Source organism: Micromonospora sp. ATLC20, assembly GCF_057196585.1.
This window is the reverse complement of record NZ_JBXUOV010000012.1, coordinates 1-57066: the sequence shown is the minus strand read 5'-3', so window position 1 is coordinate 57066 and position 57066 is coordinate 1. Positions and strand designations below refer to the sequence as shown.

General features: G+C 72.2%; 52 protein-coding genes and 1 pseudogene (1 of these 53 only partly in view). 19 read left to right on the top strand and 34 right to left on the bottom strand.

Features of this window, described 5'->3' with window-relative positions; translation table 11 throughout:
• Both AC2CHG_RS05095 and AC2CHG_RS05090 read right to left on the bottom strand, forming a co-directional pair.
• Positions 1–113, bottom strand: partial view of an elongation factor G gene (locus AC2CHG_RS05095; RefSeq protein WP_262014225.1) — the 5' end (the start) only. It extends 1843 nt beyond the left edge of the window; the window shows 113 of its 1956 coding nt (coding positions 1–113); its start codon is at positions 111–113; its stop codon lies off the left edge, out of view.
• A 107-nt stretch (positions 114–220) separates the two neighbouring features.
• Complete coding sequence (locus tag AC2CHG_RS05090; RefSeq protein WP_262014224.1) at positions 221–1264, bottom strand: glycoside hydrolase family 113 protein; 1044 nt, start codon at positions 1262–1264, stop codon at positions 221–223.
• 63 nt (positions 1265–1327) lie between these two features.
• Between AC2CHG_RS05090 and AC2CHG_RS05085 the strand changes: the two genes are divergently transcribed.
• Complete coding sequence (locus AC2CHG_RS05085) at positions 1328–1909, top strand: TetR/AcrR family transcriptional regulator (RefSeq protein ID WP_484524243.1); 582 nt, start codon at positions 1328–1330, stop codon at positions 1907–1909.
• 9 nt (positions 1910–1918) lie between these two features.
• On the opposite strand, the gene AC2CHG_RS05080 is transcribed toward AC2CHG_RS05085, so the two are convergent.
• Positions 1919–2434, bottom strand: a complete 516-nt coding sequence (locus AC2CHG_RS05080; RefSeq protein WP_357209671.1) for a DedA family protein — start codon at positions 2432–2434, stop codon at positions 1919–1921.
• A gap of 122 nt (positions 2435–2556) precedes the next feature.
• Between AC2CHG_RS05080 and AC2CHG_RS05075 the strand changes: the two genes are divergently transcribed.
• A complete protein-coding gene (locus AC2CHG_RS05075; protein ID WP_484524242.1) occupies positions 2557–4896 on the top strand; it encodes a lysylphosphatidylglycerol synthase domain-containing protein in 2340 nt (779 codons plus the stop codon).
• Between the two features lie 54 nt (positions 4897–4950).
• Here AC2CHG_RS05075 and AC2CHG_RS05070 read toward each other — a convergent pair whose 3' ends face one another.
• The 5 genes from AC2CHG_RS05070 to AC2CHG_RS05050 all read right to left on the bottom strand — a co-directional run bounded on the left by AC2CHG_RS05070 (position 4951) and on the right by AC2CHG_RS05050 (position 11818).
• Entirely contained in the window at positions 4951–7188 is a 2238-nt protein-coding gene (locus tag AC2CHG_RS05070) for a hypothetical protein (protein WP_484524241.1), read from the bottom strand.
• 235 nt (positions 7189–7423) lie between these two features.
• The gene (locus AC2CHG_RS05065) at positions 7424–8872 is read right to left on the bottom strand and encodes a family 43 glycosylhydrolase (protein ID WP_484524240.1); all 1449 of its coding nucleotides are present in this window, start codon (positions 8870–8872) and stop codon (positions 7424–7426) included.
• Between the two features lie 54 nt (positions 8873–8926).
• Complete coding sequence (locus tag AC2CHG_RS05060) at positions 8927–10390, bottom strand: family 43 glycosylhydrolase (RefSeq protein WP_194799906.1); 1464 nt, start codon at positions 10388–10390, stop codon at positions 8927–8929.
• A gap of 165 nt (positions 10391–10555) precedes the next feature.
• Positions 10556–11011: an OsmC family protein gene (locus AC2CHG_RS05055; protein WP_194799905.1), complete on the bottom strand. Its 456-nt coding sequence runs from the start codon at positions 11009–11011 to the stop codon at positions 10556–10558.
• 9 nt (positions 11012–11020) lie between these two features.
• On the bottom strand, positions 11021–11818 hold the full coding sequence (locus tag AC2CHG_RS05050) for a TIGR02452 family protein (protein WP_194799904.1): 798 nt from the start codon (positions 11816–11818) through the stop codon (positions 11021–11023).
• A 212-nt stretch (positions 11819–12030) separates the two neighbouring features.
• Between AC2CHG_RS05050 and AC2CHG_RS05045 the strand changes: the two genes are divergently transcribed.
• The gene (locus tag AC2CHG_RS05045) at positions 12031–13140 is read left to right on the top strand and encodes a carboxypeptidase-like regulatory domain-containing protein (RefSeq protein ID WP_194799903.1); all 1110 of its coding nucleotides are present in this window, start codon (positions 12031–12033) and stop codon (positions 13138–13140) included.
• On the opposite strand, the gene AC2CHG_RS05040 is transcribed toward AC2CHG_RS05045, so the two are convergent.
• Genes AC2CHG_RS05040 through AC2CHG_RS05010 form a run of 7 tightly spaced genes read right to left on the bottom strand, consistent with a single transcriptional unit; the run spans position 13100 to position 21840 of the window.
• On the bottom strand, positions 13100–14380 hold the full coding sequence (locus AC2CHG_RS05040; RefSeq protein WP_484524239.1) for a sensor histidine kinase: 1281 nt from the start codon (positions 14378–14380) through the stop codon (positions 13100–13102). The two genes, AC2CHG_RS05045 and AC2CHG_RS05040, sit on opposite strands and share 41 nt — an antisense overlap.
• On the bottom strand, positions 14380–15051 hold the full coding sequence (locus tag AC2CHG_RS05035) for a response regulator transcription factor (RefSeq protein WP_194799901.1): 672 nt from the start codon (positions 15049–15051) through the stop codon (positions 14380–14382). Before AC2CHG_RS05035 ends, AC2CHG_RS05040 begins: the two co-directional genes overlap by 1 nt.
• A 52-nt stretch (positions 15052–15103) precedes the next feature.
• Positions 15104–16372 carry a cation:proton antiporter gene (locus tag AC2CHG_RS05030; RefSeq protein WP_194799900.1) on the bottom strand — a complete coding sequence of 423 codons (1269 nt, stop codon included), beginning with the start codon at positions 16370–16372 and terminating at the stop codon, positions 15104–15106.
• A complete protein-coding gene (locus AC2CHG_RS05025) occupies positions 16369–17700 on the bottom strand; it encodes a cytochrome P450 (protein ID WP_194799899.1) in 1332 nt (443 codons plus the stop codon). Before AC2CHG_RS05025 ends, AC2CHG_RS05030 begins: the two co-directional genes overlap by 4 nt.
• Entirely contained in the window at positions 17697–18773 is a 1077-nt protein-coding gene (locus AC2CHG_RS05020) for an alpha-hydroxy acid oxidase (RefSeq protein ID WP_194799898.1), read from the bottom strand. Before AC2CHG_RS05020 ends, AC2CHG_RS05025 begins: the two co-directional genes overlap by 4 nt.
• Position 18774: 1 nt before the next feature.
• The gene (locus AC2CHG_RS05015) at positions 18775–20340 is read right to left on the bottom strand and encodes an FAD-dependent oxidoreductase (RefSeq protein ID WP_484524238.1); all 1566 of its coding nucleotides are present in this window, start codon (positions 20338–20340) and stop codon (positions 18775–18777) included.
• A gap of 12 nt (positions 20341–20352) precedes the next feature.
• A complete protein-coding gene (locus tag AC2CHG_RS05010) occupies positions 20353–21840 on the bottom strand; it encodes an aromatic amino acid ammonia-lyase (RefSeq protein WP_484524237.1) in 1488 nt (495 codons plus the stop codon).
• Between the two features lie 63 nt (positions 21841–21903).
• On the opposite strand from AC2CHG_RS05010, the gene AC2CHG_RS05005 reads away from it, so the two are divergent.
• From AC2CHG_RS05005 to AC2CHG_RS04990, 4 genes are all read left to right on the top strand, one after another.
• Complete coding sequence (locus tag AC2CHG_RS05005; protein WP_194799895.1) at positions 21904–23448, top strand: NAD(P)-binding domain-containing protein; 1545 nt, start codon at positions 21904–21906, stop codon at positions 23446–23448.
• Complete coding sequence (locus tag AC2CHG_RS05000) at positions 23438–24859, top strand: class I adenylate-forming enzyme family protein (protein WP_194799894.1); 1422 nt, start codon at positions 23438–23440, stop codon at positions 24857–24859. Before AC2CHG_RS05005 ends, AC2CHG_RS05000 begins: the two co-directional genes overlap by 11 nt.
• A 25-nt stretch (positions 24860–24884) precedes the next feature.
• Positions 24885–25301, top strand: a complete 417-nt coding sequence (locus AC2CHG_RS04995) for a hypothetical protein (RefSeq protein ID WP_194799893.1) — start codon at positions 24885–24887, stop codon at positions 25299–25301.
• Between the two features lie 250 nt (positions 25302–25551).
• Entirely contained in the window at positions 25552–27081 is a 1530-nt protein-coding gene (locus tag AC2CHG_RS04990) for a copper resistance CopC/CopD family protein (protein ID WP_484524236.1), read from the top strand.
• Between the two features lie 34 nt (positions 27082–27115).
• Here the strand turns inward: AC2CHG_RS04990 and AC2CHG_RS04985 are convergent, their stop codons facing one another.
• From AC2CHG_RS04985 to AC2CHG_RS04955, 7 genes are all read right to left on the bottom strand, one after another.
• Entirely contained in the window at positions 27116–28039 is a 924-nt protein-coding gene (locus tag AC2CHG_RS04985; RefSeq protein WP_484524235.1) for a M56 family metallopeptidase, read from the bottom strand.
• Positions 28036–28398, bottom strand: coding sequence for a BlaI/MecI/CopY family transcriptional regulator (locus AC2CHG_RS04980; protein ID WP_194799891.1), 363 nt, complete (start codon positions 28396–28398; stop codon positions 28036–28038). Before AC2CHG_RS04980 ends, AC2CHG_RS04985 begins: the two co-directional genes overlap by 4 nt.
• Positions 28399–28485: 87 nt before the next feature.
• Positions 28486–29145: a DUF305 domain-containing protein gene (locus AC2CHG_RS04975; protein WP_484524234.1), complete on the bottom strand. Its 660-nt coding sequence runs from the start codon at positions 29143–29145 to the stop codon at positions 28486–28488.
• A 76-nt stretch (positions 29146–29221) separates the two neighbouring features.
• Positions 29222–29635, bottom strand: a complete 414-nt coding sequence (locus AC2CHG_RS04970) for a DUF6153 family protein (protein ID WP_484524233.1) — start codon at positions 29633–29635, stop codon at positions 29222–29224.
• Positions 29636–29775: 140 nt separating this feature from the next.
• Positions 29776–30261, bottom strand: coding sequence for a DUF3237 domain-containing protein (locus AC2CHG_RS04965; protein ID WP_484524232.1), 486 nt, complete (start codon positions 30259–30261; stop codon positions 29776–29778).
• Positions 30258–30725, bottom strand: coding sequence for a MarR family winged helix-turn-helix transcriptional regulator (locus AC2CHG_RS04960; RefSeq protein WP_194799887.1), 468 nt, complete (start codon positions 30723–30725; stop codon positions 30258–30260). The genes AC2CHG_RS04965 and AC2CHG_RS04960 overlap by 4 nt, the downstream gene beginning before the upstream one ends.
• On the bottom strand, positions 30722–31951 hold the full coding sequence (locus AC2CHG_RS04955) for a flavin-dependent oxidoreductase (RefSeq protein WP_269698076.1): 1230 nt from the start codon (positions 31949–31951) through the stop codon (positions 30722–30724). The genes AC2CHG_RS04960 and AC2CHG_RS04955 overlap by 4 nt, the downstream gene beginning before the upstream one ends.
• Positions 31952–32168: 217 nt before the next feature.
• Here AC2CHG_RS04955 and AC2CHG_RS04950 point away from each other — a divergent pair, with 217 nt between their 5' ends.
• The 6 genes from AC2CHG_RS04950 (at position 32169) to AC2CHG_RS04925 (ending at position 40767) form a co-directional block, all read left to right on the top strand.
• Entirely contained in the window at positions 32169–33176 is a 1008-nt protein-coding gene (locus tag AC2CHG_RS04950; protein WP_484524231.1) for an ABC transporter substrate-binding protein, read from the top strand.
• Between the two features lie 7 nt (positions 33177–33183).
• Positions 33184–33954 carry an ABC transporter permease gene (locus AC2CHG_RS04945; RefSeq protein ID WP_281600842.1) on the top strand — a complete coding sequence of 257 codons (771 nt, stop codon included), beginning with the start codon at positions 33184–33186 and terminating at the stop codon, positions 33952–33954.
• Positions 33951–34766, top strand: coding sequence for an ABC transporter permease (locus AC2CHG_RS04940; RefSeq protein WP_484524230.1), 816 nt, complete (start codon positions 33951–33953; stop codon positions 34764–34766). Before AC2CHG_RS04945 ends, AC2CHG_RS04940 begins: the two co-directional genes overlap by 4 nt.
• On the top strand, positions 34759–35577 hold the full coding sequence (locus AC2CHG_RS04935; RefSeq protein WP_194799883.1) for an ABC transporter ATP-binding protein: 819 nt from the start codon (positions 34759–34761) through the stop codon (positions 35575–35577). Before AC2CHG_RS04940 ends, AC2CHG_RS04935 begins: the two co-directional genes overlap by 8 nt.
• A gap of 57 nt (positions 35578–35634) precedes the next feature.
• Complete coding sequence (gene adhE, locus AC2CHG_RS04930) at positions 35635–38199, top strand: bifunctional acetaldehyde-CoA/alcohol dehydrogenase (protein ID WP_484524229.1); 2565 nt, start codon at positions 35635–35637, stop codon at positions 38197–38199.
• A gap of 165 nt (positions 38200–38364) precedes the next feature.
• Positions 38365–40767 carry a phosphoketolase family protein gene (locus tag AC2CHG_RS04925; RefSeq protein WP_484524228.1) on the top strand — a complete coding sequence of 801 codons (2403 nt, stop codon included), beginning with the start codon at positions 38365–38367 and terminating at the stop codon, positions 40765–40767.
• Positions 40768–40831: 64 nt separating this feature from the next.
• Here the strand turns inward: AC2CHG_RS04925 and AC2CHG_RS04920 are convergent, their stop codons facing one another.
• The 11 genes and pseudogenes from AC2CHG_RS04920 to AC2CHG_RS04870 all read right to left on the bottom strand — a co-directional run bounded on the left by AC2CHG_RS04920 (position 40832) and on the right by AC2CHG_RS04870 (position 50879).
• Entirely contained in the window at positions 40832–42796 is a 1965-nt protein-coding gene (locus AC2CHG_RS04920; RefSeq protein WP_194799880.1) for a right-handed parallel beta-helix repeat-containing protein, read from the bottom strand.
• A gap of 57 nt (positions 42797–42853) precedes the next feature.
• A complete protein-coding gene (locus AC2CHG_RS04915; protein ID WP_194799879.1) occupies positions 42854–44512 on the bottom strand; it encodes a CocE/NonD family hydrolase in 1659 nt (552 codons plus the stop codon).
• Positions 44513–44515: 3 nt separating this feature from the next.
• Positions 44516–45385, bottom strand: a complete 870-nt coding sequence (locus AC2CHG_RS04910) for a carbohydrate ABC transporter permease (RefSeq protein ID WP_194799878.1) — start codon at positions 45383–45385, stop codon at positions 44516–44518.
• Positions 45382–46335 (bottom strand): carbohydrate ABC transporter permease, encoded by a 954-nt coding sequence (locus AC2CHG_RS04905; RefSeq protein ID WP_194800120.1) that lies wholly within the window; start codon positions 46333–46335, stop codon positions 45382–45384. The genes AC2CHG_RS04910 and AC2CHG_RS04905 overlap by 4 nt, the downstream gene beginning before the upstream one ends.
• Positions 46336–46406: 71 nt before the next feature.
• Entirely contained in the window at positions 46407–47666 is a 1260-nt protein-coding gene (locus tag AC2CHG_RS04900) for an ABC transporter substrate-binding protein (protein ID WP_484524227.1), read from the bottom strand.
• Positions 47667–48098: 432 nt separating this feature from the next.
• The gene (locus tag AC2CHG_RS04895) at positions 48099–48395 is read right to left on the bottom strand and encodes a hypothetical protein (protein ID WP_484524226.1); all 297 of its coding nucleotides are present in this window, start codon (positions 48393–48395) and stop codon (positions 48099–48101) included.
• 99 nt (positions 48396–48494) lie between these two features.
• A complete protein-coding gene (locus AC2CHG_RS04890; RefSeq protein ID WP_262014186.1) occupies positions 48495–48791 on the bottom strand; it encodes a hypothetical protein in 297 nt (98 codons plus the stop codon).
• A 32-nt stretch (positions 48792–48823) separates the two neighbouring features.
• A complete protein-coding gene (locus AC2CHG_RS04885; protein WP_484524225.1) occupies positions 48824–49096 on the bottom strand; it encodes a hypothetical protein in 273 nt (90 codons plus the stop codon).
• Positions 49096–49242, bottom strand: a complete 147-nt coding sequence (locus AC2CHG_RS04880; protein WP_484524224.1) for a hypothetical protein — start codon at positions 49240–49242, stop codon at positions 49096–49098. Before AC2CHG_RS04880 ends, AC2CHG_RS04885 begins: the two co-directional genes overlap by 1 nt.
• 912 nt (positions 49243–50154) lie before the next feature.
• Positions 50155–50478, bottom strand: a pseudogene (locus AC2CHG_RS04875) (FAD-dependent oxidoreductase); the annotation flags it as partial.
• A 74-nt stretch (positions 50479–50552) separates the two neighbouring features.
• The gene (locus tag AC2CHG_RS04870) at positions 50553–50879 is read right to left on the bottom strand and encodes an ArsR/SmtB family transcription factor (RefSeq protein WP_370585014.1); all 327 of its coding nucleotides are present in this window, start codon (positions 50877–50879) and stop codon (positions 50553–50555) included.
• A gap of 171 nt (positions 50880–51050) precedes the next feature.
• Between AC2CHG_RS04870 and AC2CHG_RS04865 the strand changes: the two genes are divergently transcribed.
• From AC2CHG_RS04865 to AC2CHG_RS04850, 4 genes are all read left to right on the top strand, one after another.
• Entirely contained in the window at positions 51051–51434 is a 384-nt protein-coding gene (locus tag AC2CHG_RS04865; protein WP_262014996.1) for an ArsR/SmtB family transcription factor, read from the top strand.
• Positions 51435–51518: 84 nt separating this feature from the next.
• A complete protein-coding gene (gene arsB / locus AC2CHG_RS04860) occupies positions 51519–52604 on the top strand; it encodes an ACR3 family arsenite efflux transporter (RefSeq protein ID WP_262014997.1) in 1086 nt (361 codons plus the stop codon).
• A gap of 58 nt (positions 52605–52662) precedes the next feature.
• Positions 52663–53070, top strand: a complete 408-nt coding sequence (locus AC2CHG_RS04855; protein ID WP_262014998.1) for an arsenate reductase ArsC — start codon at positions 52663–52665, stop codon at positions 53068–53070.
• Positions 53071–53165: 95 nt separating this feature from the next.
• Complete coding sequence (locus AC2CHG_RS04850) at positions 53166–53528, top strand: ArsR/SmtB family transcription factor (protein ID WP_135240741.1); 363 nt, start codon at positions 53166–53168, stop codon at positions 53526–53528.
• A 61-nt stretch (positions 53529–53589) separates the two neighbouring features.
• Here the strand turns inward: AC2CHG_RS04850 and AC2CHG_RS04845 are convergent, their stop codons facing one another.
• Complete coding sequence (locus AC2CHG_RS04845; RefSeq protein ID WP_484524223.1) at positions 53590–54897, bottom strand: FAD-binding oxidoreductase; 1308 nt, start codon at positions 54895–54897, stop codon at positions 53590–53592.
• A gap of 46 nt (positions 54898–54943) precedes the next feature.
• Here AC2CHG_RS04845 and pdxR point away from each other — a divergent pair, with 46 nt between their 5' ends.
• Together pdxR and AC2CHG_RS04835 are read left to right on the top strand one after the other, a co-directional pair.
• A complete protein-coding gene (gene pdxR, locus AC2CHG_RS04840) occupies positions 54944–56416 on the top strand; it encodes a MocR-like pyridoxine biosynthesis transcription factor PdxR (RefSeq protein WP_484524222.1) in 1473 nt (490 codons plus the stop codon).
• 28 nt (positions 56417–56444) lie between these two features.
• Positions 56445–57066, top strand: a 622-nt coding sequence (locus tag AC2CHG_RS04835; protein WP_484524221.1) for a pyridoxamine 5'-phosphate oxidase family protein, incomplete at its 3' end; no start/stop codon positions are given.

The following is a 57066-nucleotide window of genomic DNA, read 5'->3' as shown; positions in this document are numbered from 1 at the left end:
GCGTCGACACTGCCCGGCTCGGCCACGGCGCCCGCCTCGTAGAGGAGGCGTTCGGTCAGGCTGGTCTTTCCGGCGTCAACATGCGCGACGATTCCGAGGTTCAACAGGGCCAAGGCGGAGCTCCACGGTAGGACGGGCAAGGGTCCGAAGCGTGGAAGCTGCTCGCATCGTTTCTCCTGGTGGTCGTCGTCGTGGCGGCGCTCGCCGCCGGCGTGCAGTCCTACCTTGCCCGCCCGCCGCGATCGCCACCACCGAATTCGGTCCGGCTCAGCGCACGGGCGCGGCCGTATTCGGCCAGGGCGTGGAAGGCGGCCTTGGGCGTCCACGAGCCGTCCGGCAGCACGCGCACGATCCCCCGTGACGCCAGGTCGTAGTCGTGCGCGGGGTCGCCGGTGGTCGGCAGGTGCCGGTTCGCGAACGTGTACACGAACGCCGCCTCCGCCCCGCCGGCCTCGTAGTCGCGCAGCAGGTCGACGAGGTAGCGTGCCTGGCCTTCCTCGTCGCGCTCCAGTTCCGCGGTGAGCTTCGCCGCACGGCCGTGCTCGTCGTAGGCCACCGGTTCGGTCGCGCCCGCGACGTCGGCCGCGCCACGGTACGTGCAGCAGCCGAACTCGGTCGCCGCGTACGGCTTGCCCTGCCCCACGGCCGCCGCCAGGGACTGCGGGAACGCCGCGGAGTTGGTCGCGTCGCGGTAGCCGGCGTCGCTGGCGATGATGTCGAAGGCCGTCCAGTCGACGTCCTCGAGCGGGATCGAGGCGTACCCGACGGGGCCGCCGAAGCGCTCCCGCACCGCGGGTACCGCTTCGGCGAGGAAGTCGCGCACCGCGGCCCGCGCGGCCGGGACCGCCTCCCGCATCCGCATCGGGTCGGTGAACACCGCCATCCGCTCGGTCAGGTCACGGCCGGGCAGGAAACCGTCGGTGAACAGGGAGATCTCGGAACCGGTGAGGTAGACGACCGGGGTGCCGTCACGCCGCAGCCGCTCGGCCCGCTCGGCGCCGTCGAGCAGGAACGCCATGAGGCCGTCGCGGTCCAGGCCGTTGGTGAACGGGCAGTACCACACCTCGAGCCCCGCCTCGGCCGCCAGCCGTGCGGTCAGCTCCAGCCGGTCCTGCACGCCGCCGGTGACGCGGACCGCGTCGCAGCGCAGCTCGTCGCGGATGACACGCAGGTCGCTGCGCACGACGTCGGGGTCGAACGGCTCGTGGGTGGTGGACCCGGCGCTCACGAAGCCGGTGTCGTAGTTCATGCCGAAGACGCGCATCGAGGACTCCACTCTTAGGGTACGCGCCGTACCCTATAAGGTACGGCGCGTACCCTGCAAGGCATGAGCAGGAGGCGGCGGGGCGAGGAACTGGAACAGGCGATCCTGCGGGCCGCGGCGGAGGAACTGCGCGAGTCCGGATACGCGGGGATGACGATGGACCGGGTGGCCGCCCGCGCCGGGACCAACAAGAACGCGATCTACCGCCGATGGCCGCACCGCGCGTCGCTGGGCGTCGCGGCGTACCGCCACCTGACCGACGCGGCCATGCCGAACCCGGACACGGGCACGCTGCGCGGTGACGCGCTCGAGATGCTCCGGCTCGCGAACGAGACGTGGTCGTCGCCGCACGGGGCCGTCCTGCGCGGCCTGCTCGCCGCCGCGGCCGAGGACCCGGAGCTGCTCACCCTCATGCGCGAACGGTCCGGCGCCGACACCATGGATCGCGCGTGGATCGGGATGCTGGAACGGGCCGCGGCCCGGGGCGAGGCGCCGGCGGCAGCAGTCCGTCACCGGGTGGCGACGGTACCGATGATGCTGCTGCGCGCCGAGTACGCGATGCGCGGCGTCCCCTCCGTCCCCGACGAGGTGCTGGTCGAGATCGTGGACGAGGTGTTCCTGCCCCTGGTACGCGGTCACGACTGACGCCACCGTTCAGCGCTGCGCCGCGCGGCGCCGGATCCGCCAGACCCGCAGCGCCACGGCCGTCGCCCACACCAGCCCGCCGGCCAGGTTCGCCCGGAGGAACACCGGCCACCGCATCCCACCGGTGCCGGCGATCAGGGGGACCACGGCGCGCAGCACCGCCACCCAGCGTCCGATGAGCACCGCCCACGCCCCTCGGCGGGCGACCAGGCGGCGGGCCCGCGCGATGTCGAGGCGTCGGCGCAGCACCCGTGGAGCGCGGGCGAGCACACCCGGGCCGTACCGGCGGCCGAGGGCGTACCCGGCCTGGTCACCGAGGCAGGCCCCGGCCGCCCCGGCGGCCACCACCGCCCACAGCGGCAGCGCGCCACCGTGGGCCACCAGCCCGCCGATCAGGATCGCTGTCTCACCCGGTACGACGAGCCCGAGCAGCGTCGAGGACTCCAGCGCCGGCAGGACGAACACCAGCGTCAGGACGAGGACCGGCGGCAGCCCGACGAGCGTCTGCACCACCGTGTCCACCACCAGCTGATTGTCGCCCCCGACGGGTTGACCGGTGGCGAACCGGAGCATCCGCCGGGGCGGCGATCCGTAGGGTTCGGGTCGACAGCAGGCATCTGCGCCGACTGAGGGGCGGCCGAGGACCGGTGGCAGCGCGTACGCATCGCCCGTCGCCCGCCCTGCTGGTCAGCCTGGCCGCCTCGACCGGTCTGCTGACAGCGCTCAGCGCGGCCGTCCGGAGCCACCGGGTGCCGCCCTGGGAACGGGACCTGTTCGCCCTCCTCAACCACCTTCCCGCCGGGCTGACTCCGGTCCTGGTCCTGGTCATGCAGCTCGGCTCCTACCCGGCGGTGTTCGTCGCCGCCACCGCAGCCGTCCTGGCCCGCCGGATCGGCACGGCGTGGAGCCTGCTGCTGGCCGGGAACCTGGCGTACTGGCTCGCGGTCGCCGCCAAGGCCGCGGTCGCCCGGCAGCGGCCGGTGGCGTTGCTCACCGATGTGGTCCTGCGGGAGACGATCAGCGGCCGGTACGGATACCCGTCGGGACACGTCGCGGTCGCCACCGCCCTGGCGCTCGTCGCGGCGCGGGCCGGGGGCACCCGGTGGCGCCGGGCGGCCTGGGCGGCGATCGCCCTGGTCGCCGTGGCCCGGATCCACGTCGGGGCGCACCTGCCGGTCGACGTGGTCGGCGGGTTCCTCGTCGGCTGGCTCGCGGTCTGCGTGACCCGGCTCGTGGTCGGCGAGGTCGGGCCGCAGCGGTCGGTGCCCGCCCTGCGGGCGGCGCTGCGGCGGCGCGGGATCGACGTGGCAGGGCTGACGCCGATCCACGGTGACGCCCGGGGTTCGCAGCCGTGGCGGGCGGTCACCACCGGCGGGCGGCGGTTGTTCGTCAAGGTGACCGGCGGCGAGCAACGCGACGCGGACTGGGCCTACAAGCTCTACCGCAGGGCGCGGTACCGGCATGTGGCCGACGCGCCTCCGTATCTGAGCGCCCGCCAGCAGAGCGAACACGAAACCTGCATGACCCTGTTGGCCGAGCGCGCCGGCGTGCGGGTCCCGGCGGTCGTCACGACCGCCGCCGTGTCCGGCGGCGACGCCGTCCTGGTGCAGGAGTTCGTCGACGCCGCCCCGCTGCACGCCGTCGTCGGACCGGTCCCGCCCGCCGCCGTGCGCGACGCGTGGAACCAGGTGGCTCGCCTGCACCGGGCCGGCATCGCACACCGCGACCTGCGCGCCGCTAACGTGCTCGTCGGCCGGGACCACGTCCACCTGGTGGATTTGGGCTTCGCCACCGACGACGCCCCGGCCGACCAGCGGGCCCGCGACGTCGTCGAGCTGATGGTCGCCCTGTCCACGCGGGTGGACCCCGCCGCTGTGGTCGCCGCCGCGGTCGACCGTCTGGGCGCCGCGGCGGTCGCGGACAGCGTGCCGTTCCTGCAACCCGCGGTGCTGTCCCGCGCCGGCCGCAGCGCCCTGCGCGGCCGTCCCGGCATGCTCGACAGCCTCCGCCAGGAGGTCGTGCGGCGCTGCCCCGACCGCGACCGCCGGGCGGCGAAGGTGGTCCGGTTCAACCGCCGCACCGTCCTGGAGCTGCTGATCCTGGGGCTGATAGTGCACCTGCTGCTCCCGCAGCTCGGCGAGATACGCACCGCGGCGCGGCTCATCCTGCACGCCGATCCGCTCGCGGTCGCCGCGACGCTGCTCGGCTCCGCCCTGACCTACCTGCTCAGCGGCGTCGTGCTCCGGCTCGCCGCGGCCAAGCGGATCCCGCTGGGCGAGGCCACCCTGGTGCAGGTGGCCGCGTCGTTCGCCAACCGGCTGGCTCCCGGCAGCCTCGGCGGCGCCGCGCTCAGCCTGCGGTACCTGCACCAGAGGGAACTCACCACCGCCGACGCGGCCACCGCCGTCGGCGTCTCCCGCGCCGCCGGTGCGGTGTCGGTCGTGCTGCTCCTGCCGGTGCTGCTGCCGTTCGCCCGCCGGCCCGCCCGCATCCTCACCCATGACGCGACCAGAGCGATACCGCTGCTGCTGGGCGCCCTGGCCGTGCTGCTCGTCCTGGCGGCCGCCCTCGCCGCGCCACGGCTCCGGCGGCGCGGACGCGACGCGGCCGGCCAGGTCGTCACCGCCCTGCGCGCCCTGACCCGTCAGCACGGCCTGTGGTGGCTGGTCGTCGCGTCCACGGCGCTCACCCTCACCTACGGCCTCTGTCTCTACCTCGCGCTCCTGGCCACCGGCCCGCTCCCCCTCGCGCACCTGCCCCCGGTGATCCTGGTCTGCCTCGTCGGCGAGGGCGTCTCATCCGCCGCGCCCACCCCCGGCGGGCTCGGCGCCACCGAGGCCGCGCTCGTGTCCGGGCTGCTGCTCTACGGAGTGCCACTGGACGCCGCCGTCGCGGGCACCCTGATATACCGTCTCGCGACGTTCTGGCTCCCGGTACCGCCGGGGTATCTGGCCTTCCGCCTCCTGACCCGCCGCCGGCTGCTGTGAGCGCCGGGTGGCCGCCGGTCGTCGCGGTGGCCGGCACCGGTACGCGGGGCGGCCTCAGCCGGGGGCGTCGGCCCGGATGTCGTCGACGAGTTCCCGCACGGCCTCCCGGTACTCCGGCTCGGTGTGGTAGTGCCAGTGGCGTTCGACGGGCGGCGGCACGGTGTCCGGCGCCTCCACGACGACGCTGCGGGGGTCCCGCAGCCGGACGTCGACCGCCCCGGCGGCCGGGGGCAGGTGGGCCCGCAGACCCGGGTCGGCGAAGATCGGACCGCCGATCGGATCGGTGTCGCGCCACAGGTTGCGCCAGCGCCAGCCGATCCGGTCGCCGACGTCGCGCAGCGCCTGCTCACCGAGATACGCCGGGTAGAGGCGGGCGTAGATGCGGTGCAGCGGACTGCCGTGGGTCAGCAACGCGACGTGGGGCAGTGCCTCCGGCGGCAGTTGCAGGACGGTGGCGGCGGCCAGGACGGAGCCGTGGCTGTGTCCGGAGATCACCACCGGGCCCTGCGCGGCGAGCGCGGTGACCCGCCGGGCCAGCTCCGGTACGGCGCGGGCGGCGTAGCACGGCGGCGCGAACGGGTGCACCGTACGCGGCCAGAACGTGCCCAGGTCCCACAGCACGCCGACGAGCCGGCGGGTCTCCGGCGACCGGTACGCCCGGTAGCCCAGGATCAGCAGCCCGATGACGAGCAGACTGATGACCCAGATGCCGACGTCCGTCACGTACGCGGTCAGCACGGCGAGCGTGTCGTGCCGGCGGCCGAGGCGGGCGACGATCTGGGTGGGGCCGATCCCGATCAGGTCGAGCGCGACGGTGGCGAGCCCGACCGACGAGATCACGAAGAACGCCACGAATGTCGGCCCGAGTTCGTCGGTCACGAAGGACCGGGCGATCGTCGAGCGGACCGCGTCGAGTCGTGGCGTCGCCTCGGCGGGCGCGTCGGGATAGTCGCGCTCGACCACGTGTCGCGCGTACGCCCGCCGCCGGTGCCGGGCCACCGGCAGGGTGACGGCGATGGCCGCGCTGACGACCAGCAGAGCGGCGAGCCCGGCCAGCGCCGCCCACCAGTACCCGACGGGTGGTTCCAGCGGTCCCAGGGCGGGCGGGTTGTTCCGGATCGGGTCGGGGATGCGGCCCCGGTCGAGCTGGTCCGCCGTCCGGAACACGAGCGTGGCCGTGTAGGCGGAGGCGACGGTGACCGACATGGCGGCGACCAGCGGTGTGCCGAGCCCGCGGAGCAGGGCGCGGGAACCGGCCGGCTGGGCACGCCGGCGCGCGAGCGTCACCGCGGCGATCAGGACCAGCAGCAGCCCCTGCGCCGCGACCAGACCGGCGACGGCGCCCTCGTAGCCGGGCATCTGCCCGGCCGGCACGGGAACCTCCCGCCGGGACACGGCGTACCCCAGGCTCGACACGGTGGCGACCGCGACCAGGATCCAGACCGCGCGGCGCAACGGTCCGGCCCACCCGGCGGGGACGGTCACTGTCAGCAGCACGGCGCAGAGGGCCACGAGCCCGGCGGCGAGGCCGAGCAGCCCGACGGCGACGGCGCTCCACCGGCCGTGCGACACCGCGACGACGAGGCTGACGCCGACGGTGCCGGCGCCGAGACCGGCGTGGATCTGGCGCAGCCACGAGGTCATCCCCTCGTCGTGCCAGACGCCGGGGGCGGCGAGACTCCCGGTCGCCTCCAGGAACCGCCCGCGCGGCGGGGCCGATCCGAAGCCCTCGAAAGCGGCGGCCGACCGCTTCCCGACGGCCCAGAACACCCGCAGCGCCAGCAGCGGGACCAGTGCCAGCACGGCCAGGCGCGGGCCGATCGGCAACGCCACCAGCCACGACAGGTACGGTCTCCCCTCCCGGCACTCGGCGTACGGGACGCACTGCCAGCCGGTCAGGTTCATGGTGACCCCGACCAGCGCCAGCGTGAACGCCACGGTCAGCGATCCGGCGAGCAGGCGGCACAGCCCGCCGAGCAGGCCGTAGCGGTCCACCGGGGTGGAACGCATCCACACCGCCAGGTTGCTCAGCATGAACGGCAGCAGCACCAGCATCGACGCCGTACGCACCGCCACCCCGGCGGTCAGGGTCCCCCAGCGGTACGCCTCCACCACCACCCCGGCTGTCGCTCCGCCGGCCGAGCCGAGCCCTTCCCGGACCCGGTAGAACCCGGCGTGCCCGTCGCCGGCCACGCGTACCACGATGGGATGGTCGACGATCGTCTCCGCCGACGCGCCGGACACCCCGTGGATGCGCAGCTCGACGCCTCTGTCGCCGCCGGGTATCTCCACGATCGAAGCGTCACAAAGACGGCCCGTCCCGCGCTGCCGAACGCGGAACACCGCGGACCTCACGCCCTGCGGGCAGCCCGCCGAACAGCCGCATGTCGATCTGCGCGAGCGTCAGGTTGTTGACCTCTCCCAGACCTCCAGTGCCCTGCCGGAGTGCGTGTTGATCAGCCGGATGTGGCCGCCGTCCGAGTAGCGCACCTGGAACTGCTGGTTGGCGGCAGCGGTTGTCGGGCCCCTATTCCAGGTGGAAGGTGGCCGCGGCCCGGTCCGCGTCGGCGGCCACCGTTTCGAGCTGGAGCAGGCCGTCCCGGTGGCGGACGTACCGGCCGGGGTAGTTCTGCGATTCGAGGGAGAGCCCGTTGGCCGCGGCCAGGCCGGCGCGGCGCTGGAAGCTCGCGTCGTTGTCGAACAGGGCCGAGCCGTCGTCGCGTTCGACGTAGAGCGCGAAGGCCCGGTGCCGCAGGTAGTAGCCGGGGAAGTTCGTCGACTCCAGCGACACCGATCCGGCGCCGGCGAGGCCGGGAACGATGCGGAACTGCGAGTCGGCGAGGTTCGTGACGTTCGGTTCGACGCGGGCCCGGTAGTCGTAGTGCCGGACGTAGGCGGCCGGGAGGTCGTGCAAGCGCAACCGGACCGGGGTGGCCCCGTCGGGTACCGGGATGCCGAGGTTCGGGGTGCCGTCGGCGTTCCAGTACAGCTTCTGGATCCGGGTCCGCCGGTTCGGGTCGTTGAGCGGATCACCGCTGATGTCCCGGTAGTTGCGGTCGTGGTAGACCAGGATGTCGCTCTGCCCGTCCTCGGAGACGGTGAACGAGTTGTGGCCGGGGCCGTACTGGCCGGTGGCGGCGTTGCTGGTGAACACCGGGGTCGGGCTCTTGGCCCAGGAGGCGGGGTCGAGCAGGTTCGCGCCGGCCGACGCGGTGAGCATGCCGAGGCAGTAGTTCGCGTCGGTGGCGCTGGCCGAGTAGGTGAGGAAGACCCGGCCGTTGCGCTGGATCACCGTCGGCCCTTCGGCGACGCGGTAACCACGGGTCTCCCAGTCGTATGTGGGCACGACCAGCCGGGCCACCGGGCCGGTGATCTGCCACGGTTCGGCGCCCATCCGGGCGAGGTAGACGTTGGAGTTGGTGGCGATGCCCGGTTCCTGCTGGGCCCAGGTCAGGTACCGCACCCCGTTCACCACGAACGTCGAGGCGTCCAGGCTGAACGTGTCCCACGGCGTGGTGATCCGGCCGCGCTCGGTCCACGAGCCGGTCAGCGGGTTCGCGCTCGCGTTCTCCAGCACGTACATCCGGATCCGCCACACGTCGTCGGTCCGCCCGGCGGCGAAGTAGACGTACCACCTGCCGTTGATGAAGTGGATCTCCGGAGCCCAGATGTGGGCGCCCATCTCGCCGCTGGTGTGCCGGCGCCAGATCGTCGTCTCGGTGGCGGTGGCGAGCCCTTGCAGGGTGGTGGCCCGCCGGAGCACGATCCGGTCGTACTGCGGCACCGTCGCGGTCATGTAGTAGTAGCCGTCGGTGTGCCGGACGATGTGCGGGTCGGCCCGCTGGCTCACCAGCGGGTTGGTGTAGCTCACCGCGGGCGCCGCCTGCGCGGGGCCGGGCACGGCGAGGCCGGCCGAGGTGGTGAGCAGCGCGAGCGCCGCGGCCAGGACCGGGCGGAGAAGGTGCCGAGGCGACATACGCGCCCTCCCAGGTCGGCGGGTTCGTCGGTCCGTGCCGGGGCGCCGGCCGGGTCAGTACACATAGGGCCAGGCGGCGGCGTCGTAGCCGATGCGGTTGACACCGAGCAGCGACGCGCCGTCGTCGGCGTAGTAGTGGTAGAAGAGGACGTCGCCGTCGGTGTCGGCGAGGACCGCCTGGTGGCCGGGGCCGTGCACGCTGCCGTGCGAGGCGAGGATCTGCGTGCCGCCCCCGGCGAGCATGTCCCGGCCGGTGCGGTCCACGAACGGCCCGGTGGGGCTCGCCGAACGACCGACCATGATCCGGTACGTGCTGGCGGCGCCCTGGCAGCAACGGTCGAACGAGACGTACAGGTAGTACCAGGAGCCGCGCTTGACCAGGACGGGCGCCTCGATGCCGGGGCCGTAGTTCGCGAGCGCGTACACGGCGGTGCCGAGCCGGCGTCCGGTGGCCGGGTCGATCGGGATCATCTTGATGCCGGACCAGAACGAGCCAAAGGTGAGCCACCAGCGGCCCTGGTCGTCGACGATGAGGTTCGGGTCGATGGCGTTGAAGTCGTCGGTGGTCCGCGACTCGACGACCAGCCCTTCGTGGGTCCAGCTCCCGGCATTGCCGGTAGTGCTGGTCGCGAGGAAGATCGCCGAGCGGTTGGAACCGAACGTCGACGCCGAGTAGTACAGGTGGTAACGCCCGTTGCGGTACGACAGGTCGGGCGCCCACAGGTTGCGCGCTCCCCCGGTGTACGTGGTGGTCCACGGCGCGCCACCGGGGAAGACGGCGCCCGCGTTGCGGAAGGCGATCCGGTCGGCGGAGGTCTTCAGCGCGATGCCGTCACCGGTGTGCGCGACGAGGTAGGTGCCGTCGGGTCGCTTGACCACCGTCGTATCGTGGACGCCGATGTCCCCGGTCACCCGGCCGGGCTGCGGGTAGGCGGGCGCCGGGCTGGTCGGTGCCGGGGTCGTGGGCGCCGGTGTGGTGGGCGTGCCGCCGCCCAGCCGGATCAGCTGCCACTGCTGGTTGACGCCGTCCAGATCGGTGTAGCCGGCCAGCCGCCCACCGTCGGCGGTGGACCACTGCCACACGTCGACGACCTTGCCCCACTGCCGGTTCACGAACCGCACGAACCCGCCCGCGGAATCCTGCAACCGGAACTGCTGGGTGGCCGACGACCGGTCGGTGCTCTGCACGAGCTGGGTGCCGTCGCCGCCGCTCGGCAACTCCAGCACCTTCCCGCTGTGCCGGGACCGCACCTTGTAGAACCCGCCGCCGGCGTCCACGAACTGCCACTGCTGCACGGCGAGGTCGTTGCGCGTCCACTGGTTCACCGGGGCGTTCTCCGCCGTCGACCAGTCGTACAGGTCCATCGCCTTGCCGCTGTGCCGGTTCACTACGACGTACGACGCGGACGTGTCCACTGTCGCCGCCGACGCCGGGGGTATCCCGGCCACCACTCCCGCGGCGAGGACGGCCGCGACCACGACCGTGGCCGTACGCGTCGTCCGAGCGGTCCCTGTCACCGAAACCTCCTGCGCTCGGCCGCCTCCGGCCGGCTGCGGCGGCTCGCCTCGCCCGTGACGCTCATGGCAACGGCATTACCGCCGGGTTACGGCAATGTTCTCGTTAACATAGACGAGTGTCAAGGTGACGGGCATCGATCGCCCTCCGACGGGCGCCTCCGGCCGCTACCGCGGTTCGGTCGAGGCCGGGTCGGCGGTCGCGTCGACGATGGAGACGGGTGTGCCCAGCTCCACCGTCCGGGACACGGTGCAGAGCCGGTCGTGCGACTGCCGCAGCGAGCGGGGCAGCACCTCGCGGGCCCGGTCGCCGTCCGCGCCGTCCGGGAACGTCACCGCGAACGTGACGGTGAGATTCTCCATCCGGTTCCCGGCCTCCGGGTCGCGGATCTTGTCGCCGCTCACCGTGACGGCGAACCGGGTCGGCTCGGCGCGACGGCTCGTCACGTGGTCGACGTCCACAGCGGTGCAGCCGCCGAGGGCCGCCAGCAGCAGCTCCACGGGCGTGAAGGTCGCGTCCTCCCCCGTACCCATCGACAGCTCGCCGCCACGGGCGTTGCGCGCCACGTATCTGCCCACGCTTGTGCGCTCGATCTCCACCGACCGGAAGGTGTCGTCGCTCATGCGACGAACCTACCGAAAGCGTTCCGCGAACGTGCGGTACACCGGTGTGCCCGGCAGCCCGTCACGCACGGCGAACACCACGAGGTCGAACCGGCCGACCGCCAGGAGTGCGTCGGCGAACGCGCCGGCCACCGTCGCCGGGTCGTTCCGGAACACCCCGCAACCCCAGGCGCCCAGCACCACCGTGCGATGCCCGTGCGCGGCAGCGACCTCCAGCACGCGGCGGGCCCGCCGGGCCAGCACCGCCGGCACGTCCGCGGCGTGCTCCGGCTGGTTGCGTACGATCGCGCCCAGGTTCGGCGCCGCCGCGGTCAGGAAGGACGTGGTGTACGGCCGGTCGAGCAGGTTTCCCTTGTCGTCGCGGAACACCGGCACGCCCGGGGAGTAGACGACCCGGTCGCTGTAGCGCAGATCCCGCTGGCCGCGGTGGAAGGCGTAGAAGCCGGGCGCTGCGAGCAGACACGGGTACAGCGCGGACGAACGGGCGATGCTCTCCTCCTGCGCCTTCGCCCCGCCCAGGAACCCGCCACCCGGGTTCTTCGCCGACGCGAACACCAGACACGCCGCGCCGGGCCCGAGCCGGCGGGCCGCCTGCAACGTCGACTCGTGCGTCACCTCCACGTCACCGGCGCCGGGCTTCGCGCCGTCGAGGTGGAGGACGTCGTCCGGCAGGTGCTCACGGGTGCCGTCGACCGCGGCGCGTACCACGGTTTCGATCGCGACGTCCTCGCCGGCATCGTTGCGGTAGCGTCCCGCTTCGGCGATCGCTACCGTCTGCCGGGCGATCTCGCGGAGACGGCTGCTCATCCGGCACACCCGTCGATGTCGTTCATGATCGGCAATCTAGGCAGCCCTCGGCACGCCGGGCAACCGATTAGCAGTCGCCGGAACGGACCCGTCGATCCCGTGGCGGGCCGCCGCGGTCATCGGGGCGGGTCGCGCCACCCGTCCCGCACAGGGCATAGTGGCCCGCGGCTCCATCGACCGATGTTGCCTGCTCTCCGCGAAGGTGGTGGGAAGTGACGACGCGCGCACGTGTCCGACGGGCCCGGGCGGCCGTACTGGCCATGCTGGCCGGAGGGACGCTCGCGGTGGCGGCGGCACCGGCGACGGCCGCACCGGAGACGGTGAGCATCCTGAGCGTCTCGGCGGAGAACGTGAAACCCCGCGAGACGGTACGCGTGCAGTTCCGCGTCACCAACGACGGCCGGCGGGCCGAGACGGCCATCGTGGTGGTGGGCGGCGGCCTGCGGTGCACCACCGGCTGCCGGGTGGAGCCGAATCTCGGCCCCGGCCAGAGCCGGACCTTCGACGCGACAGTCGTCGCCCCGGATGCGCGCCCGGGCGAGACCACCGGCCTCAACATCTCGATCGGCGTGCGGCTCGCCGGGCAGAACAGCTACGCCTACAAGATGGTCTACGTCCACGGACCGGGTGCCTCGCTTACCGGCGGGGCCGCACCGGCGGCCGGGGTGAGCGGGGTCTCCGGCCGGGTCCTCGACGCCGACGGAAAGGCGATCGGCGGCGCGGACCTGACCATCCGGGACAGCGCCGGTCACGAGTACCGGACGACCAGCAACCGCAGCGGCCAGTTCTCGATCACCGCCAGGGCCGGCCGGACGATCGCGGAGGGATCCATCACGGTCCGCGCCTCCGTGGACGGCTACCGCACCGCCCGCGCGACCGTACGGGGCAGGGCCGGTGACGTCGCCACCGTACGCCTGACCCTTGCCGCGGTGGCCACGCCGGCCACTGCGTCGCCGTCGCCCGCCGAGGAGGCGAGCCCTCCCGCCGCGGCGGCCGGCGACGACCTTCCCGCGGCTGCGCCGCCCACGCTCAAGGCCACCGGTGAGGAGAGCGGCAGTACGTCGATGTTCCTCCTGGGCGGCCTGCTGGTCGCCGCGGGCCTGGGCGCGCTCGCACTGGTGCTGGTGCGGCGCAGGAGCGCACCGGGCACGGTGGCCGAGGCGGCGACTCCCCCGGCGACCCGGCTGCCGGCCGGCGGGAACCTGGCCGACGCGCCGACCGCGATCCTGCACCTCGGGCCTTCCGGCGGTGGGCCGGAGAACGCGCTCCACGATCCGGCGCTCACGCACCGGCACCGAGCTGCCACACCCGGAGGTTCCTGATCCGCGAGGCCCTACTCGTAGTGCCCGGCGATCGCGTCCGGGGCAGGCGCACCGTGAATCGGGCTCCCCGCCCCGGACGGCCCTCGGCCTCGATCGTGCCGTGGTGGCTCGTGACGACCTCCTGGAGCAACGCCAGACCCAGGCCGAAACGCCGGTCCCCGGCGCCCGCACCCCTGTGGAACCGGTCGAAGATCCGCCGGGCGTCGGCTTGGTCGAACCCCCTGCCGGTGTCGGCGATGACGAACTCGGCGGCGTCGCCGGCGGCCCGCAGCGTCACGTCGATCCGGCCGCCCGCCGGCGTGTGGGCCAGCGCGTTCGCGAGCAGTTCGCCGACGACCCGGCGCAGGGCCGACTCGATGCCCGGCACCGGCAGCGGGTCGCCGGGGGTGTCCAGGGTGAGGGTGACCCGGCGCTCGGCGGCGCGGTCGCCCTCGGCGGCGACCGTCGTCCCGACCAGCGAGGTGAGGTCGACCGGCGGATCCGGTTCCCGGTCGGCGGGAGCGGCGGCGAGCCGGGCCGAGAGCAGCAGGTCGTCGACGATCTCGCCGAGCCGGCGGGTGGTGCGGACGAGGCGTTCCAGGTCGTCCAGGTTCCGGGCGGTGCCGTCGTGGCGCGCCCGCCGCGCGAGCAGTTGGGCGCGGGTGTGCACCTGGGCGATCGGGGTTCGCAGTTCGTGGCTGGCGTCGGCGACGAAGCGCCGCTGCCGGGTCAGCGCCTCCGCGAGTGGCGCGACGGCCCGGCGGCCGACGAGCACACCGGTCAGCATGGCGGCGAGCAGCCCGGCCACCGCCGCGAGGCTGAACGCGAGCAGGAGGTGCCGGCGGTCGGACAGCTGGAACCGGGCGTCGAACACCGCCTGGACGACGGTGTCGCCGCGGGCCTCGGTGCGCACGTGGTAGGTCGTGCCGTTGCGCGCGACGGTGATGATCTCGGTGGCCCGGGTGGCCGCCACGGTGTCCAGCGCGTCGCGCAACGGGAAGCCGGGTGGTGGCGGGTTCGCGCCGGTGCGCACGGTGGCGCCGTCGTACTGGAAGATCCAGCTGCAGGCGGGCGGCCCGGCGATCGTGCCGTGTTCGGTGCCCCACGTCAGCTCGCGCTGGATCTGCGCCTCCTGGCCGCGGACCAGGACCGCGTAGGAGATACCGCCGGCCAGCAGCAGCAGGGCCCCGATGGTCAGCCCGACGAACAGGCCGATCCGCAGCCGGGTCCGCCGGACGATCACCCGCTCGGACGCCTCCATCAGAGCGTCCCGAGGCGGTAGCCGAGGCCGTGCACGGTGCGGACCACGGCACGGCCGAGCTTTCGCCGGAGGTAGTAGACGTAGGTGTCCACTATCGACGCCGCCGCGGCCTCCTCGAAGACCTTGCGGCGCAGCACCGCGCGGGGATGGACGGCGTTCGGCCGGACCGCCAGCACCCGCAGCAGCTCGAACTCGCGGGTGGACAGCGCCACCCGGGTGCCGTCGGCCAGCACCGCTTCGCGTGGTGCCAGGTCGAGCCGCCCGGCGCCGATGCGCAGCACATCGGTCGGCTCGGGCGTGCGCCGGCACAGCGCCCGGACCCGCGCGCTCAGCTCGTCGAGGTCGAAGGGTTTGACCAGGTAGTCGTCGGCGCCCGCGTCCAGCCCGGCGATGCGGTCGTCCACCGCGCCGAGCGCGGTGAGCATCAGGGTCCGGGACGGGACCGCCCGGGCGCGCAGCCGGGTGACCAGGTCGAGGCCGTCGAGCGCCGGCAGCATCCGGTCGATGACCATCACGTCGTACGACCGGGTCAGCCCGAGATGCAGGCCGCGCTGGCCGTCGAAGGCCCGGTCGACCAGGTAGCCTTCCTGACCCAGCGCCTCGGTGAGCATCTCGGTCAGGTCCGCGTCGTCCTCGACCAGCAGCAGCCGGTTCGATCTTCCGCCCCGCATATGTTAACGATCTCATAGATAGCGGCCGATGGAAGCACCGGTATTTGCCTCTTCAACTATCTGAAACCGCGAGCGCCGGCGTGTGGACGGTTTCCGGCTGCCGGGCCTCGCGGCGCTCGATCCAGCTCAGCACCGGCGTCGTCATCAGCGTGGTGACCAGCGCGACCAGTACCAGCACGGTGAACAGGGCCGGGTTGACGATGCCCGCCTCCAGCCCGACGTTCAGCGCGATGAGCTGCATCAGGCCCCGGGCGTTCATCAGCGCGCCGACCCGCAGCGCTACACCCGGCGGCTCGCCACGGAGCCGGGCCGCCGCCCAGCAGGCGCCGAACTTGCCGGCGATCGCCGCCGTCACGCAGGCGAGCGCGAACAACAGCACCGGCAGGGAGCCGAGCAGGCCGAACTCGGTCCGCAGCCCCGAGTAGGTGAAGAACAGCGGCAGGAAGAGCGTCGCGGCGACCGGGGTGAGCGTGTCCACCACCCGGTCGGTGTTGTCGGTCCGGGGCATCACCACGCCGACCGCGAACGCGCCGAAGACCGCGTACAGGCCGATCTCGTCGGTGTACCAGGCGACCAGGAAGAGCAGGGCGACGGTGCCGAGCAGCCGGGCGCGGTCGCTGAGGGCCCGGTGGGTCATCAGCGTGGAGGCCGCCGCCCGCCCGCCGAACCAGAGCACCAGTCCGAACAGGACCGCTCCGCCCGCGGTGACGAGCGCGGGACCGGCCCGGCCGGACGCGAAGGCCAGGACGGCAGCCAGCATGATCCAGGCCACCACGTCGTCGATCGCGCCGCTGGCCAGGGAGAGGGTGCCGTGCCGGGTGCCGGCGTGCCCGTGTTCGGTGATGATCCGGGCCAGCATCGGGAACGCGGTGATGGCCAGGGCGACGCCGACGAACGCGGCCGAGACCCCGAGTGCCGTCCCGTCGGCCTGGATCGGCACGGCGCCCGCCGTGACCAGGACCAGCAGCACCCCCAGCAGGAGCGGTGCGGTGACCCCGGCCAGGGAGATCACCCCGGCGGTGCCGGCGAGCCCGGTGACCCGGTGGGCACTGAACGCGTACCCGGCCTGGAACATGAACAGCACCAGGCCGACCTGACCCACGACGTAGAGGACCGGCAGCAGCGGGGCCGGGAACAGGGCGTCCTGCACGTCCGGCAGGAGGAGCCCGAGCAACGACGGGCCGAGCAGCACGCCGGCGAGCATCTCGCTCACCACGGCGGGCTGACCCGCCTTGCCGAGCAGCCACGCGACCCCCTTGCAGAAGATCAGGATCACGGTGACCGCGATGAAGAACCGTGGCGCCAGCTCCGTTGGTGTCATCGGACAGCCCTCTCGAAGTAGTCGGTGCACAACCGCTGCCGGCGGGCGTCGAGCACCATCCAGGTGCCGAAAACCAACTGCCGGACGCTGCGGCCCACGTCGGCCCACCGGTCCCGCGACCGCATCGCGGCCAGCCGCAGCCGCCCTGGGACGGGGGACCCGGCCGGCGTCAGGTACGCCGGACCCCGGCTGGGCAGCGAGCGGGTGTGTGACGCGGAGGACGTCAGGACGTACCGGCGCAGCACCTCACGGGTCGCGGCGCGCATCATCACCGGCGCGACGCCGCGGGCCGGGCAGGCGCGGTTCGCGGTGACCCCGTACGGGATGAAGTGCGCGTCGCCGCGCTTGAGCGTCAGCCACCGGTCCGGGTCGAACCGGTCGTCGCCGGCGGCTCCGCCGCGGTGGAACGCCAGATAGTTGAAGAGCAGTACGGTTCCGGCGGGCAGGGACACGCCGGTGGGCAGCGTGATCGGCGCGGACGTGATCCGGTGCGCCACGCCGAAGAGCGGATGCACCCGCAGCGTCTCGTCGATCACCCGGTCCAGCGCCTCGTCGTCGTCGAGTCCGCGCTGCAGGGAGGGATGAGTGGCGAGGGCGAGCAGCACGTGCGCCATCGCCTCGGACATCTGCACGACGGCGGTGTTGAAGAAGGCACCCTGGAGATACCAGGCCGTCTCCCGGCTGGTGAACGGCGGCGGCAGCGTCACCGGGCAGGTCCCCGCCTCGATCCGGTCGTGCAGATACCGGGTCAGCCGATCACGCCGCCGCATGTGCCGCAGGCCGGTGCACTTCAGCCCGTTCACCACGTCCTCGGCGTTTGCGACGATCAGCGCCCGCGCGTCCGCCGGGCACGCCTCACCGAAGACGAGTTCGTAGTAGACCTCGGCCCAGACCGGCATCATGAGGTCGCGCAGCCGGACGTGGCTGGTCCGGCCGGCGGGCAGCCGGTCGAGCGCGCGCCCGGTGGCGGCGGTCGCCAGGTCGTCGCAGCGCCCGCGGCGTACCGCGAGCACCCGCCGGGTGGTGGCGGCCACGGTCCGGTACCGCTCGCCCGGCTCCAGGTGCTCCTGGTGCATGTGCGGTCCGGGCGCCAGCCAGTACCAGAACAGGTCGGACAACCCGGCTCCCCGGCTGCGCCCGTCCGCCGCCGGATCGGCGTACACCCGCTCGAAGTGCTCCATGCCGACAGTGGGGCCGGGCACCGGTACGCCCTCGACGCCGTTGACGGTGACGAACACCCACTCCCGCAGCCGGACCACCGTGCGGGGCAGCCAGTACGGCAGGGTCCACGCCACGCCGACCCCCGCCAGGACGATCAGGGCGCTCATCCGCACGCCACCGTGGCGACCAGATCGGCGCTCAGGTCGGCCGGACCGGCGGCGCCGACCAGCGCCAGCGCCCGGTCGAGGTCGGCGTGCAGCAGGTCGAGCACGTGGCGTACCCCGGCGGCGCCGCCCACCGCGAGCCCCCACAGCACCGGGCGGCCGACCAGCACCGCGCTCGCGCCGAGCGCCAGCGCCACCAGGACGTCGGTTCCCCGGCGGATGCCGCCGTCGAGCAGCACGGGCAGCCGCCCGCCGGCGGCCTCCACCACGGCGGGCAACGCGTCCAGGGTGGCGAGCGCGCCGTCGAGCTGCCGGCCGCCGTGGTTGGAGACCAGCAGACCGTCGAGCCCGTACGAGACGGCAAGCGCCGCGTCAGCCGGATGCAGCACCCCCTTCAGCAGGATCGGCAGCGTGGTCACCTCGCGCAGCCAGGCGATCCGGTCCCAGTCCAGCCCGGCGTCCATCCCGATGTCGCGTACCCGGCCGCTCGCGTCGCGCATGTTCTCGCAGGCCATCCCCGGCGGCAGGTCGGCGAAGCCGTGCCGCAGGTCGCGTTCCCGCCGGCCGAACACCGGCGAGTCGACGGTGACGACGAGGGCCGAGCAGCCGGCCGCCTCGGCCCGCCGTACCACGAGCGCGGTGAAGTCGAGGTCCGCCTGCGGGTAGAGCTGGAACCAGAGCGGGCCGCCTTCGGCGGCGACCTCCTCGACCCGCCGGGTGGCCGCCATGCTGACCACCATGATCGTGCCCGCCTCGGCGGCGGCGCGGGCGGTGGCCACCTCGCCCTCGGGGTGGGCCAGCCGGTGGAACGCGGTCGGCGCGATCAGCAACGGCATCGAGATCCGGGTGCCGAGCAGCGAGATCCGCAGGTCGCGCCGTCCGGCGCCGCGCAGGACGCGGGGCACCACGTACCGCCTGGTGAAGGCCGCCTCGTTGGCGCGGACCGTGCGCTCCTCGCCCGCTCCACCGGAGAAGAAGTCCCAGTGCACCGGGTCCAGACGGCCCCGCGCGTCGGTGGCCAGCTCGGTCAGGTTCAGCGCCGCGCCGTCCAGCGCGGCGCCCGCGAGCGGGCGCATCTCAAGCCTCGGCACGGCTCAGGCAGCTGTCGACGAACGCGACAAGCGGCGCGACGTGCGTCTCCGGCCGGTCCCACCGGTTCTCCAGGTTCTCCGCGAGGTGGTGGGTGGCGACGACCCGGCCCGCCCGGTGGTGGCGGACGACCGGATGCAGGTAGGCCGCGTCGTGGGCCTGACCGGGGACGTCCTGGGCGATCCGGCTGACGGTGACGTCGAACGGGTCCACCCGGTCGTGGTCGGGGCCGTACTCGAGGGTGACGACGAAGGCGTCCGTGTAGTCGTGGTCAGGGGTACGCAGGCCGGTGCGGGTGAAGTACTCGACCGGCACCTCGTCGTGGTAGCGCGCGTCGGACCCGGCCACAGTGACCACGTCGCCGAGGAAGCCGAACTGCTGCCACAGGGCCGACGTGCGGTTGACGCGCGCGACGACGGCGTCGGCGATCACCTCGCCGGTCGCGTCCAGCTTCTCCGCCGGCCACGGCGTGTCCCCGTACCGTCGCTCCAGGATCCGGTGCAGCGCCCGGACGGCGTACCGGAAACCGTGGATGAAGCCGCTCGTGGAGCGCTTGAAGTCCCGTTCCTGGCTGATCGTGCCGGCGAAGTAGAGGCCGGGGACGTTCACCGACTCCCACGCCGGGGTCTGCGCCGGGAAGCGGTCCCTGATCGCGAGCGCCGGCCGGCAGGTGTCCTCGAAGACGGACGCGTCGAAGGCGAACCCGGTGCAGACGAGCACCCGGTCGTACCGCAGTTCCTTGACCACCTCGTCGGCGCGGGAGAAGGAGAACGTCACCGTGTAGCCGGCGTCGTCGCGCTCGATACGTCTGACCTCGCCGTCGAGGATCGCGTTCGCCGACTTCAGCTGGTACGTGTCGAGGAAGTTGTTGTTCACCGCGCGCAGGTGACCCACGTAGTGCGTACGCCAGGCCATCCGCACCGAACTCGGCCCGGCGACGTGGATCAGTGTGGTGGTCTCCATCAGGTTGTCGGCGGTCTCGAACGCGGAGTTCCCCTTGCCGATGATCAGCACCTTCTGGTCGAGGTAGTCGCGCGGGTCGACGGACATGTCCGCGTACTGCTCGGCGAGTTCGAGCCCGGGGATCTGCGGCAGGTACGGCCGGGAGACGCCGGTGGCGACGATCAGCCGCCGCGCCCGGAAGACCTCCTCCCCCGCCCGGACCTCGAACACCCCGTCGGCCTTGCCGATCGACGTCACCCGGGTGCCGTACCGGACCCGTGCCCCCGTCTTCGCGGCGAAGTCCGCCAGGTAGCGGAGCATCACGTCGGCGTCCGGGAAGTACCGCTCGGTGTAGCCGGTGAAACGCAGCGCCGGGTCGTCGCTGAGCAGCGAGTTCCAGTCCAGCCGCAGGTTCAGCTCCGGGTCGTCCGAGCCGGTGTGCGGCTTGTTGATGGAGATCAGTTGCCGGTGGCGGGGATAGGTGGCGAAGAACGCCCCCGGGACGTCCGCCTGTTCCAGGACCAGATAGTCGCGCCTGCCGTCGGCCTCCAGCAGAGCCGCGAGTTGCAGGCCCGCCGGCCCGGCCCCGACGATCAGATAGTCAAGCGTCATGTGCGCCCACCCTCAGGGAAGAGAAACGGAGAGATCCGCGATCACGTCGGCCGCGCGCCGCACGTCACCGTCCAGCGGCCGGTCCGGATCGACCGGCGGTACGACAGCGGCCAGCGCCGCGAGCGCCTCGGCGCAGCCGGACGCGGTCGGCGTACGCGCGCCCACGTAGGCGGCCTGGCGCAGCCCCAGCGCGAGCGACCCGACGACGAGGTGCAGCAGCCGGGCCTGGTCCAGTGCCCGCAACGCGGCCTGGGTGCCGAGCGGGACGACGTCCTGGTTGTGCAGGTTCGTCGGCACGCTCTGCATGCTCGCGGGCATGGTGTCCCGGCGGATCTCGGTGATCAGCGCGGTGGCCGCCAGCTGCACCCCCTGGAGCCCGTGCTGCTGTCCCGGGCCGGCGGCCAGCATCGGCGGCAGGCCGCCGTTGCGGTTCGGGTCGACGAGCAGGTCGAGTTGCCGTTCGGCGAGGTTGCCGACCTGCGCGACGACCATCGACAGCACGTCGGCGGCGAACGCGGCCGGCTGGCCGAAGAAGTTGCCGCCGTGCACCACCAGGTCGTCGCCGGGGAAGAACAGCGGGTTGTCGGTGACACTGGCGAGGTCGGCCGCGACCACGGCGTCGACGTAGCGCAGGGCGTCCTCGGCCGCACCGAGCAGTTGCGGCGTGCAGCGGATGCTGTACGGCTCCTGCAACGGACGCGCGCCGGACGCGACGAGGCCGGCGCTGACCCGTCGCATCCGCTCGCCCACGTCGATCGCGCCCGGATGGCCGTACGCGCCCAGCAGCCGGGCGTCGAGGAACTGCGTGTCGCTGCCGAGCAGATCGGCGAGCAGGCAGGTGAGCACCTGGACCGCCCGGTGTGCGGCGCGGGCCGCGTCCAGCGCCAGCGCCGTCGCCGCCGTGGTCAGGGATGTGCCGTTGACCAGGGCGAGAGCGTCCCGGCCGTCCAGCGGCAACGGCTCCAGGCCGGCCAGCGTCAACGCCTCGCCCGCCGGCATCCGCACCCCGTCCAGGTAGGCGTGCCCCCGGCCGCGCAACGCCTGCGCCGCGGCGCCCAGCGGGATCAGGTCACCGCTGGCGCCGACCGAGCCCAGCCGGGGCATCGCGGGGACGAACGTGGTCGCGAGCATCGCCGCGAGGGCGTCGATCACGTGCGGGGAGACCCCCGACGCGCCCCGGGCCAGCGACGCGGCCCGCAGCAGCACTGTCGCGCGGACCACGTCCGGATCGATGTCCGGGCCCTGGCCGGCGCCGAGGTGGGCGAGCGTGTTGTCGGCCTGGTCGCGCAGGTCGGGGCGGCCCGCGTACCCCACCAGGGCGCCGAAGCCGGTGGTGGCGCCGTACACCGCGCGGTCCTCGCCGAGCACCGCGGACAGGAACGTGCGGGCGGCGGTGACCCGGCCCCGGACCTGCGGCCCGGCCACGACCTTGATCGGGTCGCGGGCGGCGCGGAGGTCGGCGATCCGCAGTGGGACATCGAGGTCCACCTCTGTCGTCATGGGATCGCACCCTAGAGACGAATTCTCAGAACGCTCTGAGATCGAGTCGCTACGTTGCGGCGCATGACGCTCGACTATCTGATCATCGGAGCCGGACCGGCCGGGTTGCAGCTCGCTCACCTGCTCGAGCGCGACGGCCACGACTACCTGGTCCTGGAGGCCGGCCCGGCGCCGGGCACCTTCTTCGCCACCTACCCCCGGCACCGGCAGCTCATCTCGATCAACAAGGTCTGGACCGGCTCCGACGACCCGGAGTTCAACCTGCGCGCGGACTGGAACTCACTGCTCACCGACGATCCGGCGCTGCTGTTCAAGAACTACAGCCGGCGCTACTTCCCGGACGCCGCGGACATGGTGCGCTACCTCGCCGACGTCGCCCGCGGCCTGCGGATCAGGTACGGCACCCGGGTCACCCGGGTCGCGCGCGACGGCGACCTGTTCACCGTCGACGCCGGCGACGACACGCTCACCGCCCGCCGGGTGGTAGTCGCCACCGGCGTGTCCCAGCTGTACGTGCCGCCGATCGAGGGCGCCGAACTCGCCGAACGGTACGACACGGTCAGCGTCGACCCGGACGACTTCACCGACCAGCGCGTCCTCATCATCGGCAAGGGCAACTCCGCATTCGAGACCGCCGACGCGCTCGTCGAGACGGCAGCCGTCATCCACGTCGCCGGCCCGCACTCGATCAAGCTGGCGTGGCAGACGCACTACGTCGGGCACCTGCGCGCGGTGAACAACAACTTCCTCGACACGTACCAGCTCAAGTCGCAGAACGCGGTCCTCGACGGCACCGTCGAGCGGATCGTCCGGCGCGACGACGGCGGCTACCGGATCGACTTCCGGTACGCCCGCACCGTCGAGGCGATCCGGCGGATCGACTACGACCGGGTCATCCTCTGCACCGGTTTCCGGTTCGACGCGGGCATCTTCGACCCGTCCGCCCGGCCGCGGCTCGTCATAAACGACCGCTTTCCCGAGCAGACCTCGGCGTACGAGTCGGTGAACGTACCGGACCTCTACTTCGCCGGCACGCTCACCCAGCAGCGCGACTTCAAGCGCTCGACGAACGGGTTCATCCACGGCTTCCGGTACGGCGTACGCGCCCTGCACCGGATCCTCGGCGCCCGCCACCACGACACGCCGTGGCCGACCACGCCGCTGGAGGTCACCCCGGAGGCGATCGCGGACGCGATCATCGCGCGGATCAACCGCACCTCGGCGCTGTGGCAGCAGTTCGCCGTCCTCGGTGACGTCGTCGTCGTCTCCGGCGACACCGCGCGCTACCACGAGGAGGTGCCCGTCGCGTACGTGCACGACGGCGGGCTGGGCCCGGAACCGTTCGCGTTCGTGGTCACCCTGGAGTACGGGCCGGACCACGACCAGGTCGACCCGTTCGACATCACGGTGCCGCGGATCGCCGAGAACGACGCCGCGCACGCGCACGACGCGAGCTACCTGCACCCGGTCGTCCGGGTCCATCGTGGCGGGAAGGTCGTCGCGGCGCACCACCTCGCGGAGAACCTGGAGAACCACTGGAACCTGCCGGACGTGCACCACCAGCCGCTCGTGCTCTTCGTCAAGGGCGTCCTCTCCGATGCCGGCTGAGGTCTGGCCCCAGCCCGTGCTGGACCTGCTCGCCGCCGGTGACGACCGGCCGGTCTTCGAGGAGGGCGACCGGACGGTCACGACCGCCCAGATGTACCGGCTGGTCCGTCGCATCGCCGCCGGGCTCCGCGCCGCCGGGGCCGGGCCCGGTGTCGGGGTGGCGCTGCGGCTCGGTGTCACAGCTGAAGCGTTCGCGGCGATCATCGCGGCCTTCGCGGTGGGCGCCCGGGTCTCCGGGATCCGCCCCGACCTGGGCCCGGCGCACCGCGCCTGGCAGCTCGGCGGCACCACGCTGCTGGTCGACGACGCCCGGGTCGCCGAACTGGCGCGCACCCCCGACGACGGACGACCGCTGATCGCCGCCGGGCACCCGGACGACGTCGCCCGGATCATCTGGACCAGCGGCAGCACCGGCAGCCCGAAGGGCTGCGCCCAGACGTACGCGGCGATGAGCGCGGCCTGGACGCCGTACCCCGATCGCTGGCCGCCGGCGGTCGCGGACCTCGCCACCCGGCTCCAGCGGTATCTCGTCTTCGGTTCGCTGAGCAGCCAGGTGATGCTGGAGTACGGCATCCTCACCCTGGCCGCGGGCGGCACCCTGGTCGCGGCCCGGCCCCCTGGCTTCCCCGGCATGATCGCCCGGCACCGGGCGACCGCGAGCGTGATCACCGTGGGCAAGCTGTACCAGCTCGTGCGGGACCAGCGCACCGACCCGGTCGACCTGAGCAGCCTGCGGGCCCTGCTGGTCTCCGGTTCCCCGCTCGCACCGGGCCGGCTCGCCGAGGCGCTCGACGTGCTCGGGCCCGTCGTCTTCCACGGCTACGGCCAGACCGAGACCGGCATGATCACGATGGTGACGCCGGCCGAGATGCTGGCGTACCCGGCCGCGCTCGCCTCGGTCGGCCGGCCTCCCCCGGTGACGGCGCTGTCCATCCGGGACGCCGAGGGCCGTCCCGCCACCGAGGGGGAACTGTTCGTCCGGACACCGGCGCAGGCCACCGCGTACTGGAACGATCCGGCCGAGAGCGCCGAGGTGTTCGCCGACGGCTGGGTCCGCACCCGCGACCTGGCCCGGCTCGACGGCGACGGCTACCTGCACCTGCTCGGCCGGATCCGGGACGTCGTCATCGTGCAGGCCAACCTGGTGTACGCGGGCCCGATCGAGCGGGTCCTCGCCGCCGATCCCACAGTCGCCGAGGCGTACGTCGTCGGCCGTCCCGACGACGTCACCGGGGAGGCGGTGCACGCCTACGTGGTGCCCGCCGCCGGTTGCGTACCTGATGCCGGGCGGCTGCGCGCGGTGGTGGCGGAGGCGCTGGGCGAGGCGTCGGTCCCGCAGGCGATCCAGCCGATCGAGCGGGTGCCGACGGCACCGAGCGGAAAGCCGGACAAGCGCGCGCTGATCAGGTGAACCACCGATGGCCTAGCATCCGTGCATGGCCGTACTCGACGAGGCAGCGCAGCGTACCCGCACCCGGCTGCGGGGCACCGCCGTCGGATTCGCCGCCCTGTGGTCCGTCGCCCTCACCGCGTTCGCGGGCGTCAACCTCTGGATCGGGCTGCGGAACCGGCCGTATCTGCTGCAGTACGGCAGCGACGCGGGTGACCGGTTCGGGACCAACGTCATGGTGCTGCTGTCGTGGCTCGGCATCGTCGCCACGGTCGGCCTCGCCACGTGGGTCACCGCGCTGATGGTGCTGACGCAGACCCCCGGCATGCACAGAGGGCTGCGAACCCGGGTCCGCGTGGCATCGGCCGTGGTGCTCGTCGGCACTCCAGTGGTCACCGTCGCCGCGCTCGTCCTCGCGTACGCGCTGATCGTGCCGCGGATCTATTCGGGCGTGCAGTTCTGAAGCCCGCGGTTCCGTCCGCCTCCGGGAACGAGGACGTGACGGGTTCCGGTCCGCATTCGGCCCGGCGAAACCGGAACCGCGCCGCTCGGCCACGACGTTGATCAGGCCGACGCTCTACTACCAGGTCCTAGTAGTTCCCCTAGGATGGCGACCGCATCAGGTCGGAGCGATGGGCGCCGGGTCCATGTCTCCCTGACGAAGGGGATCAGTGGTGCCTCTCCCGCGGCGTCATCGCTCGCCGACGCGTCGCGTGGCGCGGTGGCTGCTGCTCGTGTGGCTGGCGTGCTGTCCCGCCGTGTTCGTGGTGCTCGGGTTCGCCTCGCCCGCCGCCGCGCACTTCAAGCTGCTCAAGGTCGTACCGGCGGACGGCGCCCGCGTGGACGGCACGGTCACGGAGATCCGGCTGACGTTCAGCGCCCCCGGCACGCCCACCGCGACCGGCTTCAAGCTCTCCCGCGAGGGTGCTGCCGTTCCGGTGACCACGCACACCCCCGACGGGGGCCGTACGTGGCTGGTCCACCCCTCCGCCGCCTTGCCCGACGGGAAGTTCACGCTGCGCTGGAGCGTGGCCGCCCCGGACGCCCATCCGCTGACCGGCGATGTGACGTTCACAGTGGTCCCGGCCGACGCGCCACCGGGCGCGACCGTCGCCCCCCGGCCCACGGCTGGTTCGCACGGGCACACCGGTCACGGCGGACCGGCCGTTCCGTCGGCGTCGCCGCCGGCCCACTCCGGCGGGCACGCGGTGGGCCACACCGCCGACGCCGGCCAGGGTCCGGTGCGGTTCGTCGGCACGGCGGGGCGCTGGCTGTCCTACGGGGCGATCCTGCTGGGCGTGGGTGGTCTCGTCTTCGCGCTGACCACACTGGTGGGTACACGCAGCGACATCCGGCTGGTCCAGGTCTGGGTACGCATCGCCGGGCTGACGGTGGTGGCCGGCGTGCTGCTCGAACTGGCGGCGCTGGCGGCCGTGTTCGGCGGGGGCGGTCTCGCCTCGGCGGTCAGCACGCAGGCGCTGACCGCGCTCGGCCGTACGCCGGTCGCCGCCGGACTGGGTCTGCGGTTCGCCGGCGCGGCCGGGCTGCTCGTGGCCGGTTCCCTGGAGGCGGCGCTGATCCGGGGCCGGCACGCGGTCGGGCGGCACGCCGTGGTGACGGTCGCCGCGATCCCGACCGCCCCTCGCCCTCTTGTCGTGCCACCCACCGACGACGTGAGCGGCGACGAGGCGCAGCGGGTCCGCGCGCGAGCGGTCCGGCCGGTGCTCCTCGGCGTCACGGTGGCGCTGCTGCTCGGTTCGTTCCTGTTCGACGGGCACACCGTCACCGCCGGGCCACGGGCGGTCGTCGTGGCGGCGGACGTGGCGCACACCGTCGCCGCGGCGGTGTGGGTCGGCGGCGTTCTGCTCCTGGCGGCGCTGCTGCTAGGCCGTGCGCGCCTCGGTGTGCCGACGGGCGCCGCCGAGATGGCGGTGCGCTTCTCCGTCCCGGCCACCGCGGCGGTGACGCTCACCGGCGTCGCCGGTGCCGCGCTGACGCTGACGATCCTGGACCGGCCCGGTCACCTGGTGAGCACCGGATGGGGCCAGGTGCTCCTGGTCAAGGTCGCGCTGGTGGCGGTCGTCGCCGTCGTCGGGCTCTACAACAGCAGGCGGGTGGTGCCCCGGCTGGACCACCCGACCCCGGAGGGCATGCGTCGCCTGCGCCGCACGGTGCTGGCGGAGGCGGTGCTGATGGTCGCCGTCCTGCTGGCCACCGCGGTCCTGGTCAACACCGGCATGTAGACCCGGGCCCGCGTGACCGGGGCGGCCCCGGGGTCTACAGGCAGAACAGGATGCCGGTGACCACGCCGGCGCCCAGCGGGGCGACCAGGGCGGTCGAGGCGAGCAGGGCGCGGGCGAGCAGGTTGCGGCGGTGCGGGCGGCGTCCCTGGAGGCGCTGCAGCCGGATCGCCACGTCGGCGCCGGCCATCGACAGCGCCGACGGCGGGCGCGGCGCGCCGGCGAACGTCAGCAACGCGTCGCGTACGGCAGTCGGGCCGCATTCGCGGACGGCGGCGGCGTCGGCGCGCAGTTCGACGAGCAGGCGCACTGCTGCGGGCGCCTGGCGGGTCAGGGGCAGCCACGGTACGGCGGCGGCGAGCCCTTCCACGGCGGCCACCAGGAGATGGTGGCGCTCCCGCAGGTGTGCCCGCTCGTGGCTGAGCACCGCGGCGAGCTGGTCCGCCGGCAGGTCACCGGCGGCGCTGGCCAGGACCGTGAGCCCGCCGGACCCGCCGAGGCTGTAGGCCATCGGGGTCGGGTGCGGGATCCACAGCACCGGCGCCTCGCCGGGCTCCGGCGGGCCGCCGGCGAGCGTGAGCAGGTCGGCGTGGGCGCGGCGAGCACGGTGGGCGCGCATCGCCAGGCGGGTACTCGTCACCGTGAACCGGGCGAGCACGGCCAGCAGGAGCAGCGCTCCGGTCGCCCCGACGATTTCGTCGGCGGCGGGCGGCCGGCTGGGTTGTGCCCAGTGCCAGCAGATGCGGGCGAGGTCGTGCAGCGCCCACTGCCGGGTGCTGCCCGGCGCGAGGAGCATCACGGTGGCGAGGACGAAGGTGCCGAGCACCGCGACGATCAGGCCGAGCCAGCCGAGCAGCATCGCGACGGGGTCGGCGACGTGCCGGAAGCACAGCCGCAACGCGGCGGGGCCACACCAGGCGACCAGCGCCGCGCCGGCGACGAGGGCGAGCGCGAGGCTCACGCCCCGGACTCCCGCTCGTCGAGGACCTGCCGCAGGATGTGCAGCTCGTGGTCGGAGGCGGACCGGGCGAAGTGAAGCAGCACCAGGTCGGGGTGGGTGCTCGTCTCGACGACCCGGCGCAGTGTCCGCGCGATGATCTCCTCGCGGGTGCCGGCGGCCCGGTAGCGGTAGGCCTTGCCGTCCTTCTCGCGTACGGCCCAGCCCTTGCGGTGCAGGTTGTCCAGCACGGTGAGCACCGTCGTGTACGCCAGGACCCGGTCGGTGGTCACCGCGTCGAGGACGTCACGCACGAGCACGGGCTCGGGGGCACGCCACAGGACGTCCATCACCGCCGATTCGAGTCTGCCCAGTTCCGCCACGTGCTCTCCCTTCGTGCCGGTCAGGGTACGTCAGGTGTCGTGGCGGTGCGGCCGGTCCCGAAGCCGGGACCGGCCGCACCCGGTCGCCTACAGGCGGTCGAGGATCTTCTGCAGGGTCTGCACCTCGGCGGCCTGGTCCGAGGCGATTCTGGCGGCCAGCGCCTTGGCCTCGGGGTTGCTCCCGTCGGCCTGCTCGGTCCTGGCCATGTCGATGGCGCCCTTGTGGTGGGCGATCATCATCTCGGCGAACATCTTGTCGAACGCGGGGCCCTTCGCCGCGGCGAGGTCCCTCATCTGCTGATCGGACATCATGCCGGGCATCCCCGCGTCCATCCCCGGCATGCCGTGCCCGGGCGTGGCGCTCATGCCGGGCATGCTGTGGTCGCTGGGCAGGTCCGTGGGCTTGCCCCAGGCCGTGAGCCACCCCTTCATGGTGGCGATCTCCGGATCCTGCGCCGCCTTGATCTTCGCGGCCAGGTCCTTCAGTTCGCTGTCGCTCGCGCGCGTCGGGGCCAGGTCGGCCATCGTCACCGCCTGCTGGTGGTGCGGGATCATCATCTGGGCGAACATCACGTCCGCGTCGTTTACTGTGGCGTCCGCGGAGGCCGAAGCGCCCGCCGCGGAACTGCTGCCGGTGCCGTGCGTCATGCCGCCGGTGTCGTCAGCGCCGCCGCAGGCGGCGGTCGCGAGCAGGGCGGTCAGAGCGACGCCCGCGAGGGCGGCGCGGCGCAGGATGGTCGGTTTCATCGGTACGTGGTCCTTGTCGTGAGGTGTGCCGGAACGGAGTCGTCGGGTCCGGGCGAGACGCCGGACCGTGGTCTCCTCACGTGCGCAGGACCGTGACGGCTCGCAGGAGCAGCCCGATGGGCCGGCGGGGTGGACCCCGGTCCGGGCCAGGCCCGCGGGACCGAGGGCCGGCCGGCGTGGCGGTGCCGCGGCGGGGCCGCCACAGCAGGGACAGGGCGCCGAGGACGAGCGCGCCGCCCAGTACCGCCAGGCACACGGTGAACACGTGCGTCCCGTCGTGGCGCCCGGGCGAGCCGTCGTCTCCGTGTGCGGCGCCGGGCGCGGCGGCGATCTCGCGGGCGGCGTCGGCGGCGTGGCCGGTGCTCCCGTGTACGGCGCTCGCGTGGGTGGCGTCGGGTCCGGCCGGGTGGCCGAAGGTGTGCATGCCGAACACCCCGAACGTCACGGCGACGAACAGCGCCAGCCGCAGCAGCGGGTGAGCGCGTCCCATCCCATCCCCTCCGCACGTCCGGCCCGGCGCGTGGCGTCCACCTCGACAACCAGCGTCTACTACAGGCGCATAGTAGATGGGATATCACGGCGGCCGGGCACGGGGAGGGCGAACGCGCACAACGCGCCGCGCGGGAACGACTACGTGACGCGGTAGGCGGTGTAGCGCACCCGGTCGGCCTCACGGATCGCCGACGCGACGAAGACGCACTGCTCCAGCACGGCCAGCGCGGGCACCGACGTCTCCAGTCGTACGCCCAGCCGGAAGTAGTACTCGGCGGGGTCGACCGCGTCGCCGCGCAGCAACGCCTCAAGGACCTCCGGGCGGCCGCTGCGGACGCCGAACGTGCGGAGGTAGACGTGACCGCCGTCGGCGGTGCGCGCCGAATAGCGCGTGTCGATCTCGATCGCGCCGTCGGGGCGGACCACCTGCCAGTCGGCGCCGCCGGGAAGGATGTCGGCCTCGACGAGGCCGGTGACCCGGCCGCCGACGACAGGCACCACGCGGCGGTGGCCCGCGCGGGTCACCCCGTGGTCCTCCAGCGCGCCGAGCCGGACCTCCACCTCGAACGCGGCCTCCAGGCCGGGAACCGCCGGGTCGCGGCCGACGTGTCGGCGCGTACTCATGGGGTGTCCTTGGTCTGCGCGAGGGCGTCGCGGAGGCGTTCCAGCGCGGGCACCGCGGCGGCGAGGGCCGCGCGGTCCGCCGCCGGAAGGGTGGCCGCGGCGCGGGCGACCAGGTCTCCGCTCGCGAGGTCGAAGCGGTCGAACAGGTCGAGGGCCTTCGGGGTGGCGAGGACGTCGACGTGGCGGTGGTTGCCGGGGCGGGGGCGGCGCTCGACGAGACCGTTGCCCTCCATCGTGGTCAGCAGGTTGCTGACCGTCGAGCGGCTCAGGCGGAGTCGTTCGGCCAGCTCGCCGGGGCCGGACACGGTGCCCCGGGGCAGGGCCCGCACGATCTCGATCTGCGCGTCCGGGATCTCCGGCAGGTGCTCGGCGGCGCGGGCGGCGGCGAGCAGCGTGCGGCGCAGCGGCGAGATCACCGACGCCAGTCGCGCCGCGTCCAGCTCGGCCGGCTCCGGGCCGGTCACGGCAGGACACCGGAGAAGACAGTCGGCGTGAGGGAGGCCCGTTCGTTGAGGTCGGCGGGCAGGAAGCCGGCCGCCTTCTTGTAGCCGGTGGCGATCTCGGTGAGCTCCTCCGGCGGGATGACGTCGTGGACGTGGTCGAACCCGTCCGGCGCGCGCTCATGGGCGAGCACCATCACCTGTTCCGGGCCCTGCCGCCTGTTGCTCAGCACGAGCGCGGTGGTCGCCGGCCGCCGGTCCGCCTCGTAGGCGTCGAGCGCCGCCCGGACCGTCGGCGCGGTGGCGAGGTGGAAGGCGAGGGTACGCGCATCGAGGATCGCCTGCGACGCGCCGTTGGAACCGTTCGGGTACATCGGGTGCGCCGCGTCGCCGAGCAGCGTCGTGTTCCCGTGGGTCCAGGTGCCGATCGGGTCGCGGTCCACCATGGGGTATTCGAGGATCTCGTCGGCGGCGGCGAGCAGTTCCGGCACGTCGAGCCACGGGAAACGCCAGTTCGCGAAGAGGGCGACGACCGGCGCGGGGTCGACGGTCCGGTTCCAGTCCGCGTTGGGCCCGGCGAAACCGGGCCCGCGCCGCTCGGCGACGACGTTGATCAAACCGGCGCCGATCGGGTACGCGACGAACTTCTGTTCCGCGTCCCCCGCCATGATCATGGTTCGCCCGTCCAGGAATCCGGGTGCCCGGGCCGTGCCCCGCCACAGCGTCAGCCCGTTCCAGATCGGCGGCCCCTCGCCGGGATGGTGTTGCCCGCGCAACGCGGAGTGGATGCCGTCCGCTCCGACGATCAGGTCGCCCGCGACGCTCACCTCCCCCGCCCCCGTCTCGAAGTGCGCGACGCCGTCGCGGACGCCGACGAGCCGGTGCCCGGTGCGTACCGCGTCGGGCCCCAGCCGTTCCCGCACCACGTCGAGCAGTTCCATCTGGAACCGGCCGCGGTGCACGGATAGCTGCGGCCAGCGGTATCCGGCGTCCAGTCCGCGCGGTTCGCTCCAGATCTGCTGACCGTGCCGGTTGTAGTAGGCAAGCGTGCCGGGGGCGGCCCCCAGCCTTTCCACGCGGTCGCCGAGGCCCAATTCGGTCAGCTCGCGGACGGCGTGCGGGAGCAGATTTATCCCGACGCCGAGTGGGCGCAGCACGTCGGCCCGCTCGTAGACGGTGATCTCACGGAAGCCGGCCCGGTGCAGGCTGAGAGCGGTGGTGAGGCCACCGATCCCCGCGCCCACGATCACGATCGCCAAGTCGTCGCTCCCTCCGCCACCGGACCACCAACCGCACAGTTTGGTCACAAAATCGTCACTCGTCAAGACGTATTCACATCGAGTTCCGACCACTCGTCCCGCAATGCGATTCGCCTTATCGGAATTCTTGACAATCAATCACCTCTGCATGACGCTGATCGACGCGGTCGGATGGTTCACCTCACCTCACCGGCCCCCAATCCTCCGGATGCACCAGCGCTTCGCACGGAAGGGCTCGTCCATGAAGAAGGTCACCGCCCTCGCTGTTCTCGCCGGCGTCGCGATCGCCCTGACCGGTTGCACGGACTCCGACGCCACCGATCCGTCTCCCGGAGCGAGCGGCGACCTGCGCAAGGTCCGCGTGGCCGCGTTGCCGATCAGCGAGACCGCCGCGCTGTGGGGCGGCATCAAGGCGGGCATCTTCCGGGAGCAGGGGCTCGACGTGGAGGTCGTGCCCGCGCAGGGCGGCGCACAGGCCATCCCGGCGCTACTAAACGGCGACATCGACTTCGCCATCGGTCAGCCGTTCGGCCCGTTCCGCGCCGACCTGCAGAACCTCGGTGTGGTGATCATCGGAAACTACGCGTCGTCCTACGCCGACGGTGACGACATCAACGCCGTGGTGGCGTCGGCGAAGTCGGGCATCACCCGGCCCGCCCAGCTCGCCGGGCGCACGGTGTCGGTGAACAGCCTGGGCGCCGCCGGCGACGTCACGATCATGGCGGCGGTCGAGAAGGACGGCGGCGATCCCGCGAAGGTCAAGTTCGTCGAGGTGGCCTTCCCGGACGCGCCGGCCCAGCTCGCCGCCGGCAACATCGACGCCGCCTGGGTGACCGAGCCGTTCATCACCCAGATGCGCAAGCGCGGTGACGTCCTCGTGGTCGCCCCGTACCAGGCCACCGTCCCCGGGCTCACCACCCTGACGACGATCACGTCGAGCAAGCTGAAGGACTCCGACGCCGCCCTGGTCGCGGACTTCTCGGCGGCGATGAAGAAGACGCTCACCTGGGCCAAGGATCCGGCCAACGAGAAGGACCTGCGTCAGGCCATCAAGGACAATCTCGAACTACCGGAGGCGGTGGCGGACTCCGTGCGGCTCCCGGCGTTCGGGTGGGAGCTCGACCGGGCCGGCCTGGAGCAACTGGCGACGCTCGCCCAGAAGTACCGCGTCCTCGACCGGCGACCCGACTTCGACCGCCTCATCCAGCAGCAGTAGCCGGCCGATGCGCAAGATCCTGCTGGGCGCCGCGGGCCTGCTGGGGTTCCTCGTCGTCTGGCAACTGATCCCGACCCTGGGACTGGTCGACCCGCACTACCTGCCGTACGCCACCGACGTGTTCGGGCGGTTGGCCCAGGAGGTCCGCGACCTGGCGTTCTGGCGGCGGGTCCGGCTCACCATGACCTCGTGGGCGATCGGCCTGGCGGTGGCGACGCTCGCCGCGGTCGCGCTGGGGACAGTGATCGGGATGGTGCCGTTCCTGCGCCGCGCGACGCACACGACAGTCGAGTTCCTGCGGCCGGTGCCGTCGGTCGCGCTGATCCCCCTCGCCGTGCTGATGTTCGGCCTGCAGATGCGCGCCGCGCTCGTCATCATCGTCTACGCGGCGTTCTGGCAGGTGTTCGTGCAGGTGATCTACGGCGTCGCCGACGTCGACACCGTCGCCCGGGACACCGCGCGCAGTTTCGGCCTCACCCGCGCCGAGCGTCTGCGATACCTCGTCCTGCCGACCGCGCTGCCGTACCTGATGACCGGCGTGCGTCTCGGCGCGGCGGTCGCGCTCATCCTGGCCGTCACCGCGGAGATGGTGATCGGCAACCCCGGCCTCGGGCGCATGATCGAACTCTCCCGCTCCGCCGGAGACGCGGTCGGCCTGTACGGCCTCGTCGTGGTCACCGGGATGCTCGGGCTGCTGGTGAACGTCGTGTTCCGCTTCGTCGAACGGCGCTCGCTGGCCTGGCACCAGTCGGTGCTCGCGGACGAGGCGACCCGGTGACCGGCCCCGGCGCGGGCCGGGCCCGCCCTCGCGATCTGGGCATCCGGGTCGCCGAGAACGTCCTGTTCGCGGTCGGGCTTCCCGTCCTGACCGTGGCGCTCTGGGCCGCCTGGTCCACCCGGTCGACGAACCGTTTCCTCGTCGGCCCCGGCACGCTCCTCGACGCGTTCCGGCAGACCTGGATCGGCCCGGCGTTCGTCGACGACGTCCTGCCCAGCCTGTACCGGCTCCTGATCGGACTGTTCGCGTCGATCCTGCTCGGCGTCGCCGCCGGCGTCGTCATCGGCCGGATCCGCCCGCTGCGCGAGATGCTCGAACCGCTGCTGGAGTTCTTCCGGGCGATTCCGCCACCCGTGCTGATCCCGGTCGCGATGCTGCTGCTCGGCATCACCGACACCATGAAGGTCGTCGTCATCACCTCCGGCGCGATCTGGCCGGTCCTGCTGAACACGATCGAAGGCGTCCGGGCGACCGACAGCGTGATGACGGAGACCGCGTACTCGTTCCGGATCTCCCGGTGGGACCGGCTGTGGCGGCTGACCCTCCCGGCGGCGAGCCCGCGCATCATGACCGGCGTACGGCAGGCGCTCTCGGTGGCCCTGATCCTCATGGTGATCTCGGAGATGTTCGCGTCGTCGGCAGGGCTCGGCTACCGGATCGCCTACTTCCAGCGGAACTACCTCATCGCCGAGATGTGGAGCGGGATCCTGCTGCTCGGCCTCATCGGCGTCGTCCTCGCCGTGGTCTTCGGTGTCGTCGAACGCCGCGTCCTGCGCTGGTACCACGGAATGAAGGAGGTGACCCGTGGCTGACGGGCGTCCCCTGCTGAGGGTCGAGCACCTGCGGAAGGTCTACGCCTCCGGCCGGGGTGAGGTCGAGGCGATCGGGGACATCAGCTTCACCATGAACCCCGGCGAGCTGCTGTGCGTCGTCGGTCCCTCGGGCTGCGGGAAGACCACGCTCCTGAAATGCCTCGCCGGGCTGCTCCGCCCCACCAGCGGCCTCGTCGAGATGGAGGGGGCGCCGGTGACCGGCCCGAGCCCGGCGATGGCGGTGGTCTTCCAGGAGTACGGCCGCAGCCTCTACCCGTGGCTGACGGTCCGCGGCAACGTGGAGCTTCCGCTCCGCCACAAGAAGCTCTCCCGCGCCGAACGCGCCCGGACGGTCGCCGACGCCCTCGACGCGGTCGGGCTGCCGCAGTCGGCGCGCAGCCATCCGTGGCAGCTCTCCGGCGGGATGCAGCAGCGGGTGGCGATCGCACGCGCCATCGCGTACCAGCCGGACGTGCTCATCATGGACGAGCCGTTCGCCGCCGTGGACGCGCAGACCCGCGCCGATCTGGAGGACCTCGTCCGCGAACTGCACCTGACCCGTGGCATCTCCACCGTGTTCGTGACGCACGACATCGACGAGTCGGTGTACCTGGGCCAGCGCGTGCTCGTCCTGTCGAACTCGCCGACCCGGGTGCAGGAGGACCTCGTCATCGACCTCCCCCGGGAACGCGACCAGCTCACCACCCGGGCCCTGCCCCGGTTCACCGAGCTGCGGACCCACGTCTACGAGCAGATCCAGCGGGCCAAGCGCGGGCCGGTGGTCCCGTCCTCGCGGGTCCACCGGCCGTAGTCGCATCGATCACCGCGGATCTAGGTTCGAGGTGACGGACCGGTGGAGGGCGGAAGCATGATCGGAACCCTGGTGGAGAACGGTCTCACGGCGTTGGCCCGCTACGACTCCTACGGCCAGGAACAGATCGACGAGATCGTGAAGAAGGCGTCGGTGGCCGCGCTCGGCCGGCACGCCGAACTCGCGATGCTGGCGGTCGAGGAGACCGGCCGCGGCGTGTTCGAGGACAAGGCGGTGAAGAACATCTTCGCCTGCGAGCACGTCACCAACCACATGGCCGACATCCGTACCGTCGGGGTGATCGCGCAGGACGACATCACCGGCATCACCCAGATCGCCGAGCCGGTGGGCGTGGTGGCCGCCGTGACGCCCGTGACGAACCCGACCTCGACCACCATCTTCAAGGCGCTGCTGGCCCTCAAGACCCGCAATCCGGTGATCTTCGCCTTCCACCCGGCGGCGCAGCGCTGCAGCGCGGAGGCGGCCCGCACGGTCCGCGACGCCGCCGTCGCCGCCGGGGCGCCGGAGCACTGCATCCAGTGGATCGACGAGCCGTCGGTGGCCGCGACGAACGAGCTGATGCGGCATCCCGCCGTCTCGGTGGTCCTGGCGACCGGCGGCAACGCGATGGTCCGGGCCGCCTACTCCACCGGCAAACCGGCGCTCGGTGTCGGCGCCGGCAACGTCCCCGCGTACATCGAGGCGTCGGCCGACGTGGCCCGCGCGGTGAACGACGTGGTGCTGTCGAAGGCGTTCGACAACGGCATGATCTGCGCCTCCGAGCAGGCCGTCATCATCGACGACCCGATCCGGCCGGCCGCCCTCGCCGAGTTCCGGCGACTGCACGCCCACATCGCGACACCGGAGGAGAAGTCGCTGCTGGAGAAGCTACTCTTCGGCTCCGGGAAGCTCAACCCGGACGTGGTCGGGCAGCCGGTGACCTGGATCGCCGAACACGCCGGATTCCCGGTCGCCCCGGACACCTCGATCATCCTGGTCCCGGTCGACCGGGTCGGCCCGGCCGAGCCGCTGACCCGGGAGAAGCTCTGCCCGGTGCTCGCCCTGCTGCCCGCCACCGGTCACGACCAGGCCTTCGGGTACGCCGAGCAGATGGTCGAGTTCGACGGCCTGGGTCACAGCGCCGTCATCCACACGCGGGACGCCGACCTGGCCGAGGCGTACGGCCGCCGGGTCAAGGCCGTCCGGATCATCTGGAACGCGCCGGCCTCGCAGGGCGGCATCGGCGACATTTACAACGCCTTCCTGCCGTCGCTGACGCTGGGCTGCGGAAGCTACGGCCACAACTCGGTGTCGCACAACGTCACGGCTGTCGACCTCATCAACATCAAGCGGGTGGCCCGGCGGACGAACAACCTGCAGTGGTTCAAAGTTCCGCCGAAGATCTACTTCGAGCCGAACGCGATCCGCTACCTCGCCGACATGCCCGACGTGCACCGGGTCACCGTGGTTACCGACCACACCATGACCAGACTGGGGTACGTGGACCGCGTGTTGTCCGTGCTGCACCGCCGCCGCGAGCAGGTGGCCCTGCAGATCATCGACGACGTCGAGCCGGAGCCCAGCGTGCGTACCGTCGACCGGGGCGCCGAGTCGATGCGCTCGTTCCGCCCGGACACCATCATCGCGCTCGGCGGGGGTTCGGCGATGGACGCCGCCAAGGTGATGTGGCTGCGCTACGAGCACCCCGAGGTGGTCTTCGCCGATCTGCGGGAGAAGTTCTTCGACATCCGCAAACGTGCCTTCAAGTTCCCCACCCTCGGCGCGCTGGCCCAGCTCGTCTGCATCCCGACCACCTCCGGCACCGGAGCCGAGGTCACCCCGTTCGCGGTCATCACCGACACCGCGTCGGGCAAGAAGTACCCGCTCGCCGACTACGCCCTCACGCCGAGCGTGGCGATCGTCGACCCGGTCCTGGCCGCCGACCTGCCGGCGGTGGTCACCGCGGACAGCGGCTTCGACGCGCTGACCCACGCGATCGAGTCGTACGTGTCCGTCTACGCCAACGACTTCACCGACGGGCTGGCCCTGCATGCCGTCCGGCTCATCTTCGGCAACCTCGCCCGGGCCGTCCACCAGGGCGCCGCCGATCCGGTGGCCCGCGAGAAGATGCACAACGCCGGGACGATCGCCGGCATGGCGTTCGGCAGCGCCTTCCTCGGCATCGTGCACGCCATGTCGCACACCCTGGGTGCCACCTTCCACGTCGCACACGGGCGCACCAACGCGATCCTGCTCCCGCACGTCATCAGGTACAACGGCACCGTGCCGAGCAAGCTCACCGGCTGGCCCCGGTACGAGACCTACCGGGCGCCGCAACGCTTCGCCGACATCGCCCGTACCCTCGGGCTCCCCGCGGCGACCGACGCCGAAGCGGTCGAAGCTCTGGCCACGGCGATCGAGCGCCTGCGCGACGAGGTCGGCATCGAGCCGTCGTTCGCGGCGGTCGGCGTGGACGAGCAGGCCTTCCTCGCGGCGCTGCCGCAGCAGGCGCTGAACGCGTACGAGGACCAGTGCGCGCCGGCGAACCCCCGGATGCCGATGCTCGACGACATGCAGGAACTGATGCGCGCCGCCTACTACGGACCGGCGACCGCCGGCTGATCCCGGCGGTGACCGCCGCCTCGCCCAGGAGAGGCCCGGCGGTGCGCGACGGCCGCCGGCGAGGGCCGAAGGTCCCTCGGCTTCCGGCCCGCGGCCCCCCGTGGCCGGGCGCCGCCGGGCCTAGGCTAGGTCCGGACAAGACGAGATCAGTGGAAGGGAAGCACGGTGACCGCGGTCGAATCCGAACTCCGTACGCTCGCCGAACTCGACGACACCGAACTCGCCCGTCTGGACGCGTGGTGGCGGGCGAACAACTACCTGACCATCGGTCAGATCTACCTGCAGGGCAACCCACTGCTGCGCGAGCCCCTGGCGGCCGAGCACATCAAGCCGCGCCTGCTCGGCCACTGGGGAACCAGCCCCGGCCTGTCGCTGATCTACGCGCACGTCTCCCGGCTGATCCGGCGCACCGGCCAGCAGGCGATCTACCTGGCCGGTCCGGGTCACGGCGGGCCGGCACTGGTGGCCGCCGGCTACCTGGAGGGCACCTACAGCGAGATCTACCCGGACGTCAGCCAGGACGAGACCGGGATGCTGCGCCTGTTCCGGCAGTTCTCCAGCCCCGGCGGTATCCCGTCGCACGTGTCGGTGACCACCCCGGGTTCCATTCACGAGGGCGGTGAGCTGGGCTACGTCCTGGTCCACGCGTTCGGCGCGGTCATGGACAACCCGGACCTGCTGGCCATCGCGGTGGTGGGCGACGGCGAGGCCGAGACCGGGCCCCTGGAGGGTTCCTGGAAGGGCGTGTCCTTCCTCAACCCCGAGCGCGACGGCGCGGTCCTGCCGATCCTGCACCTCAACGACGCCAAGATCTCCGGGCCCACCGTGCTGGGGCGCAAGGACCCCGAGGAGGTACGCCACCTGCTGCGGGGCCACGGCTACGACGTCATCGAGGTCGAGGGCTCCGACCTGCCCGGCATGCACCACCGCTTCGCCGCCGCCCTGGCCACCGCCTGGACGAGGATCCGCGACATCCAGACCGCCGCCCGGGACGGCTCCTGGGACGGTACGCGTCCGACCTGGCCGCTGATCGTCCTGCGGTCGCCGAAGGGCTGGACCGGGCCGGACACCGTCGACGGGGTCACCGTCACCGGGACGTGGCGCTCCCACCAGGTGCCGCTGTCCGGCGTGAAGGACAATCCGGAGCACCTCGCGCTGCTGGAGCGCTGGCTCAGGTCGTACCGTCCGGAGGAACTGTTCGACTCCACCGGCGCGCCCGTGGCGCTGGTCCGGGACCAGGCCCCCGACGGCGACCTGCGGATGAGCGCCAGCCCGCACGCGAACGGCGGGCTGCTCACCCGGGACCTGGACCTGCCGGACTTCCGTTCCTACGCGATCGAGGTGTCCCAGCCGGCGCAGCAGCGGGCCGAGTCGACGCGCAAGCTGGGCGAGATGATGCGCGACATCTACGCCCGCAACGCCGACCGGTTCCGGTTGTTCTGTCCGGACGAGACGAACAGCAACCGCCTCGGCGGCGTCTTCGACGTCTCCGACCGCGCCTTCATGGAGCGGGTGACGCCGGAGGACGTGGCGATCAGCCGCGACGGCCGGGTCATGGAGGTGCTCAGCGAGCACAACTGCCACGGTTGGCTGGAGGGCTACAACCTGACCGGCCGGCACGGCATGTTCGCCACCTACGAGGCGTTCGCCATGGTCAGCGCCTCCCAGACGGTGCAGCACGGCAAGTGGCTACAGGAGGCCAAGCACCTGCCGTGGCGCGCGAAGGTGCCGAGCCTCAACGTGCTGCTGACCTCGACGGCGTGGCGCAACGACCACAACGGCTTCTCCCACCAGGGCCCGGGCCTGATCCAGGTGGTGCTCACCCAGCGCGGCGACGTCGCCCGGGTCTACCTGCCGCCGGACGCCAACACCCTGCTGTCGGTGGCCGACCACTGCTTCCGGTCGCGGTCGTACATCAACCTGATCGTCATCGACAAGCAGCCGCAGTTGCAGTACCTCTCGATGGACGAGGCGATCGGACACTGCGCGCGCGGGGCGGGGATCTGGGAGTGGGCCGGCACCGACGACGGCACCAGCGACCCCGACATCGTCCTCGCCTGCGCCGGCGACGTCGTCACCATGGAGACGGTCGCGGCGGCGCAGATCCTGCGCGACCGGCTGCCCGGTCTGAAGGTGCGCGTCGTCAACGTGGTCGACCTGATGGCCCTGGTCCGGCCCAAGGACCACCCGCACGGCATGAGCGAGACCCTGTTCACCGAGCTGTTCACCGACGACGTCGACGTGGTCTTCTCCTTCCACGGCTACCCCGGCGCGATCCACCAGCTCGTCCACGGCCGCCCGGACGCGGACCGGTTCCGCGTGCGCGGCTTCATCGAGCAGGGCACGACCACCACCCCGTTCGACATGACGGTGCGCAACAAGGCGTCGCGGTACCACCTCGTGATGGACGCCATCAACAACGCCAAGCGGCTGCCGCGCGGTGCGGCGGACCTCAAGGCGTGGTGCCGCAGTCAGCTCGACCGCCACGAGGCGTACGTGGTGGAGCACCTGGAGGACATGCCCGAGGTCCGCGACTGGGCCCTGGGCGACTGGGCCGCACGCGGCTGAGTTCGACGGGGACGGTGGCGCCGGTCGGCGCCACCGTCCCCGTCGCGCACGCGCGGGTCCGCCGTCAGAACACGCGTGTACGGCGTGGACCGGACGCGAGGCCCGCGATCGGGCCGACGGCGCCGTCCCGCCCGGGTTGCCGGGGCTCGCCCGTGAGGTCGACGTCCATCACGGCGGGGCTGCCGTCCGGCTCCTCGAACTCCGCGTCGGCGCACCGGACCCGTTCCAGGTCCCGGCCGGTGACCACACCGATGCGGGCCTCGTCGAACGCCTGCGGGAGGTCGGTGACGAGCCAGACCGCGTCGCCCTCGTCCACGACTGCCGCCGACGCGGCGCCCAGCACCAGTGGCTCGTGCTCACCCTCGAACGGCCGGGCCCCGGCGGCGTAGGCGTTCGCGCGGGCGTACACCGGTTGTCTCACCTCGACGTACTTCTGCTGGTCGCTCGGCGGCTGGTCGGCGAGGCGGGCCAGGTACTCGGCGAACGACGCCGGATGCCCGTCGTATCCGGCGGTGCCGGCCAGCGGCGGCCCTTCGCCCTCCGCGCCCGCACCGTAGGCCGCGCCCGGGTCGCCGCCCAGGAAGAGGTTCCCCACGTACCTGTCGTCGCCGCCGTAGATCACCGCGTAGCCGGCCACCTGGGTGCTGTGCGGCAGGTGGTACGGCGTCGCGCGGTCCAGCACCGGCTCCAGCCGCACGGTGCCGCAGATCAGGTTGCAGACGAAGGCACCGCCCTGGCTGAACAGCTCCAGCGCGGCGGGCGAGCCGAAGATGTTGTGCTCGACCAGGTAGGGGCCGTGGCTGACCTCGACGAAGAGGTCCCGGGAGTTGTCGTGGTAGACGTTGCGGGAGAGCCGGGTGCCCTGTGCCTGCCAGTCCAGCCAGGTGCCGAGCGAGCAGTCGTGGATCCGGTTGTGCCGGATCACCACGTCGATGGCGGCGTGCAGCTTGATGCCGGCGATCTCGTACCCGTAGAACTCGCGCTTCACGCCGATGCGGTGGATGTGGTTGTCCTCGATGGTGGAGAACGCGCATCCCAGGTGACCCACTATCGCGTTCTGGCCGCAGTCGTAGATCGTGTTGCGGCGGATCACGTGCGAGCCGATGTGCTCCCGGTCCCACCCGATCCGGCGGGCCGCGAAGACCGACTCCACCTGGTACTGGTAGCCCGGCTTGTCACCGCGCAGAGCCGAGAAGTTCCGCCCGGTCGACCCCTCCTTCCCGATCGAGATCGCCGCGCACTTGGCGTCGTGGATCACGTTGTCCTCGATGACCCATCCCTTCGCCCAGCCCGGCCCGATCAGTCCCGGCTGGTCGGCGGTCGGCGGCGCCCACGGGCTGGCCGCGTGCGCCAGCTCGAAGCCACGGACGGTGATGTGGTCCAGGTGCGGCTGGTCCGGGTAGAAGACGCTGCGGCGTACGTTGATCTCGACGAGTTCCGCGTTCGGGTCGGCACCCTGGAAGTTGGCCCAGATCGTCGTCCGCTCACCGACCTCGGCGTACCAGACGAGCCGGGTCCGGTCGGGATCGCCTACCGGACGGGGCAGCCTGGTCCAGTCGTCGACGACCTCGATGCGCCGGGGCGGATCGTCGACCTCCGCCCGGCTCCCCACCTCGAAGAAGCTCAGGCCGTTCAGGTAGACGTCGCCGAGGTGCCGCCGTGGCGCACCCGGGCGGTAGACGATCCAGTCGCCGGTCACCTCCTCGGCGAACGGGTTGAACGAGCCGAACACGGCGTTGTCGACGACCGCCCGCCACACGGTCCCGCCGAGCGGCTCCCAGCCGGTGACGCGTTCCGATCCCTTGATCACCACGTGCTCGCCGGGCGCCGCCTCGTAGGTGATGCGGCGGGAGTCGCTGAGACCGCCGTGGCGTGGCTTCACCCACTCGCGGTACTCCCCCGCGTGCACCACCACCGTGTCACCGGGCTGCGCTACGCCCGCCGCCCGGTTGATCGTCCGGAAGGGCCGCTCGGCGCAGCCGTCGGCGCGATCCGAACCGGTGATCGCCACATGGAACACGGATGCCATCCGGGGAGCCTCCTCGTCGACTGATGGAGATGTCTTCGGCGGCGCGTCCGCGCCCGTTCACGTCCATACCGGCAGGTCGATCGCGGACGGGTGGGCGCCGCCGTGGGAGATCTCCTGCTGCGCCCGTACGGTGGTGGTCGCGGTGGCGGCGGGTTCGCCGGTGCCGGGGTTGCGGGCGTAGCGCGGATGCGCTCCGGAGCTGACCTGCACGGCGATGCGGTGGCCGGCGGCGAAGCGGTGGAACGCCGGCCACAGCGGCACGTCCAACTCGACGAAACCGTCCTCACGAGGTCGCGGGTCGGTGGCCGCGGTGCCGACGCCGCCGATGCGGCGGATGCCGTCGCACACGCTCATCGAGCGGCCGTCGGGGTGCACGTCGCAGATCCGGACGAACACGTCCGCGCCGGCCGCCGTCGAGCGGAACCGGACCCGAGCGATCGGCTCCCCGGCGAGGACGACGGCGTGATCCAGCGGTGGACTGCCGAAGACGACCACGTCGCTACGGCGTTCGTGGGCGCTGTTGTCGACCGGCCCGCAGGACGGGCCCAGGCCGGGGCCACCGACCGCGGGTGTGGGCCGGTCGGGATCGTAGGTGTAGCGGGTGCCGCCGCCGTCGGGGACGGCCGGGTCGAGCAGTCCGGACCGGTGCAGGTACCACCGCCGCACGGCGGTGCCCGGCGGCGGCCACGCGGGCAGGTCGTGCCACTGGTCCGCGCCGGTCAGGAAGGCGCGCACGGGCGCGGGCCGGGCCGCCGGTACGCCGGCGAAGTGTTCCTTGAGGAACGCGATCGACTCGGCGAGGAACGGGCTCTGATCGCTGCGGTGGCCCCACGGGCCGATGGTCAGCCGGGGCGGGCGACCGGCCGCGACCAGTTGGGCGTAGGTGCGCAGCTGCCAGGGGAGGAACAGGTCGTACCAGCCGGTGGCCATGTAGACGGGCGCTGTCACGTCGGGCACCGACGCGGTGTGCGACTGCCGGGTCCAGTAGTCGTCGGTGAGCTGCTCGTGCGTCAACCAGTCCTGGTACCAGCCGATCGGGTGGCCCGCCACGGTGGAGTCGCCGCGCGACAGCGGCAGGACGTCGAACGCTTCGGCCAGCTTCCGGTCCGGCCGCCGCGCGAGCCGCGCCCGGACCAGGGCGCCGCGCATGCCCCGCAGGGCCATCAGACGCGACCAGCCGAGCGAGCCGCCCAGCGAGAAGGCGCCATTGGTCCAGGTGACCGCGCCGAAGTCGGCCATCGTCACGTTCAGGCACAGGGCGTCAGGGGCGTTGGCGGGGTCGTCCCGGCACATCCGTCCCGCCACCGCCCACTGGGTGTAGCCGAGGTAGCTCTCGCCGTACGTCGCGACGGTGCCGGTGAACCAGTGCTGGCGGCGTACCCACCGGTGGGTGGCCATGCCGTCACGCTGCTCGTCGAGCTGGGGGCGGAAGCTGCCACCCGAGCCACCGGTACCGCGGCAGCTCTGCACCAGCACCGTGAACCCCTCGCCGGCCAGCGCCGGCGCGTCTGTGAGCGAGCCGTGCCGGCCGTACGGCGAGCGGACGACGATCGTGGGCAGCGGCGGTTCCACCGGGCCGGCGGGCAGGTAGAGGTCGGCGACCAGCTCGACGCCGTCGTCCATCGGCACCCGCAGCCCGCGCCGCACCGTGACGGGGTACGGGCTGCGGCGGGCACTCCGGAGCCGGCCGGTCAGTCGGCGGCGGAGGCTCGTCATCCCTCACCCCTTGAACGCGCCTTCCATGATCCCCTGCACCAGACGGCGCCCGACGAAGACGAACAGCACCAGCAGCGGAATGGTGGCCAGGAAGGAACCGGACATGGCCAGGCCCAGATCGATGTCCCGGTTCTGCTGCAGTGCCTTGATGGCGATCTGGACGGTGTAGTTCTCCGGCGACTTCAACACGATGAACGGCCACAGGAAGTCGTTCCACGCGTAGACGAACGTGAACAGCCCCAGCACGTACGCCGCCGGGCGGACCAACGGGAAGGCGATCCGCCAGAAGATCTGCCAGGTGGTCGCGCCGTCCACCCGCGCCGCCTGCATCAGCTCGTCGTCGATGGTGCTGCCGATGTGCTGGCGCATCCAGAAGATGCCGAACGCGCTGACCAGCCCGGGAACGATCACCGCCTGGAGGCTGTCCACCCAGTCCAACTGGGAGATGATCAGGTACTGCGGCACCACTGCCAGCTGCGCCGGCACCGTCATGGTCAGCACGACGATGAGGAACAGCGTGTTACGGCCCGGGAAGGACAGCTTGGCGAAGGCGAAGCCGGCCAGCGCGCAGAGCACCGCCTGACCCACGGCGATCGTGCCGGCGACGATGAGGCTGTTCAGCAGGGACTGCACGAACGGCACGATGGTGAAGACCAGCTCGGCCAGGTGCAGGAAGTTGCCGCCGGGTGTGAGGGTCGGAGGCAGAGTCGTCGCGGTGGCGGAGTCCGTCGTCGCCACCACGAACATCCAGTAGAGCGGGAAGACGCTGGCGAGCGCCATGAGGGTCAGCAGCGCGTACACCGGGATCGGGACGCGGTTGGCCTGGCGCCGCCGGGCCCGCCGGGGCGCGGCGGTCGGGGGTACGGGCTTCATGGGCGCTCCGAACGGATGCGGGTGGTCAGCAGGTAGTTGAGTCCGGAGAACACCACCACGATGACGAAGAGCGCGACGCCGACCGCCGCGCCGTAGCCGAAGTGGAACTGCCCGAAGGACTGCTCGTAGAGGTAGAGGGTGACGGTCTGGCACTGCCGTGCCGCCCCGCACGTGAGGCCGCCGACCGGGTTGGCCAGCAGCGGCTCGGTGAAGACCTGCAGCCCGCCGATGGTCGACGTCACGACGGTGAACGCGATGATCGGCCGCAACGACGGGATGCTGATGTGCAGGAACTGCTTCCAGCCGTTCGCGCCGTCGGCGGCGGCGGCCTCGTACAGTTCCCGCGGCACCGCCTGCAGCGCGGCGAGGTACAGCAGTGTGTTGTATCCGGTCCAGCGCCAGGCGATCATCGTGGCGATCATGATGTGACTGCCCCACAGCGACGCCGTGAAGTCGATGTGCTCGAAGCCCAGCAGTCCCAGGAACCAATTGATCATGCCGTAGTCCCTGTCGAACATCTGGGCGAAGACGATCGTCGTGGCCGCCACCGAGGTGACGTAGGGAACGAGCACCGACATCCGGAACAGGGCGGCCAGCCGCAGCCGCGCGTGGTTGAGCAGGTGCGCCAGGCCGAGCGCCAGGAGCAACTGCGGCACCGTCGACAGCACCCAGATGCTGAACGTGTTCCGCAGCGCCCCCCAGAAACGGGGGTCGTCCAGCAGTTCGGAGAAGTTGTCCAGCCCCACGAAACGGTGCTCACCGATCGGATCCCAGTCGAACAGCGAGATGTAGAAGGTGAACAGCAGCGGGAAGAGGCCGAAGATCAAAAAGAGCACGAAGAACGGCGAGATGTACGCGTACGGCGCCAGGAACTCCCGTACGCCCTGCTGGATCCGCCTGTTGCGAGCGGGCCTCCGGACGTCCGGTGGTGCCGGGGCCGGGCCGAGCATGGTGGTCAAAGCGTCACCCTCCCGATGGGCGGCGGCCGGGCGGTACCCGGCCGCCGCGCATCAGCCCTCGGTCATTCGCGTACGGCGTTCTTGACGTTCGTCAGCGCGGTGTCCCAGGCCTTCGCCGGGTCCACCTTGCCCTGCTCGACACTGGTGAGCGTGTTGAGGAACTCGGTGCCGATGGGGCCGTCCTGCGGACCGAAGTAGAAGGGCTTGATTCCCAGCACCGACTGGGTGTAGATCTTGCCAATCGGTGCGTTGCTGAAGAACGGGTCGGTCTTCCCGACCAGCTGCGGGTCCGTGTAGACCGACGGGGTGGTGGGCAGCGACCCCTGCATCAGGAAGTGGTCCAGCTGCCCCTTCGGCGACTGCATCTCGGAGATGTAGTTCCACGCCGCCTTCGCGTTCTTGGCGCGCTTGGGGATGGCGAGGAAGCTGCCGCCCCAGTTCCCCGAGCCACCGGGGATGGTGGCGATGTCCCACTTCCCGTTCGTCTCGGGGGCGTTCGTCTTCATCTGGCTGAGCATCCACGACGGTGAGCACACCACCGCGTAGTCGCCCTTCTTCATCGCCGCGGTCCAGCCGGACGAGAACGACCCCTGCTTGGCGGAGATGCCCGCACCGAAGGCCTTCAGCGTCACGTCGAACGCCGCCTTGACCTGCTCGTTGTCGTAGTCCAGCTGGCGGTCGGCGCTGTAGTAGCGCTGACTGCCCTGGTTGACCGCCTGAAAGAAGACGCTGGTCGGCGTGTTGTCCACGAACGGCTTGCCGGTCTTCTGGACGTACGTCTTGCCGACGTTTATGAACTCGTCCCACGTCGGCCAGAGCTTGGAGACCGACTCCCGGTCGGTGGGCAGGCCGGCCGCCTTGAACAGATCCGTACGGTAGGCCACCGCCAAGCCGCCGACGTCGGTCGGCACACCGATGATCTTGCCGTCCTTCGTCGTCGACTGCGCCATCACCCAGTCGAGATAGTTGCCCTTGATGTCGTTCGCGCCCAGCGTGGCGAGATCGACGAAGTTGTCCGGAGACTGCATGAACTTCGGCAGGTCGTCGGCCTGGATCAGCACCAGGTCAGGCACCTTCCCACCGGCCAGCGCGGCGGTGAGCGCCTGCGCGGTCTCGGTCGTGCTGCCCACCTCGGTGAGCTTGATGCGCACGTCGGGGTGCGCCTTGGTGTAGACGTCGACGTCGGCCTTCTGGTTGATGTTGGCGAACGACCAGAACTCGAAGGTCTTCGAGTCGGACTTACCGTCTGATCCGCCACAGCCGGCGAGGAGGAGCACGACGGCGGCCATGACGGCTGTGGTGGTGGTCCGGACGCGTTTCAACGGCCCTCCAGCGGTGTGATCGTGAGCGGCGGTGGTGGGGTGGCGGCGACGAACCAGGGCGACGGCCTGTCCACAGCGCGGGCACGCCGGCAGGCCGGTCGTCGCCTCGTCGTCGGTCAGCTCGACGTCTCCGAAAATTATCGAGATATTTGCATGTCACGATCTCGTGCGCTGAGGCTACTAAGTGCCCCGACATCCGTCAACAGGGCTGCTGCCAGCAAGATCGCATGACGACAGGGCGGATTCCCGATCGGCACAGCGCCGAAAGTTTCGGGGCAGGCGGCACGAATCTGCGCGAAGGATGTCACCGGCGGCTCGCTCGTTCACGTCCCGACACGGCCCGGCAACGGTCGCCGGGGCCGCCTCGGGCCGGGCCCCGGCCGACGAGGCGCGTGCCGGGGTTCGGGGCGAGTAGCACGGCCGCCGGATGCTCTACCCGCCGGAGGCATCACCCCGGCCGGCCTCCTTGAAACGTGCCAGCAGCGGCCAAACAGGGGTGAAATCGTCGTCCTGCCAACCCGGTGCAAGCGCTCGGCTGACATTGATGTACACCGGCCCGTAGGACGTGTTCAGCCGCCAGTTGTCCCACTGGTCCAGGTCGTGCTCAGCAAACCGCGTCACCAAGCGGAACATGGTTGCCACTTCGGCGTCGGTGAGCGGGCCTCCCGGATGTTCTCCCATCTCGGCAGAGTGCCATCGGTGGGTCGACAGCACCAAGCCGACGCCCACGCACCTCGATCCTGGTCCGGACGACGATCCGATCACCGACCCGACGCCGGGCCGCGGTCGGGCAGCCCTTCACCCCGGGCCGCAGCGCCTCGGACCGGCCTATGCCGCCATCCGCACCGGCAGCAGCACCAGCACGACGGTGGCGGCGACGGCGAGCACGACCCGGGCGGTCCGGAGGCCCCGCCACCAGGGGAGCACCCAGAGCAGCAACCAGATGCCGCCGGAAATCGCCACATGAAGGCCGGCCACACCGAGGATCGTCTCCTCGCACAGGTTGTACGGCTTGCTCTCTGCGCACAGCGCCGGCGTCCCGTTGTTCTCGGCCGCGAAAGTCGCCAGTACGCCGGCGACGCAGGCGAGTACCGGCGCGGCCACGAGGGTGAACAGCGGTGTCACCAACCACCCGGCGAGGTCCCGGCTACGGTCCACTAGCCGCCCCACTGGCAGAGGGCGACCCGCGGGCGCCCGGACTGGTCGAGGACCTTGCCGTCGAACGATCCCGCAGGACATGCGGTCACCTGCAGCGCCAGGTCGACGTTCGGCCGGAGCACGCCGGTCTCGCTCCCGGCGGCGAGGAGCAGCACCCGCACGCCGGGCGGCCGGACCGGCACGTCGACCTCGCGACCGATGGTCGCCGGGTCGATGGCGCCGCCGTCGGCGAGGTGGATGACAGCTGCGGCGTTACCTGTCGGCGGGGCCATCAGCAGCAGGTGATCGGCGTGGCGACGGCTTCCGCCTGTGCCGGGGCGACCGCGAGCAGCACGAAAGCGCCGACAACGAGAACGACGGCAATGGCCGAGTGCTGCGGAACGGCGAACCTCCGGTTGTGCTGGTCGCTGATTGCCACAGAGCGAGTATGCATGATGAGCGCGACATCGATGTCCCGTGAGGACGCAAGCGGTCAGCTCCCCTACCCTCGCCCTCGGCGACCTCCGAATCCGGGACGCCGGCGCCGGACGCTTGGACCCGTTCCTGCGCGACATCGCCAAGGGCCGCCCCTCAGCCGCCAGAGGCGTGGGAGCCGTGCTCAATCAGGTGTTCGCTTCGGCCGTACGCCGCGACGCCATCCCCCACCAGCCGGTGGTCGGGGCGGCGACTCACGTCCTCATCGACGAGAGTCGGATCCCTGACCACGTTCCGCTGGTCAAGGCTTCTCCTTGCCGGGACGGCCGGATTCGAACCGACGACCCCTTGACCCCCCGGAAATCGCAAGGCGGTCCGGTGCTGATCGCACCGCTGGTCGGCGGTCTGACGGTGTTCACTGTGGTTCCGATTGGTGTGGCCGGTTGCTGTACTTCGCTGCGGCAATCCTTCAGCTGTTCTCACCTTCAGTAGCGCTGCCCTTAACGAGCGCTCTCGAGCACACCGCTTCAGGAGCAGCCAGCCAAGCGAGTTCTGCTGCGGTGCCGATTCACACACACACAGCGGTTGGTGCCAGTGTGCGATCCAGTTCGTCGGCGTTCTTCCCGGCGTCGCGGAGGCTGACGGGTGCCAGGCGAGCACACGCAGGCAGGCTTTTCGGCCGCTACGAGCAGCTCGCACCAGTTCGGGTGCCGACGTGTAGAGCGCTGTCCTGAAGGAGCGTCTTTGTGGGCCAGGCCGGCCGACGGACTCCAGGGCTCTAGAGATCATCGGGCAACCAGTGTGGATCGAGGCTCTTGCCGTGGCCTTGAGGGCAGGTTCCGTAGCCAGTGCTGGAGACGCTCCAGTGCTGATAGCAGAACGAGGCGTCGCATTGACCGCAGAATCCGGCATCGTCGTAGCGCACGTGGGGCTTGAGCTGCGGCAGCTCCGCGAGAGGCTGGAGGTAGTCGGTGACCAGCTCTGCGCCGGTGGGCAGGACGTCATCGGCCGGGGCGACCCAGCCGGCGTCGTCGAGCAGCCGGCGGGCGGCCGGGTCGACGTTGTACCGCCACGGGGAGAACAGTCGTACGTGCCCCCACTGCCGCACGGCCGCGCCGGCGGTGTCACCGGCCTCCAGGACGAGGAAGGGCAGGTCACGCTCGCGCAGGTGGGCGGCGGCGGCCAGACCCACCGGGCCCGCGCCGATCACCACGACGGGCGACTCGTCCAGGACACTCATCGGGAACTCCTCTGTATTGGCGATTGTCGAATCAGTCAGGTGCGGTGACACCACGTCGCGCCACCGGGTGGCCGTCAGCAGACTCCGACCGGATCGGGCGCCGGGCGACCCATGACGACGTCGGCGGCGGACGGGAAGCAGCCGACACAGGCGTCGTTGATGCGATAGTGGCGTGCGGTGCCGACCGGCTCGACGAGCACGAACCGCACCTCGGTGAGGATCTTCAGGTGCTGGGAGACGGTGGACTGGGCGAGCCCGACCGCGGCGACGAGTTCCCCCACGCTCATCGGCCGGGCGTGGCGGGCCAGGTACTCCACGATCTGCACCCGCGTCGGGTCCGCGAGCGCCCGGAACCACGAGGCGTAGGTCTGCGCGGTGTCGCGGTCGAGGAGGTCGCCCACCACCACTCCTTCAATCGTTTATCGCCGATTGGCGATGAAGTCTAGCAGGCGCCGGAGCCGGCGATCGCCGGACGGGCCCCGCCTGACGACGCCCTCTCCGGCGGCACCCTGTCTTGATGTCGGTCTAAACAGAGACTTGCACGCTGATTAGATAGATGTCAACCTAGAGACATGCCGAAGCAACAGGCGCCGATCCCCCTCGTCGACCTCAGCGCCGACGCGCCGTGCTGCCCCCCGCTGGCGCAGCGCCGGGTCCCGGCCGAGACGGCGGCGGTGCTCGCGCCCGCGTTCAAGGCCCTCGGCGATCCGGTACGGCTGCAGCTGATGTCGATGATCGCCTCCGCCGAGGGCGGCGAGGTGTGCGTGTGCGACCTGACGCCGGCGTTCGACCTGACCGGGCCGACGATCTCCCACCATCTCAAGACGCTGCGCGAGGCGGGCCTGGTGGACGCCGAGCGGCGGGGCACCTGGGTCTACTACCGCGCGCGGCCGCAGATCCTGCGCCAGCTCGCCGGCCTGCTGTCGATCGAGCCGGCCGCGGCGGCGCAGCGGTAGGCCGCACGCCACACCCCCGCGGGAAGGCGGTCCGATCACCGCCGAGCCCCGTTGCCGCCACACCGACACCCCACTGGAGCGTCCATGAGCACCGCCACCAGAGCCGACCATGCCCCGCCGGTGGTGGCACGCCTGTCGCGCCTCGACCGGTTCCTGCCGGTCTGGATCGGCCTGGCCATGGTCGCCGGTCTGCTGCTCGGCCGGATCGTCCCCGGCCTGGACGACGCTCTCGGCGCCGTCGAGGTCGGTGGCATCTCCCTGCCCATCGCCCTCGGCCTGCTGATCATGATGTATCCGGTCCTGGCCAAGGTCCGCTACGACCGCCTCGACACCGTCACCGGTGACCGGCGCCTCCTGGTCTCGTCGCTGGTCCTCAACTGGATCGTCGGTCCCGCCGTCATGTTCGCCCTGGCCTGGGTGTTCCTGGCCGACCAGCCGGAGTACCGCACCGGTCTGATCATCGTCGGCCTGGCCCGCTGCATCGCGATGGTGATCATCTGGAACGACCTGGCCTGCGGCGACCGGGAGGCAGCGGCGGTCCTCGTCGCCGTCAACTCGGTGTTCCAGGTCGTCGCCTTCGGCCTGCTCGGCTGGTTCTACCTGTCGGTGCTGCCGGGCTGGCTGGGTCTGGACGGCGCGGCGCTGGAGGTCTCCGGCTGGGACATCGCCGGTAACGTACTCGTCTTCCTCGGCATCCCCCTGCTCGCCGGCTACCTCTCCCGCCGCCTCGGCGAGCGCACCAGGGGCCGCGACTGGTACGAGCGGCGGTTCCTGCCCAGGGTCGGGCCCGTCGCCCTGTACGGACTGCTGTTCACCATCGTCGTGCTGTTCGCCCTGCAGGGCGAGGCCATCACCGACCGGCCGGCCGACGTGGCCCGCATCGCTCTGCCGCTGCTGGCCTACTTCGCCCTCATGTGGGCCGGCTCCTACCTGCTCGGCCGGGCCATCGGCCTCAACTACGAACGCACCACCACCCTGGCGTTCACCGCGGCGGGCAACAACTTCGAACTGGCCATCGCGGTCGCGATCGGCACCTTCGGGATCGCCTCCGGCCAGGCCCTCGCCGGTGTCGTCGGCCCGCTGATCGAGGTCCCGGTCCTCGTCGGCCTGGTCTACGTGTCGCTGTGGGCCCGCGCCCGCCTGTTCCCCGCGCCGGGCACCCGGCCGTGAGACGCCCCGACCGCGCTGCGGCACGCCGCGCGGCAACCACCCGTATCAGGGAGACCCGATGAGCGACAAGCCCAGCGTCCTGTTCGTCTGCGTGCACAACGCCGGCCGTTCCCAGATGGCCGCCGGGTGGCTGCGCCACCTCGCCGGCGACACCGTCGAGGTGCGCTCCGCCGGCAGCGCGCCAGCCGGCCAGGTCAACCCGGCCGCCGTCGAGGCCATGCGGGAGGTCGGTATCGACATCACCGGCCAGACCCCCAAGCTCCTGGAGTACGAGACGGCGGAGTCCTCGGACGTCATCGTCACCATGGGCTGCGGTGACGCCTGCCCCGTCTTCCCGGGCAAGCGGTACGAGGACTGGAAGCTCGACGACCCCGCGGGCAAGGGCGTCGACGCGGTACGCCCCATCCGGGACGAGATCCGCACCCGGGTGGAACGGCTGCTCGCCGAACTGCACCCCACCGCCTGACACCCGCCCTCCCGGTCGACACCGTAGTGGTAACCGACGATGATCCGGTCCTGATTGCACCGGCGGGCGGCCGCCGTTGGTGCGACGATGCAAGCGTGGGAACTGCGAAGACTGCCACCCCTGCCATCTCGCCGCTCACCGGCGAGCCGATCAAGCGTGCCGACGCCGAACGCCTCGCGGGCGTCCTGAAGGCGTTGGCCGACCCGGCCCGGCTGCGCCTGCTCAGCCTGATCCAGTCCGCGCCGGAGGGCGAGGCGTCCGTCAGCGACCTCACCGCGCCGCTCGGTCTCTCCCAGCCGACCGTCAGCCATCACCTCCGGATCCTCACCGAGGCCGGCCTGATCGAGCGGGAGAAGCGGGGTGTGTGGGCGTACTACCGCCTGGTGCCGTCCGCGATCTCGGCGATCGCCGAGTTGCTGACGCCGCCTCGTAAACGACCGACGAAGAAGGTCCGCTGAGCAGGTCACCACCGGGTTGCCGCGTGCACCCGCCGACCTGCCACGGTCGCGCCCCGGAGCCTCAACCGGCCACCGGGAAGTTGGACCGGACGAGGCCGTCCGGGTCGTGGCGGCGCTTGACCGCCCCCAGCCGGGTCAGGACGGCGGGGGTGAACGCGTCCGCCGCCGTCTCGTCCGGGTTGAGGAAGGTCACCGGCTTGCGCCCGCTGACCGGCAGGGCGGCGGCCAGGGCCCGCTGCCGCGCCGTGACCGCCGCCGGGTCGGTGGCGAGACCGAACAGGTAGAGCGCGTACGGCTCGGTGAGCGGGCCGTGCGGGCTGTCGGAGTCCCGGGCGAGGGCGCCACCGAGGTGCCGGAGCTGGACGCTGAGCAGCGGGGCGATCGGGTCGGCCAGCAGCGCCCCGGCCGCGTCGTCGTCGAGGCGGGTCAGCAGTTCGGCGCGGGAGATACCGGGGCTGGGGTCGGTGGGTTCGGCCGTGATGCCGCCGAGTTCGGTGACCTGCATGTTCCGCCTGCTGTCGGAGATCGGCTGGGTCAACCGGTCCAGCGGTGCGAGCAGGTCCCGCGCCGCAGCCCCGGCGCCGAGGTAGGTGACGTCGAGGGCGACCATCGGATCGGCGCCGGGGAAGTGCAGCAGGTCCATCCAGACGGTCAGCTCCTCGGGTGCCGTGGCGGTGATCCGCCGGAACGCCCGCAGCACGTCCGGCGCGTGCGCCGCCGCCCACAGCATGCGTCCGCCGTACAGGTCCGGCGCGGGGTGCAGCGCGAGTTCGAGGGCGGTGACGATCGCGAAGTCACCACCGCCGCCGCGCAGCGCCCAGAACAGGTCGGGGGCGGTCTCGGCGGTGACGCGCCGGTGCCGCGCCTCGGCGTCCACGACGTCGAACGCGGTGACCGCGTCGGACACCCAGCCGTACGCGCGGCCGAACCAGCTCAGTCCGCCGCCGAGCGCCACCCCGGTCACGCTGACCACGGGGGAGCTGCCGGGCAGCCCGGTGAGCCCGTACGACGCGGCGGCGGCCTGGAGCAGGCCGGACGGCACACCGGCGCCGACCCGTGCCCGCCGGGCGACCGGGTCGATCTCCACGGTGTCCAGACGGCCGGTCCGCAGCAGGATCGCGCCGTCGGCGCGGCCGGTGGCGCCGTGCCCGTTGGGCTGCACGGCGATGCTCAGCCCGGCCGAACGGGCGTACCGGACGAGCGCGGCGACGTCGTCCGCGTCGGCGGCCTCGACCACCGCCGCCGGTGACTGCGCGACGGCCAGGTTCCAGGCCCGGCCGGCCACCTCGAACCCTTCGTCGCCCGGCAGCAGGACCCGGCCCCGGACGGTGGAGCGAAGCGGGTGCGGAGCATTCATGAGCGTGTCCATGAGCCCACACTAGGAGCGGAAAAGACCCCGATTAGGGTGCATTCGCATGATGGATTCGTGGGCCAATCCGGCGCGGCGGCTCGGCAGCGACCTGCATCTGGAGCTGTCCGGCGCCGGCGGCCGCCGGTCCGCGCTCACCCGCGCGCTGCGCGACGCCGTCCGGGACGGGAGACTGGCGGCCGGCACCCTCCTGCCGCCGTACCGGTCCCTCGCCGCCGACCTCGGCCTGGCCCGCAACACCGTCGCCGCCGCGTACGCCGAACTGGTGGCCGAGGGATGGCTCGTCGCCCGGCAGGGGTCCGGTACGCGAGTGGCGCCGCACGCCGAGCCCGCCCGGGTCGCCCGCGTCCCGAGGCAGATGCCCGCGCGTCCGGCCCCGGCCGTGCACCATCTGCGGCAGGGGCAGCCGGATGCCGCCTCCTTCCCGCGCGCCGCGTGGCTGGCGTCCGCGCGCCGCGCCCTGACCGCCGCGCCGAACGAGGCGTTCGGGCCGGGCGATCCGCAGGGCCGCCCGGAGCTGCGCCGGGCGCTGGCCGGGTACCTGGCGCGGGCGCGGGGCGTCCGGACCACCCCGGACCGGATCGTGGTGTGTTCCGGTGTCGCGCACGCGCTGCGCCTGCTCTACGGCGGCCGGGTTCTGCGCGGCCCGCTGGCGGTGGAGTCCTACGGGCTCGCGTTCCACCGCGCGGTGCTGGCGGCGGCAGGCGTCCGTACCGCCCCGCTCACGCTCGACGCGGACGGCGCCCGCACCGAGGAGCTGACCGGCCTCGCGGGGGTACGGGCGGCGCTGCTCACGCCCGCGCACCAGTTCCCCACCGGCGGGCCGCTGCATCCCCGGCGACGCCTCGCCGCGCTGGGGTGGGCGGAGGGCCGGGACGGGCTGGTGCTGGAGGACGACTACGACGGCGAGTTCCGGTACGACCGGGATCCGGTGGGGGCGGTGCAGGGCTTGGCCCCGGAGCGCGTCGTCTACCTGGGCTCGGTGAGCAAGAGCCTCTCCCCCGCGCTGCGTCTGGGCTGGATGGTGCTGCCCGAGCGGCTCGTCGGCCCGGTGCTGGACGCCAAGGGTGAACGGGAGGCGTGGGCGGGCGTGACGGACCAGCTCACCCTCGCCGATTTCCTCGACTCCGGACGGTACGACCGGCACGTGCGCCGAATGCGCCAGCGGTACCGCGCCCGGCGCGACCGTCTCGTCGCCACGCTCGCCGCCCACGCCCCGCACGTCACGCCGACCGGCGTCGCCGCCGGGCTGCACGCCGTGCTGCGCCTGCCCGCCGGGACCGAGCGCCAGGTGGTGGAGGCCGCCGCCGGACGGTCGATCGCGCTCGACGGGCTGGCCGGTTTCCGCCACCCGGACGCCACCATGCCCGCCCTCGACGGCCTCGTGGTCGGCTACGCGACGCCGCCCGAGCACGCGTACGCAGCCGCGCTGGAGGCGCTGTGCCGGATCCTTCCCCCGGCCCCCTCCCCCGCTCGGTCCGGTGGGCCGGCCCTTGAGGACCGCGGCCGGAGCCGGTAGAAACGGCGGGGCCGACAGGAGATCAGTCATGACCGATACCGACGGGCGGTTGTCCGCGACGCCGCGTACCACCCTGCGCCGGATGAAGGAGAAGGGGCGCCGCGACCGCGCCGCCCTGTTCGACGTGCTCCGGGCCGCCTCCGTCTGCCATCTCGGCGTGCTCGTCGACGGCGGACCGATGGTGGTGCCGACCGTCTACGGCTTCGACGACAGGCACCTCTACCTGCACGGCTCGGTGGCCAGCCGGAGCCTCACCACCGACGCCGAGGTCTGCGTGACGGTCACCGTGGTCGACGGGCTGGTCCTGGCGCGCTCGGTGTTCGAGCACGGGATCAACTACCGCAGCGCGATGATCTACGGCCGGCCCCGGTGGGTGACCGACGCCGAGGAGAAGGTGTACGGCCTGCGGCTGCTGACCGAGCACGTCGCCCCCGGCCAGTGGGACCACGCCCGCCGGCCGAACCGGCGGGAACTGGCGGCCACCGCGCTGCTGGCGCTTCCGCTGGCCGAGGCGTCGGTCAAGACGCGCAGCGGACCGCCGGACGACGGCGACAGCCCGGACGCCGCCCTCGGCCTCTGGGCCGGCGAACTTCCGCTTGTCGCGCGCTGGGAGCAGCCGGTGACCGACCCGGCGGTGGCCGCCCGAGCGG

Bases quoted from the DNA above. Each gene is read 5' to 3' on its own strand.
- AC2CHG_RS05090 (WP_262014224.1), bottom strand. From the start codon at position 1,264: ATGCGCGTCTTCGGCATGAACTACGACACCGGCTTCGTGAGCGCCGGG.
- AC2CHG_RS05085 (WP_484524243.1), top strand. From the start codon at position 1,328: ATGAGCAGGAGGCGGCGGGGCGAGGAACTGGAACAGGCGATCCTGCGG.
- AC2CHG_RS05065 (WP_484524240.1), bottom strand. From the start codon at position 8,872: ATGTCGCCTCGGCACCTTCTCCGCCCGGTCCTGGCCGCGGCGCTCGCG.
- AC2CHG_RS05055 (WP_194799905.1), bottom strand. From the start codon at position 11,011: ATGAGCGACGACACCTTCCGGTCGGTGGAGATCGAGCGCACAAGCGTG.
- AC2CHG_RS05050 (WP_194799904.1), bottom strand. From the start codon at position 11,818: ATGAGCAGCCGTCTCCGCGAGATCGCCCGGCAGACGGTAGCGATCGCC.
- AC2CHG_RS05040 (WP_484524239.1), bottom strand. From the start codon at position 14,380: ATGGAGGCGTCCGAGCGGGTGATCGTCCGGCGGACCCGGCTGCGGATC.
- AC2CHG_RS05035 (WP_194799901.1), bottom strand. From the start codon at position 15,051: ATGCGGGGCGGAAGATCGAACCGGCTGCTGCTGGTCGAGGACGACGCG.
- AC2CHG_RS05030 (WP_194799900.1), bottom strand. From the start codon at position 16,372: ATGACACCAACGGAGCTGGCGCCACGGTTCTTCATCGCGGTCACCGTG.
- AC2CHG_RS05025 (WP_194799899.1), bottom strand. From the start codon at position 17,700: ATGAGCGCCCTGATCGTCCTGGCGGGGGTCGGCGTGGCGTGGACCCTG.
- AC2CHG_RS05020 (WP_194799898.1), bottom strand. From the start codon at position 18,773: ATGCGCCCGCTCGCGGGCGCCGCGCTGGACGGCGCGGCGCTGAACCTG.
- AC2CHG_RS05015 (WP_484524238.1), bottom strand. From the start codon at position 20,340: ATGACGCTTGACTATCTGATCGTCGGGGCCGGGCCGGCGGGCCTGCAA.
- AC2CHG_RS05010 (WP_484524237.1), bottom strand. From the start codon at position 21,840: ATGACGACAGAGGTGGACCTCGATGTCCCACTGCGGATCGCCGACCTC.
- AC2CHG_RS05005 (WP_194799895.1), top strand. From the start codon at position 21,904: ATGACGCTCGACTATCTGATCATCGGAGCCGGACCGGCCGGGTTGCAG.
- AC2CHG_RS05000 (WP_194799894.1), top strand. From the start codon at position 23,438: ATGCCGGCTGAGGTCTGGCCCCAGCCCGTGCTGGACCTGCTCGCCGCC.
- AC2CHG_RS04995 (WP_194799893.1), top strand. From the start codon at position 24,885: ATGGCCGTACTCGACGAGGCAGCGCAGCGTACCCGCACCCGGCTGCGG.
- AC2CHG_RS04975 (WP_484524234.1), bottom strand. From the start codon at position 29,145: ATGAAACCGACCATCCTGCGCCGCGCCGCCCTCGCGGGCGTCGCTCTG.
- AC2CHG_RS04970 (WP_484524233.1), bottom strand. From the start codon at position 29,635: ATGGGACGCGCTCACCCGCTGCTGCGGCTGGCGCTGTTCGTCGCCGTG.
- AC2CHG_RS04965 (WP_484524232.1), bottom strand. From the start codon at position 30,261: ATGAGTACGCGCCGACACGTCGGCCGCGACCCGGCGGTTCCCGGCCTG.
- AC2CHG_RS04950 (WP_484524231.1), top strand. From the start codon at position 32,169: ATGCACCAGCGCTTCGCACGGAAGGGCTCGTCCATGAAGAAGGTCACC.
- AC2CHG_RS04945 (WP_281600842.1), top strand. From the start codon at position 33,184: ATGCGCAAGATCCTGCTGGGCGCCGCGGGCCTGCTGGGGTTCCTCGTC.
- adhE (WP_484524229.1), top strand. From the start codon at position 35,635: ATGATCGGAACCCTGGTGGAGAACGGTCTCACGGCGTTGGCCCGCTAC.
- AC2CHG_RS04920 (WP_194799880.1), bottom strand. From the start codon at position 42,796: ATGGCATCCGTGTTCCATGTGGCGATCACCGGTTCGGATCGCGCCGAC.
- AC2CHG_RS04915 (WP_194799879.1), bottom strand. From the start codon at position 44,512: ATGACGAGCCTCCGCCGCCGACTGACCGGCCGGCTCCGGAGTGCCCGC.
- AC2CHG_RS04910 (WP_194799878.1), bottom strand. From the start codon at position 45,385: ATGAAGCCCGTACCCCCGACCGCCGCGCCCCGGCGGGCCCGGCGGCGC.
- AC2CHG_RS04905 (WP_194800120.1), bottom strand. From the start codon at position 46,335: ATGCTCGGCCCGGCCCCGGCACCACCGGACGTCCGGAGGCCCGCTCGC.
- AC2CHG_RS04885 (WP_484524225.1), bottom strand. From the start codon at position 49,096: ATGGCCCCGCCGACAGGTAACGCCGCAGCTGTCATCCACCTCGCCGAC.
- AC2CHG_RS04865 (WP_262014996.1), top strand. From the start codon at position 51,051: ATGCCGAAGCAACAGGCGCCGATCCCCCTCGTCGACCTCAGCGCCGAC.
- arsB (WP_262014997.1), top strand. From the start codon at position 51,519: ATGAGCACCGCCACCAGAGCCGACCATGCCCCGCCGGTGGTGGCACGC.
- AC2CHG_RS04855 (WP_262014998.1), top strand. From the start codon at position 52,663: ATGAGCGACAAGCCCAGCGTCCTGTTCGTCTGCGTGCACAACGCCGGC.
- AC2CHG_RS04845 (WP_484524223.1), bottom strand. From the start codon at position 54,897: ATGGACACGCTCATGAATGCTCCGCACCCGCTTCGCTCCACCGTCCGG.
- pdxR (WP_484524222.1), top strand. From the start codon at position 54,944: ATGATGGATTCGTGGGCCAATCCGGCGCGGCGGCTCGGCAGCGACCTG.